This window comes from Capsulimonas sp. (genome assembly GCF_039929585.1).
In the GTDB taxonomy this organism is placed as follows: Bacteria; Armatimonadota; Armatimonadia; order Armatimonadales; family Capsulimonadaceae; genus Capsulimonas.
This window is the reverse complement of sequence record NZ_JBDSQY010000373.1, coordinates 1-57,671: the sequence shown is the minus strand read 5'-3', so window position 1 is coordinate 57,671 and position 57,671 is coordinate 1. Positions and strand designations below refer to the sequence as shown.

48 protein-coding genes are annotated in these 57,671 nt (G+C 58.6%); 33 read left to right on the top strand and 15 right to left on the bottom strand.

Going from position 1 to position 57,671, the window contains the following annotated elements:
* Window positions 1-86 precede the first annotated feature (86 nt).
* The 3 genes from ABIZ35_RS28820 to ABIZ35_RS28810 all read left to right on the top strand — a co-directional run bounded on the left by ABIZ35_RS28820 (window position 87) and on the right by ABIZ35_RS28810 (window position 3,490).
* Window positions 87-1,811, top strand: a complete 1,725-nt coding sequence (locus ABIZ35_RS28820) for a CTP synthase (protein WP_348223403.1) — start codon at window positions 87-89, stop codon at window positions 1,809-1,811.
* A gap of 306 nt (window positions 1,812-2,117) precedes the next feature.
* A complete protein-coding gene (locus tag ABIZ35_RS28815; protein WP_348223402.1) occupies window positions 2,118-3,068 on the top strand; it encodes an AEC family transporter in 951 nt (316 codons plus the stop codon).
* Window positions 3,069-3,172: 104 nt separating this feature from the next.
* On the top strand, window positions 3,173-3,490 hold the full coding sequence (locus ABIZ35_RS28810; protein WP_348223401.1) for a hypothetical protein: 318 nt from the start codon (window positions 3,173-3,175) through the stop codon (window positions 3,488-3,490).
* Window positions 3,491-3,694: 204 nt separating this feature from the next.
* Here ABIZ35_RS28810 and ABIZ35_RS28805 read toward each other — a convergent pair whose 3' ends face one another.
* On the bottom strand, window positions 3,695-9,028 hold the full coding sequence (locus tag ABIZ35_RS28805; protein ID WP_348223400.1) for a DUF3320 domain-containing protein: 5,334 nt from the start codon (window positions 9,026-9,028) through the stop codon (window positions 3,695-3,697).
* A 158-nt stretch (window positions 9,029-9,186) separates the two neighbouring features.
* Here ABIZ35_RS28805 and ABIZ35_RS28800 point away from each other — a divergent pair, with 158 nt between their 5' ends.
* A complete protein-coding gene (locus tag ABIZ35_RS28800) occupies window positions 9,187-9,405 on the top strand; it encodes a hypothetical protein (RefSeq protein ID WP_348223399.1) in 219 nt (72 codons plus the stop codon).
* On the opposite strand, the gene ABIZ35_RS28795 is transcribed toward ABIZ35_RS28800, so the two are convergent.
* Window positions 9,389-10,906 (bottom strand): FAD-dependent monooxygenase, encoded by a 1,518-nt coding sequence (locus ABIZ35_RS28795; RefSeq protein WP_348223398.1) that lies wholly within the window; start codon window positions 10,904-10,906, stop codon window positions 9,389-9,391. The genes ABIZ35_RS28800 and ABIZ35_RS28795 overlap by 17 nt on opposite strands.
* 98 nt (window positions 10,907-11,004) lie before the next feature.
* Here ABIZ35_RS28795 and ABIZ35_RS28790 point away from each other — a divergent pair, with 98 nt between their 5' ends.
* From ABIZ35_RS28790 to ilvD, 4 genes are all read left to right on the top strand, one after another.
* Window positions 11,005-11,679: a TetR/AcrR family transcriptional regulator gene (locus tag ABIZ35_RS28790; protein WP_348223397.1), complete on the top strand. Its 675-nt coding sequence runs from the start codon at window positions 11,005-11,007 to the stop codon at window positions 11,677-11,679.
* Window positions 11,680-11,689: 10 nt separating this feature from the next.
* A complete protein-coding gene (locus ABIZ35_RS28785) occupies window positions 11,690-14,026 on the top strand; it encodes a hypothetical protein (RefSeq protein WP_348223396.1) in 2,337 nt (778 codons plus the stop codon).
* 97 nt (window positions 14,027-14,123) lie between these two features.
* Window positions 14,124-16,433, top strand: coding sequence for a hypothetical protein (locus ABIZ35_RS28780; RefSeq protein WP_348223395.1), 2,310 nt, complete (start codon window positions 14,124-14,126; stop codon window positions 16,431-16,433).
* Between the two features lie 83 nt (window positions 16,434-16,516).
* Entirely contained in the window at window positions 16,517-18,379 is a 1,863-nt protein-coding gene (gene ilvD, locus ABIZ35_RS28775; protein ID WP_348223394.1) for a dihydroxy-acid dehydratase, read from the top strand.
* A gap of 83 nt (window positions 18,380-18,462) precedes the next feature.
* Here the strand turns inward: ilvD and ABIZ35_RS28770 are convergent, their stop codons facing one another.
* From ABIZ35_RS28770 to ABIZ35_RS28760, 3 genes are all read right to left on the bottom strand, one after another.
* Window positions 18,463-18,903 carry a PIN domain-containing protein gene (locus tag ABIZ35_RS28770; RefSeq protein WP_348223393.1) on the bottom strand — a complete coding sequence of 147 codons (441 nt, stop codon included), beginning with the start codon at window positions 18,901-18,903 and terminating at the stop codon, window positions 18,463-18,465.
* A gap of 9 nt (window positions 18,904-18,912) precedes the next feature.
* Window positions 18,913-19,182: a hypothetical protein gene (locus ABIZ35_RS28765; RefSeq protein WP_348223392.1), complete on the bottom strand. Its 270-nt coding sequence runs from the start codon at window positions 19,180-19,182 to the stop codon at window positions 18,913-18,915.
* 85 nt (window positions 19,183-19,267) lie between these two features.
* Entirely contained in the window at window positions 19,268-19,798 is a 531-nt protein-coding gene (locus ABIZ35_RS28760) for a tyrosine-protein phosphatase (RefSeq protein ID WP_348223391.1), read from the bottom strand.
* Window positions 19,799-19,914: 116 nt separating this feature from the next.
* Here ABIZ35_RS28760 and ABIZ35_RS28755 point away from each other — a divergent pair, with 116 nt between their 5' ends.
* The gene (locus tag ABIZ35_RS28755; RefSeq protein ID WP_348223390.1) at window positions 19,915-21,006 is read left to right on the top strand and encodes a Fic family protein; all 1,092 of its coding nucleotides are present in this window, start codon (window positions 19,915-19,917) and stop codon (window positions 21,004-21,006) included.
* 7 nt (window positions 21,007-21,013) lie between these two features.
* Here the strand turns inward: ABIZ35_RS28755 and ABIZ35_RS28750 are convergent, their stop codons facing one another.
* Both ABIZ35_RS28750 and ABIZ35_RS28745 read right to left on the bottom strand, forming a co-directional pair.
* Complete coding sequence (locus ABIZ35_RS28750) at window positions 21,014-21,844, bottom strand: hypothetical protein (protein WP_348223389.1); 831 nt, start codon at window positions 21,842-21,844, stop codon at window positions 21,014-21,016.
* An 86-nt stretch (window positions 21,845-21,930) separates the two neighbouring features.
* On the bottom strand, window positions 21,931-23,220 hold the full coding sequence (locus ABIZ35_RS28745) for a hypothetical protein (RefSeq protein WP_348223388.1): 1,290 nt from the start codon (window positions 23,218-23,220) through the stop codon (window positions 21,931-21,933).
* Between the two features lie 81 nt (window positions 23,221-23,301).
* Here ABIZ35_RS28745 and ABIZ35_RS28740 point away from each other — a divergent pair, with 81 nt between their 5' ends.
* Complete coding sequence (locus ABIZ35_RS28740; protein WP_348223387.1) at window positions 23,302-24,621, top strand: glycoside hydrolase family 99-like domain-containing protein; 1,320 nt, start codon at window positions 23,302-23,304, stop codon at window positions 24,619-24,621.
* A gap of 50 nt (window positions 24,622-24,671) precedes the next feature.
* On the opposite strand, the gene ABIZ35_RS28735 is transcribed toward ABIZ35_RS28740, so the two are convergent.
* The gene (locus ABIZ35_RS28735; RefSeq protein WP_348223386.1) at window positions 24,672-25,376 is read right to left on the bottom strand and encodes a hypothetical protein; all 705 of its coding nucleotides are present in this window, start codon (window positions 25,374-25,376) and stop codon (window positions 24,672-24,674) included.
* A 207-nt stretch (window positions 25,377-25,583) separates the two neighbouring features.
* On the opposite strand from ABIZ35_RS28735, the gene ABIZ35_RS28730 reads away from it, so the two are divergent.
* The 12 genes from ABIZ35_RS28730 (at window position 25,584) to ABIZ35_RS28675 (ending at window position 38,010) form a co-directional block, all read left to right on the top strand.
* Window positions 25,584-26,930 (top strand): VWA domain-containing protein, encoded by a 1,347-nt coding sequence (locus ABIZ35_RS28730; RefSeq protein ID WP_348223385.1) that lies wholly within the window; start codon window positions 25,584-25,586, stop codon window positions 26,928-26,930.
* Complete coding sequence (locus ABIZ35_RS28725; RefSeq protein WP_348223384.1) at window positions 26,927-28,126, top strand: FHA domain-containing protein; 1,200 nt, start codon at window positions 26,927-26,929, stop codon at window positions 28,124-28,126. Before ABIZ35_RS28730 ends, ABIZ35_RS28725 begins: the two co-directional genes overlap by 4 nt.
* Window positions 28,127-28,224: 98 nt before the next feature.
* Complete coding sequence (locus ABIZ35_RS28720; protein WP_348223383.1) at window positions 28,225-29,154, top strand: Stp1/IreP family PP2C-type Ser/Thr phosphatase; 930 nt, start codon at window positions 28,225-28,227, stop codon at window positions 29,152-29,154.
* Window positions 29,155-29,232: 78 nt separating this feature from the next.
* Window positions 29,233-30,507, top strand: coding sequence for a serine/threonine-protein kinase (locus ABIZ35_RS28715; protein WP_348223382.1), 1,275 nt, complete (start codon window positions 29,233-29,235; stop codon window positions 30,505-30,507).
* Window positions 30,508-30,826: 319 nt separating this feature from the next.
* A complete protein-coding gene (locus tag ABIZ35_RS28710; RefSeq protein WP_348223381.1) occupies window positions 30,827-31,438 on the top strand; it encodes a nitroreductase family protein in 612 nt (203 codons plus the stop codon).
* Between the two features lie 5 nt (window positions 31,439-31,443).
* On the top strand, window positions 31,444-32,553 hold the full coding sequence (gene ugpC, locus ABIZ35_RS28705) for a sn-glycerol-3-phosphate ABC transporter ATP-binding protein UgpC (protein ID WP_348223380.1): 1,110 nt from the start codon (window positions 31,444-31,446) through the stop codon (window positions 32,551-32,553).
* Between the two features lie 301 nt (window positions 32,554-32,854).
* Complete coding sequence (locus ABIZ35_RS28700) at window positions 32,855-33,643, top strand: hypothetical protein (protein WP_348223379.1); 789 nt, start codon at window positions 32,855-32,857, stop codon at window positions 33,641-33,643.
* Between the two features lie 139 nt (window positions 33,644-33,782).
* Window positions 33,783-34,535 carry an SRPBCC family protein gene (locus ABIZ35_RS28695; RefSeq protein ID WP_348223378.1) on the top strand — a complete coding sequence of 251 codons (753 nt, stop codon included), beginning with the start codon at window positions 33,783-33,785 and terminating at the stop codon, window positions 34,533-34,535.
* 225 nt (window positions 34,536-34,760) lie between these two features.
* A complete protein-coding gene (locus ABIZ35_RS28690) occupies window positions 34,761-35,930 on the top strand; it encodes a zinc-dependent alcohol dehydrogenase (RefSeq protein WP_348223377.1) in 1,170 nt (389 codons plus the stop codon).
* On the top strand, window positions 35,927-36,592 hold the full coding sequence (locus ABIZ35_RS28685) for an HAD family hydrolase (RefSeq protein WP_348223376.1): 666 nt from the start codon (window positions 35,927-35,929) through the stop codon (window positions 36,590-36,592). Before ABIZ35_RS28690 ends, ABIZ35_RS28685 begins: the two co-directional genes overlap by 4 nt.
* Before the next feature lie 177 nt (window positions 36,593-36,769).
* Window positions 36,770-37,420, top strand: coding sequence for a DUF642 domain-containing protein (locus ABIZ35_RS28680; RefSeq protein ID WP_348223375.1), 651 nt, complete (start codon window positions 36,770-36,772; stop codon window positions 37,418-37,420).
* Between the two features lie 170 nt (window positions 37,421-37,590).
* On the top strand, window positions 37,591-38,010 hold the full coding sequence (locus ABIZ35_RS28675; protein WP_348223374.1) for an organic hydroperoxide resistance protein: 420 nt from the start codon (window positions 37,591-37,593) through the stop codon (window positions 38,008-38,010).
* A 45-nt stretch (window positions 38,011-38,055) separates the two neighbouring features.
* On the opposite strand, the gene ABIZ35_RS28670 is transcribed toward ABIZ35_RS28675, so the two are convergent.
* On the bottom strand, window positions 38,056-38,280 hold the full coding sequence (locus ABIZ35_RS28670) for an alpha/beta fold hydrolase (protein WP_348223373.1): 225 nt from the start codon (window positions 38,278-38,280) through the stop codon (window positions 38,056-38,058).
* Window positions 38,281-38,524: 244 nt separating this feature from the next.
* Between ABIZ35_RS28670 and ABIZ35_RS28665 the strand changes: the two genes are divergently transcribed.
* The 3 genes from ABIZ35_RS28665 to ABIZ35_RS28655 all read left to right on the top strand — a co-directional run bounded on the left by ABIZ35_RS28665 (window position 38,525) and on the right by ABIZ35_RS28655 (window position 43,087).
* Window positions 38,525-38,836 (top strand): hypothetical protein, encoded by a 312-nt coding sequence (locus ABIZ35_RS28665; protein ID WP_348223372.1) that lies wholly within the window; start codon window positions 38,525-38,527, stop codon window positions 38,834-38,836.
* A 78-nt stretch (window positions 38,837-38,914) separates the two neighbouring features.
* The gene (locus tag ABIZ35_RS28660) at window positions 38,915-40,261 is read left to right on the top strand and encodes an ATP-binding protein (protein ID WP_348223371.1); all 1,347 of its coding nucleotides are present in this window, start codon (window positions 38,915-38,917) and stop codon (window positions 40,259-40,261) included.
* A 45-nt stretch (window positions 40,262-40,306) separates the two neighbouring features.
* Window positions 40,307-43,087 carry a hypothetical protein gene (locus ABIZ35_RS28655; RefSeq protein ID WP_348223370.1) on the top strand — a complete coding sequence of 927 codons (2,781 nt, stop codon included), beginning with the start codon at window positions 40,307-40,309 and terminating at the stop codon, window positions 43,085-43,087.
* Window positions 43,088-43,124: 37 nt separating this feature from the next.
* Here the strand turns inward: ABIZ35_RS28655 and ABIZ35_RS28650 are convergent, their stop codons facing one another.
* Entirely contained in the window at window positions 43,125-43,793 is a 669-nt protein-coding gene (locus ABIZ35_RS28650) for a zinc ribbon domain-containing protein (RefSeq protein ID WP_348223369.1), read from the bottom strand.
* Between the two features lie 171 nt (window positions 43,794-43,964).
* On the opposite strand from ABIZ35_RS28650, the gene ABIZ35_RS28645 reads away from it, so the two are divergent.
* The 3 genes from ABIZ35_RS28645 (at window position 43,965) to ABIZ35_RS28635 (ending at window position 47,730) form a co-directional block, all read left to right on the top strand.
* Window positions 43,965-44,474, top strand: a complete 510-nt coding sequence (locus ABIZ35_RS28645) for a helix-hairpin-helix domain-containing protein (RefSeq protein WP_348223368.1) — start codon at window positions 43,965-43,967, stop codon at window positions 44,472-44,474.
* A gap of 233 nt (window positions 44,475-44,707) precedes the next feature.
* Window positions 44,708-46,003 (top strand): DEAD/DEAH box helicase, encoded by a 1,296-nt coding sequence (locus ABIZ35_RS28640; RefSeq protein WP_348223367.1) that lies wholly within the window; start codon window positions 44,708-44,710, stop codon window positions 46,001-46,003.
* Between the two features lie 278 nt (window positions 46,004-46,281).
* A complete protein-coding gene (locus ABIZ35_RS28635) occupies window positions 46,282-47,730 on the top strand; it encodes a DUF790 family protein (RefSeq protein WP_348223366.1) in 1,449 nt (482 codons plus the stop codon).
* A gap of 1 nt (window position 47,731) precedes the next feature.
* On the opposite strand, the gene ABIZ35_RS28630 is transcribed toward ABIZ35_RS28635, so the two are convergent.
* A complete protein-coding gene (locus tag ABIZ35_RS28630; protein ID WP_348223365.1) occupies window positions 47,732-48,505 on the bottom strand; it encodes a phosphatase PAP2 family protein in 774 nt (257 codons plus the stop codon).
* A gap of 130 nt (window positions 48,506-48,635) precedes the next feature.
* Here ABIZ35_RS28630 and rpmE point away from each other — a divergent pair, with 130 nt between their 5' ends.
* From rpmE to prfA, 3 genes are all read left to right on the top strand, one after another.
* A complete protein-coding gene (rpmE, locus tag ABIZ35_RS28625; RefSeq protein WP_348223364.1) occupies window positions 48,636-48,842 on the top strand; it encodes a 50S ribosomal protein L31 in 207 nt (68 codons plus the stop codon).
* A 61-nt stretch (window positions 48,843-48,903) separates the two neighbouring features.
* Window positions 48,904-50,016, top strand: coding sequence for a DUF1385 domain-containing protein (locus ABIZ35_RS28620; RefSeq protein ID WP_348223363.1), 1,113 nt, complete (start codon window positions 48,904-48,906; stop codon window positions 50,014-50,016).
* 75 nt (window positions 50,017-50,091) lie between these two features.
* A complete protein-coding gene (gene prfA / locus ABIZ35_RS28615) occupies window positions 50,092-51,165 on the top strand; it encodes a peptide chain release factor 1 (protein ID WP_348223362.1) in 1,074 nt (357 codons plus the stop codon).
* Between the two features lie 69 nt (window positions 51,166-51,234).
* On the opposite strand, the gene glgP is transcribed toward prfA, so the two are convergent.
* Genes glgP through ABIZ35_RS28600 form a run of 3 tightly spaced genes read right to left on the bottom strand, consistent with a single transcriptional unit; the run spans window position 51,235 to window position 55,053 of the window.
* A complete protein-coding gene (glgP, locus tag ABIZ35_RS28610) occupies window positions 51,235-53,361 on the bottom strand; it encodes an alpha-glucan family phosphorylase (protein ID WP_348223361.1) in 2,127 nt (708 codons plus the stop codon).
* Between the two features lie 26 nt (window positions 53,362-53,387).
* Complete coding sequence (locus tag ABIZ35_RS28605; protein WP_348223360.1) at window positions 53,388-54,437, bottom strand: inorganic phosphate transporter; 1,050 nt, start codon at window positions 54,435-54,437, stop codon at window positions 53,388-53,390.
* Window positions 54,430-55,053, bottom strand: a complete 624-nt coding sequence (locus tag ABIZ35_RS28600) for a DUF47 family protein (RefSeq protein ID WP_348223359.1) — start codon at window positions 55,051-55,053, stop codon at window positions 54,430-54,432. Before ABIZ35_RS28600 ends, ABIZ35_RS28605 begins: the two co-directional genes overlap by 8 nt.
* A gap of 187 nt (window positions 55,054-55,240) precedes the next feature.
* Here ABIZ35_RS28600 and prmC point away from each other — a divergent pair, with 187 nt between their 5' ends.
* Both prmC and ABIZ35_RS28590 read left to right on the top strand, forming a co-directional pair.
* A complete protein-coding gene (gene prmC / locus ABIZ35_RS28595) occupies window positions 55,241-56,104 on the top strand; it encodes a peptide chain release factor N(5)-glutamine methyltransferase (RefSeq protein ID WP_348223358.1) in 864 nt (287 codons plus the stop codon).
* A gap of 41 nt (window positions 56,105-56,145) precedes the next feature.
* Entirely contained in the window at window positions 56,146-56,607 is a 462-nt protein-coding gene (locus ABIZ35_RS28590) for a BON domain-containing protein (RefSeq protein WP_348223357.1), read from the top strand.
* 17 nt (window positions 56,608-56,624) lie between these two features.
* On the opposite strand, the gene ABIZ35_RS28585 is transcribed toward ABIZ35_RS28590, so the two are convergent.
* Window positions 56,625-57,671: DUF1573 domain-containing protein (locus ABIZ35_RS28585; protein ID WP_348223356.1), on the bottom strand; the 1,047-nt coding region annotated here is incomplete at its 5' end.

Genomic DNA, 57,671 nt, shown 5'->3' with positions numbered 1-57,671 from the left:
CCACATTTTGAGCACGACGTTACCATACGTACGGCTTTGTCACGTCGAAATGATATCGCGCGGCTGCGTCACGCCGCAGGAGTTCTATGGATACATCGCCCGTTACGAAAAATGGTTCTCACCCCACGAAGTATATCTTCGTCACCGGCGGAGTCGTCTCCAGCATCGGCAAGGGAATCACCACCGCCAGCCTGGGACGCCTGCTGCGCAACCGCGGCTACTCCGTCACCATGACGAAATTGGACCCGTACATCAATGTCGACGCCGGGACCATGAACCCCTACCAGCACGGCGAAGTGTTCGTCACCGACGACGGCGCGGAAACCGACCTGGACCTGGGACATTATGAGCGGTTTGTCGATATCAATCTGACCCGCGACTCGACCGTCACGACCGGCCGCGTTTATTCGACCGTCATCGCGAAGGAGCGGCGCGGCGATTATCTCGGCGGCACCGTGCAGATGATCCCGCACATCACCAACGAGATCAAGGAGCGCGTGATCGGCCTGGGCGAGAAGTCCGGCGCGAACGTCGTGATCGCTGAGATCGGCGGCACCGTCGGCGACATTGAGGGCCTGCCGTTCCTGGAAGCCATTCGCCAGCTCAAGAAAGACGTCGGCGCGGACAATGTGCTTTACGTCCACGTCACATTGATCCCGTATATTGGGCCGTGGGGCGAGGTGAAGACCAAGCCGACCCAGCACTCCGTTATCAAATTGCGCGAAATCGGCATCCAGCCCGACGTTCTGATCTGCCGCACGCAGTCGAACATCAGCGATGAGATGAAGGCCAAGCTCAGTCTGTTCTGCGACGTCGAGAAAGAGGCCGTGATCGAAAACCAGGACGTGGACACGATCTATGAAGTCCCGCTGGTGTTCGAGAAAGAGGGCCTGGCCGATCTGGTCGTCCGCCGGCTGAAATTGGATGAGACGCATCCGAACCTGGATGCGTGGGTGGACCTGGTCCGCCGGGTCAAGGCGCCCAAGCATCAGGTGAAGATTGCGGTCGTCGGTAAGTACACCGGCAACGGCGACTCCTATATCTCCATCGCCGAAGCGCTCGGGCATGGCGGCATCGCCTCCGACGCCGGCGTGAAGATCGAGTGGATCGAGAGCGACGACCTGGAAGAGGACGGCATCGACTTCGCCGCCCGGTTCGCCAATACGGACGCCTTGGTTGTTGCCCCCGGCTTCGGCGCGCGCGGCGTGGAAGGCAAGATCCAGGCGATCAAGTACGCCCGCGAGACCGGCCTGCCCTTCTTCGGCATCTGCTACGGCCTGCAAATGGCCGTCATCGAGTTTGCGCGCCACGGCTGTGGCCTGACCAACGCCAATACGGAAGAGGTCAACCCCGATTCACCGTACCCGGTCGTCCACATCCTGCCCGAGCAGAAGCATGTGACGGACAAGGGCGCCTCGATGCGCCTTGGCTCCTACCCCTGCCACCTCTCGCAGAACAGCATCGCGGCGAAGATGTACGAGAGCGACGTGATTGAAGAGCGCCACCGCCACCGCTACGAAGTGAACAACGAGTACCGCAAGCAGCTGAGCAACGCCGGCATGGTCTTCAGCGGCGTCTCACCCGATTACCGCCTGGTGGAGATCGTCGAACTGCCGCAGGATGTGCACCCGTACTTCATCGCGACCCAGTTCCACCCGGAGTTCAAGTCCCGCCCGAACCGCGCGCATCCGCTGTTCGCCGGCCTGGTCGCCGCCGCCCTCAAGCGCCGCCAGGACCTCGACGCCAAAAAGCCGCGTGTGACCGCCAACCCGGTGGATGCGCTCGAAGAAGCCGCCGTCCAGGCGTCCTAACCCGTTGGAACTCTTCGCCGCGACGCATTAGGCCGGCGGTTTCCGAGCCGGCGGTTAAAACCGCGCCTGCAAAGGCGCAGAAACCCACCTGCGTGGGTTACATATTCGTAAACGTGACCGCCTTACAAAACGCATATTGTAAACGGTACCGTCAAGGACTATGTAGTCCGCGAAGGCGGACTTCTGCGCTCTCGGAGGCGCGGTTTTAACCGCCGGCTTTCTTGGTAATCGAACTTCGCGCCATTCACATGGCCGGGTATATCTACTGCTGATGGTTATTGGTGAAACAACATTGGTCTTAACTCAGTGACCCTATTCGCCGCGACGCTTTCCGCGCTCGCGCCTTTGTTCCTTCTGATCCTGCTGGGATACGCCTTGAAACGGGTGCGTGTGCTGCACAGCGCACACGCGCCCGTTCTCAACGGCCTCGTTGTGAACGCCACCCTGCCCGCCTTGATCATTCACGGCCTCGCGACCGCCCCCGCCATCCCCGCGCGCACGTTCTGTATTCCGCTCTCGATCATCCTGACCGAGTGCGTCCTGATGGCACTGATCCTCATCCTCGGCCGCGTCTGCCGCCTGACCCGCCCGCGCCTCGGCGCGCTGCTCTTAGTCGGCACGTTCGGCAATACGGGCTTCCTCGGCTACCCGATCACGCTCGCCCTGCTGCCCCACCAGTTCCCGGCCGCGATCCTGCTGGACCAGTTCGGCATGAGCGTCCCCCTCAATATCGTCGCCGCCCTCGCCGGCGCGACGCTTGGGACCGCCCGTACCGACGAAAGCCCGCGCAAAAACCTCACCCGTATCCTCATGTCCCCGATCTTCATCGCCCTGCTCGTCGGCCTCGCCGCCCACTTCCTGCCCGGCTCCCACGCCGCGCTCGCCACCCCGGTCGGCCAGATCGTCGACAAGACCCTCGGCTACCTCGCGCAGGGCACCACCCCGCTCGTGCTGCTCGCCGTCGGCCTGTCCCTGCGCCCCGAAGCCGCAGGCAAAAGCATCCCCACCCTGCTGCTCAGCTGCGCCCTCAAACTCATCATCTCCCCCCTGATCATGTGGCCCATCTGCCGCCTCTTCGGCCTCCACGGCGACCTCCTCGCCGTCGGCGTCCTGCTCGCCGCCATGCCCGCCTCCGTCATGTCTTCCGTCTACGCCGCCCACCACGACATGGACGGCGACTACGCCGTCGCGACGGTATTCGTGTCCACAATTCTGTCCGCGCTGACGATCCCGTGGATGCTGTCGCTGGCGCGGTGAATCGATGTATAATTACGCAACAGGCTGTTGCGTAATTGGACAAACGGTAAGTCGCTTTGCAGCTATACGCAAGTAGCATGTTGGTGCCCCTGGGAGACTACACATTGGAAACGGATAAACTCATTCAAGCCCTGGAGTACGAGTGGGAAGATGAAGGCGGCTTTCTGTGGCGACTGCGGGATCGCTCATTCGACGCGGAAGGCGCAAAGCGATTGGAAAGCCTGTTGCAATCGATCAGTTTTGAAAATATCGACTGCATCGACAAGCGCCTAATGCAACTCCTTTGGTTCGTTCCCACATTTTTGCAATGGTGTGTAGAAACGTTTCGCGGAATCTCTGAGGACAGTAACGAAACTTATTACGTCAAGCAGTGCGAGGGCCGAATCCAGAAAATCTTTGTAGAACTGCTTGGCATACCGTAACTCTTTCTGTTTGGCCCATTCGCCGTCGGCACCCTGCTTGCCGCCATGCCCGCCTCCGTCATGTCCTCCGTCTATACCACCCACCACGACATGGACGGCGACTACGCCGTCGCGACGGTGTTCGTGTCTACGATACTGTCCGCGCTGACGATCCCATAGATGCTGTCACTGGCGCGGTGAATTATCTCCCAAACTCGCAACTTCTTATAATAACGATCCCGTAAATGATGAGATTAAGGTCTGGCTAACGAGTTCTCCATTGATGTCAATCCGTCCTTGTTCGCGACATAAATTAATTCCATCTTCTAAACGTGTTGCTACATTACGCCCAGTCTTTTGATATCCAAATAAGCGGGCAAGTGCAATTTTGAGACTTGCTACATTGCATTCGTATCGCTGAGTTATCACTAATGCACAAGCCTCCGCAATTTCTTCGATAGCAATTTCATCTATTGGACGTATGTATCCGTCTTCAGAAGGTCCTCTTACCAGGCCATGATCAATTTCTATGGGCCAGAAGAAGCCGTTAATTATTTTCATCTGCCCATTGGTTTGAGCTCTTCGCGCGATTGCATCCACACTCAAAACTAAGTTTGTGCCAGCTTTACCCATTGACCATCCAGAAACAAGACGACGAGTTGCTTCCTCTCGATGTATTGGTCCTTCAGTCGATACAATTTCAACAAGTAGTCGTGTGAGTTCGGGGGAATTCTCGTGAGCTAGTCGATAAAAATCAGACGATGGCCCAATCTTTGGCATTGGATACCGCTTATAGGGTAGTATGTTGAGTGCATGAGTAGAAATTTGTGTTACCGCTTGACTAGGTTTGTCTATGTCAGCATTGGCAGGTGCAACATATCCAAATGTTCTATTAACAGAACTACCTGACGAAACATTATAACCTTCAATATCGCTGATAGCGATTAATACTTCGTCTTTGTTATCAGGTAAGTCCTGACGATGGAGAATCTCTGTAGCTCGCCTTATAACACGATCAACAACCGTTTCTTCAATATTTTCGAAGTCTTGCTCGGCATCATGATGGCGCCACGTTGGTTCAATACGCAATTTTTCTAAAGCATTATATACAGGTTCTAATGCCAGTTCTGGATTCCGCAGGAAATCACTTCCACGAATTCGTACAAACGTCCAGCCTAAACGCTCTAATATTGCCTGACGCTGCATATCATTAGATACTTGTTCAAGAGTATAGTGATATCTATCCCCATCACATTCTACTGCTAATCGCTTACCATTTCCTTCCACTACAAGATCAATCCTGTAGCCGCCTACCTTCCATTGCGGAACAATTTCAAAACCACGCAAACTAATTGAATGAAGCACAAGTCTCTCAAACTCAGATTCAGTCTTATTTTCATCCTTTTGAAGTTGATTTGCTTTACCTTGAGGATTTGCCGCATAATCAAGCAAGCGACGTCGTAAGTCTCCAGGACGCAAATCGATTTCGGAATTGAGAGAATGGACCACCCATAACTGATCTTTGGCTCGGCTCGCAGCGACATTGTAACGTTTTTTGTATAGATCTGCTTGTTTGAGTCGTTGGGGTGAGCCATTTGAAGAATCGACCATAGTCAAGAATACAATATCCCGTTCATCGCCTTGAAAGCTTGGAGGAATTCCACATAAGATTCTGTGTTTTTCATAAACAGAAGGAGGCAATTCATTCTGTAACATTGACTCGATAAGAGCTGCTTGTTCTTCTTTGACAAGACTAATCACGCCAATGCTAGCATTAGCGTACTCTGGCTGCTCAATACATGATCGAATTAACGAAACGATGGTCTTAGCCTCATCAATGTTGCTATTGCCAATGCGTATTCCATCCACGCGATAAGGAACTACAAACGGGCGCGTTTGTACAGTTGAATGATCCCGCAACGGTTTGATTTTACCATCGTATGATAGTTCGTTGCTGAATTGGATAATATCAGGAACGCACCGGAAATGTTCGCGCAAGCAAATCGTTCCTCCGAACGACTGCATTGCAAGATCATAGATGGATTGCTTGCCGTCATAGAGGTGACTATTAGGAATTCCTTCAAGGTGTTGTGCTATAAGTTGATTTACGAGCGTTATGTTTTGTCCAACAGCATCGGGACTGACTTGTTCATCATCACCCACAACAACAACCTGGTCCGCCATATAGCAAGGAATTAAGCCCATCACATCGCACTGACTCGCTTCATCAATAATAACAACATCAAAGCGGGTTGTTCGAGTATCGAAATTTTCCACCACACGGGCGAGCGGCATAATCCAGACAGGCACAGAATCCTTAGATTGCGACATTAGCTTACGTGCTTCAGCTTGTAGACCTGGTACTCCTTTTCCCGTACCACTTCCGATACGCTGGATCGTTTTTTTCCAACCCAATAAAGATTGCCGACGTTCTAATGTAGTTCGTTTTACCTGCGCTGACCACGATCGCCTATCCACTAAATTCGATGTAATGTTTTTTAACTCAGATTCCGCTTCCAAAATACTTTGCTGAATTCGTCCAAGTGATACTTCAGCCCTACTGCTAAGTTCATTATTTAATTGCGACCACAGCCAAGCATCCTGAGGCAATCCAGGCGGAATATCATTATTGTGCGGCTCAGAACGATTTCGGATTGCACACGCCCATTCAGGAGCCGTTTTATGTAGTCGGTCGATCAATGCCTCACGATTCTTATGAATGATTGATTTACTATTCAAAATTCCGATCTGGTCATATGCAATAGCATATCTATTTTCATCTCGAGTCTGGATTGCAACTATTAATTCATCGACGGCAACAGCATGCACATCACCAGCGCTTTCGACGCATTGCAAATAAAACTTGTCTAACTGCTTCTGAATTATCAATCCATTCAGATAATCCATGCGACTTTTACATAGAGGAATAATCGTGTCAGTCAGAAACGCTTGTAAATAATCTAAATCAGCATGTGGGTTGCTGGTTAGACGTAGAGGTTGCCAAAGCGACTTCCAGTCAAGCCCAATAGAAGATAGACCATTCTGCAAAACATCTAACTCTTTTTTGTACCAATTAAGCGCACGATTAATAAAATCTAGATAGCGATACGCAACATATTCTGGCTGAGCGCCGAGCTGCGATTCATCTGGTCCTCCCATCGAAGAAATCAAGCGACTCCATCTATTAACTAATTCCTCTCGGCTAATTTGAAGTGTTATGATAAACTGTAGAGCTTTGAATTCTTCAAGAGATACAGGAGTGAGTTTCGCAATCTTCCACAGACCGATCATACGAACCCACTCACGATGTGCAGTACGAACTAACCAGCTTAGAGATTTCCCACTTTCCAGGTGCTCGACAATTTGGTCAACCACAAGTAATTGCTCGTGGATAGAAACACCTATTGCAAGTGTAGGCGCGAATTGAATATTTATTTCTTCCTGATGAGCAGCTTTATCATGACAGTTCGCTATTTGCGTCAAGAGTGTATCCCAACTATTGCGATGTGATCCACCCTTCCGACCTGCTTCAATGGCGGCTTTCGCCCATTCACCTTCGATTTTCAAAAAATCTATCGCCTCTGAACATCCATCGGCAATATTCTCAATTCTTTTAGGTGAAATATCAATTCGGTCTGCCGACCAAAATTTATTATATTCAATTATAATTGGTAATTTTAGATTCGTTAACTGCTTTAATTGTTTCTCAAATTCTGAAGGGGTTGGTAAGAAATCAGTAACAGGTATCCATAAATTTAATTCGCGCTCTTCATATTTGGATATTTTTGATGTTGTCGCATAGAGATCGCGTATTTCAGATACAGTCAATGATAGTGTTGTGTTCAGTGAAATTTTATCAGTAATCCACGAATCGCGTTCTCGTTTGGCAAAAACTTCTCTCGCTGCTTCGGCAGGTTGATACGCTCTTCCAGCGATCACAATATCACGATACTCATCAAATGATGCTCGTTCAAGCCTCACACGACTATCAGTAATAATCTGGATGAGGCTTTTTCTACGAGAAGCCAGTTGCTCTGCCTCGGCATCCAACTGAGTAGCCTCACTTCTTCCGAGGCGCTCGATAATGCTCTCGACTGAGGATTCCAACTGAGAGCGACTTTCAGTATCACTGCCTGTGACACTTACACAAAGTGGCTGAAGCTGCTCTACAACTTGATCTCTGACAACTTTTAGAGCATTGGCCTTTTGACTGGTTACGAGTACGCTTTTTCCTTGAGCCAGCAAATGACCTATCAGATTTGCAATGGTATGTGTTTTACCAGTCCCGGGAGGCCCCTGCACTAGCACACAACCATGTCGTTCTAACCGGCTGGCAATTTCGATTTGTTCATTATTTGCAGGCTTACTTAATAATATATCAGGAGACGTTGAAGAGTTTGTAGTAGTTCTACTATCACCATCCCTATCAATTGCCATGTGATAATTAGATTCGATTCCCACAATATTGCTGAGTGCTCTGGGAATGCTTGTCGCTTCTCGCATGCTACTCAGAATACCTTCAATGGCTGTGGCAAACCCTAAAGTACGGGCGCGCATGAATAGGACTGGCTCACGACTAATCCTCGGAAAGACAGGAATAGTGGATCGGGAGACAGTCTCATCAAATTTCCCGTCAACAGCTAGCATGGCTACAACTCGACGAAAAAAGCCGTTCGTTGCTGTTGTTTCAAGAGGATGATAGGCCCCCTGCTCTAACTCAGCACGGCACCTGCCAATTTCAGCACCATCAACATCTGACATTCCTGTAAACAAAGCTGTATAAAGCTCAACTTCAGATTCGGCTTCAACAAGAGTAAATTCTGGCTTTTCTGGATTGAAGTTGAGTTGGAGCCTTTGGAGCAGTATAGGGTGATTGATTTCTCCATCCGCTCTTTTCCAGGCTAAATACCCATCCCCTAATAAGAGTTCTTGTCGTTCTCCATCACGCTGTATCTGGCCATATAAACCGTAAAGTTCTTCAAATATTTTAAGAGCGGCGCGCGCGGGAATCTCGGTCTTAGCCCAGCCTGCCCACCGAGTTCGCCATTCATCGAACTGAGCCATTCGCTCCTCAACATCAGAGAACCATTCGATTATTGTCTCATCATCTACTTCGCGTTCAATTTTTTCAATATGGGAAACATCACCCTCAGGCGTCTCCCATTTCGATTTGATCCATTCTGATAATATATCTGGTGGAGAGGGAGCCGCAGTCTTATTTGCTCGTCCTACTCGCAATACTACACCATTATAAGCAAGATCACCTTGCGTATCATAAACTGCCCGTTGAATAGTTGGATGTATAGGGAGATCTGAGAGCCAAAAAGACCAGGGCTGCCGAGCAATGCTCTTTATCACTGGATTTCGTCTCTGGTTCAACTCTGCAAGATAAGTGAATAGCTGCCGAGTGCGCTGCACAGCTACAACATCGTTGGCTGTACCTTGCTCCGAATCTATGGAAGCTCGAGAGATCGATCCCGCCTCCACGCCATCGGTTGGCTTCATTACATCGGAGGGACCAGAATATAACTCTCGATTGATAGCCGTCTCTTCACTCAAATGAAATATCCTCCACGCAAAAACTCTAGAGCGCTCCAACCATTGACGATTTGCACGACACTAAAGTATCATTTTAACACGTGCGATAAGCTTGCAGACGTGTGTGGAGGGATAATGACAACTAATTTTCACAATAATATGTGATTCAGGGAGTGACCATGAACATCAAGAACGAATTGGCATCTGTGATTTCAGAAATAAATGAACTCAATATCGTCTCTCCAGTGGAAGCACTGCAAGCTCGCCAGCCAGGCTTCGCGAAAGACCTGCTGGCGGGCATCGACACAGACGCGCTCCTCGCCACCCCAATTGACGAACTGTTCGAGGAGTACACGCCCGCGCCGGAGCCGCCCGCAGACTCTACTCACCAGCCTTAAGTGCAAACTTCGCAACAAACTCCTTCAGAGTCTCCACATCCTGCTTCGCGGACGCCAGCGCGACGTATCCATCGGGGCGCACCAGGTAGAAGGCGTCGCGTTCGAGGCCCGCGTGGGCGGCGGCGGCGGTCCAGGGGAACTCTTGGATCGGGATGCCGAGGTCGGACGCGGCGGCGCGGAAGTCGGGGGTTGGGGCGCCGTAGATGTGGATTTGCCAGTCGAGGGCGGTGAGGGGGGCGAAGTTGTCGGGGGCGGGCGCGGGGGTCCAGGGGAGGCGGTCGCCGCCTTGGAGGTCGCCGGCGTGGCCTTGGCTCAGCGCGCTGCCGTGGTAGTTGATGCGGGTCTGGGAGACGGCGCTGAACATGGTTTGGCGCACGGCGCTGAAGCCGGTCAGGAACGGGAGGACGTGCGGCAGAAGCCACGTGCGCAGAATCTGGCTGCCGACGCCTTCGCCCACCATGGCCTGGAAGGCGCGGTCGGTGGTGGCGACCAGCGTGCGCGCGAAGGCGATGCGCTCCTGTTCGTAGGTGTCGAGAACGGAGGGGTCGATGCGCCCCTGGAGGACCTGGGCGAGCTTCCATGAGAGGTTTATGGCGTCGCCGATCCCCGTGTTCATGCCCTGGCCGCCCGCCGGGCTGTGGATGTGGCCGGCGTCGCCGGCGATGAAGACGCGGCCGGCGCGGAAGTGGCTCGCCACGCGGTGATGCACGTGGTAGGTGGAGAACCAGTTGACCTGTTCGACGGTCGTGTCGATCATCTGCTCGGCGCCTGGCTGGATCTGTTCAAAGGTAACATCCGTCTGGCCGGTCAGTTCGGGCGGGACGACGCCGATCAGACGCTGCATTCCCGTGCTGCGGACGGGAAGCATCAGCACAAACGTGCGCGGGCCGACGTTGATGATCAAGTCGCGATTTTGACCGTTCGCGACCTTGACGTCCGCAACATAGAAGTCCTGATCGTACGTGCCGCCGGGAAAGTCGAAGCCCAGCGTCTGGCGCACACGGCTGCGCGCGCCGTCGCAGCCGCAAAGGTAGTCGGACTGGACGGTTTCTTCCACGCCGTCTTTCTCTAAGACAGACTGAACACTGGCGCCATTGTCGGTGAACTCCTTCAGCTCCGTATTCCACTCCACGGCAACGCCCGCGTCGGCGAGTTTCGCCACCAAGAAGCGCTCATGATCGTCCTGCGGGAAGCAAAGCGCAAACGGATACGGACTGAGGCCCGCGCCGTTGTCCTTGAAATCCAGCTTCGCGACCTCTTCATTGCCCTCGCGGAAATGGACGGCCTCCATCGGGATTCCCAGGCTGACCACCTCGTCGCCAAACCCCAATTGCCGGTAGAACTCCAGCGTCCGCGCATGCACGATCATCGCCCGCGACGCCTGCCCCGGCCCGCTGTTCTTGTCGACGATCCGAAATTGAACGCCATGGCGCGCCAGACGCAGCGCCAGCACCAGACCGGTCGGCCCGGCCCCCACGATCAGAACTTGAGTATTGGACATGGTGATTCTCTCCCCATCATAAAAATGACTATTAAGTCAGTATTACCCAATTTTCCGAAGCCTTGTCAATAAAATGACCCATGGGTCATAATAATTCCGTGAGTGACCCAAAACCGACCGAACACAAGCCCCGCACGCGCCGCCCAAGCGTGGCGAAAACGACCCAGACCCGCCAAGCAATTGTCGCCGCCGCCTTAGATGTCTTCTTAGAGCGCGGCTTTTCCGACGCCCGTATGGAAGATGTCGCCGCCCGCGCAGGCGTGGCGAAGGGCACTGTTTATCGCTATTTTACCGACAAAGAAGCGCTCTTTGAAGGCGTGCTGCGCGAAGTCATCGCCGTCCCCCTGGCCCATTTGACGCTGCTGCTTCCGGAGCCAGGTGAGAGCCTCCGCGACGCCATATGGCGCGCCGTCCTGCCCATCGTCCGCGACATGGAGCGCTCCAAGCGCGCCCCCGTCTTCCGCCTGATCCTCGCCGAAAGCAGCCGCTTTCCCGCGCTCGCCCGCATGTTCCGCGCGCTCGTCTTCGACCCCGTCGCGGACATGATTCAACGCCTCGCCCAGCGCGGCGTCGAAACCGGCGAACTCACCACCGACGCACTCGTCAAATTCCCTCATTTGATGATCGCCCCCAACATGCTGGCCGTCCTCTGGAACGGCGTACTCGATCCCGAACACCCACTGGACATGGAGGCGATGTTCGCCGCGCATTTAGATATTGTGTTTGGAATATCTGAAGACACCTCATCCACTAAGTGTCATAAACCATTATGAGGCCAATATCGTGATCAAACCAAACGACACAATCCGCTGGAAGGCGATACTTTGCGCGGCGCTCGCACTGCTGGCGATGGGAGCCACAGGTCGTCTATTCGCGCAAGGCGCCGCAGCAACGGTCAGCGCGCAGGATTTTGATGCGCGCCATACGCAGGACACGGCGAAGAACCCTACCAAAGTCTCCTGTGTTCTTCGGCTGCCGGAGGGAAAGACGCAGTTTCATATGGGCGAAGTCATCCCCATCGAAGCCGTCTTCTCCAGCCGTAAGTCTGGTCAGTATCGGTTTAATACAAACGAGGGAAACCGCGCCCTCCCCTGGGCGAGCGACACGATCATTGTCGATCGCGAGCAGGATACGCCGGACCCGCTGCGCGCTTATTACGATCCCAGTAAGCCCGGCGGCTACAGCGGCGGCGGCCCGCGCTGGCAAACGATGGACACGACGACGCTCTCTTTCGGGCTTGTGCTCAATAACTGGCGGCGGTTTGATCGGCCCGGCGTCTATCGGCTCTATCTGCAAACGAAGCGCATGCAGCGCCTCACGGATTCCCAAGTCGGTATCCAATCGTTAGGTTCGCTGACAACGACCTCCAATGTCGTTCAAATCGAGATCCTGCCGCCTGATCCTGTCTGGTCGGCTCAAACTCTGGCGAAGGCGCTGCCGGCGTTTCAAAGCGAATCCAGCAACGGGAAGCCCGGCGCGGACGCCGCACGAATCCTCCGATTTCTGGACACTCCGGAATCCGCACAGGCGATGATTGACCGTTATGGCGTACCGACGACATCGGAATTACAGTATACATTCTGGTATGACCAGGCGCGGCTGGGGCTGCTAGGATCTCGACGAAGAGAGGAAATTATCGCGCAGATGCAGGCGGAAATCCAGAACCCGGATTTCCCCATTGTGTCCACTTTTCTCCTGGACATGGCCCAGGTCCAAGCGCTAGCCGCCTATCCCGACCCCGCGCCGCCGCCCCCGCAAGGCGATCCGGCGGCGCAGGAGAAATGGCGTAAGCAATCATTCATGCAGTTCTCAGCGCCGAACGCCTGGATGAACACGGACAATGAATCGCTGCAAACGGCCCTTCCCCACAAACGCGGCGCCGCCCATCTGCAAAGCGCGTACACGCTCTTTGATATGCGCGTGCGCAATATGGTTCGCGGCGTTGATCCGGCGACGATTGCTCCTATTCTGATTTCCGAATTCGGCGCGCTGACTCCGCACGAACAATATGCGCTGCTGACCGACTACTCATGGCCGTATCTGCGCGATCCGAAAATGCTCGCGCCTCTGCGAACACTCTATCAAAATCCGCAAGGCCGGTCGGACTATGAAATCCGCGATCACCGCACCGCCGCGCTGCGGCGTCTCTCCGCGTTATCTCCCAAGGAAGGCAGGAGGCTCCTTCTCGCAGAAATCCAGAGCCCACATCCGCAGGTCAACATGGACCTTCTCGTCGGCCTGCCGGACCCCACACTGCCCAAGATCGAACCAACGCTAGCGGCAAATTTATCGGCAGGCGGCGATCTAGATACCATTTCCGTTCTTATCCAGCGCTACGGGACCCGTGCGATCCTGCCGCAAGTCAAAACGTTCTATAGCGACAAGGATGACAACTTGTTCTGCGCGCCCAAAGCCGCGCTGCTTGCCTACTTTCTGCGCGTTGATCCCATTTTTGGCGCCGCCAGAGTTGTGAAGGCGCTCGTGGCGCGCAAAGATACAGGCTGCTATCGAACGCTTTTGAGCGATATCACGCAATATCACCGCCCCGGCGCGTTATTCATGCCGCCGCAATTACAGCAGATCGCTCTGACCGCTTTGAATGATCCAGATGCCGATGTGGCCAGCGACGCCGCCCAGGCTCTGGGGACGCACGGCTCCCCTCCCGAAGCCGAAGCGGCGCTTTGGGCGCAGCTGCGCCGCCTGGCGGCGCTGGGGCAAGTCTCCCTGGACAACAGCTCCCGGCGTAAAACTGCTGAAGCATTGGCGTCATCGCCCGCCTGGCTCATCGACCATAAGCAACTTGAAGAAATCCGAGCGCTCTTTCCAGACCAGAAGCATGAGCGCTGGTTCTGGGTCTACACCATCGATCACGACGACCAGATCTTTCTCGCGGGCGACACGGTGACTGACGATGGTCAAAACGAATCCTGGCGCATTGCACAGTACACGCTGACATCGCGCGCCGACTTACGACGCAAGCTTGCCCAATACCCTAAAGGAACAGCCATCACTCTGCTTGACTCGGGTAATCCCGACAACGCCAAGGCGACGCAGCATGCGTTTACTGAGCTGCGCGCGTTTCTCGCCAAGCGGGGAGTGCAATTGGTACGAGGCAAATGATTGAATTTTGAACTCGCCACTCAGGAGTTAATGGGAAACGAACACTATGCAGCGGTACTCAATATTCTATTGGCCTTCGACGCTAAGTATGGTATTCATGCTGCTGACAGCGGGAACTGCCGCCAAGGCCGCCGCGACGGACGCAGCTCCAGACACATCGGCCTCGTTAAACTTTGATGCGCGTCATACGCAGGATGTGGCGAGCAATCCCGAAGGCGTCACCTGCGTTCTGCGTCTACCAAATAGCAAAACAGAATTCCATATGGGTGAGGTGATTCCTCTTGAGGCAACCATTGCCTGGAATAAAGAGGAACGATATCGCTATTGTCCTGAGCGCGAAACACGCGTCCGATACGGGGCAGGAGACGAGTTTATCGTAGACCGCGAGGAGGACGCTCCCGATCCATTGGGAGTTTATTTCGCCTCCCTGCTCAACGGCGGCTACAGCGGTCCCGGTCATTCATGGCAAACCGAGGGATCAAAGCCGTTCGCTTTGGAGATGCTTCTGAATAACTGGAGACGCTTTGACAAAGCCGGCGTCTATCGGATCTATTTGCGCACGAATCGCGTGCAGCTTCAGAAACCTGACGAAGATACGATCTATTCTCTTGGACCAATGCGAACGGCCTCCAACGCCGTGTCCATTGAAATCCTGCCGTCGGACCCGGCTTGGTCCTCTCAAACATTGGCGAAGGAGCTGCCAAGGTTTGTCTTCACACAGGATGGTGGCAAGGGAAGCGCGGACGTCGCGCGAACGATTCGGCTGTTGGATACTCCCGAATCCATCCAGGCGATTGTCGACCGCTGGGCGAAGTCTATATTTCCCGAGGCAAGAGCGATTGGGCAAAATGAGAGCTACTTAGGATTGATGGGCTCCCGACGGCGATCCTATGCAATCGAGCGGATGCAGGTAAAGATGCAGGATCGCGACGCATCCATTGGCGACGCTTACATTTCGGGCTTGAGCGAGCTGCAAGCGTTTGACAGATATCCGGACATAACCACTCCCGGTTTCGTGAAATGGGAGATCGAGAGAAAGCGAAACAAGGCAAAGTATGAGTTTCTCCAGCAAAATCTGATCGATCTTTGGAAGACATTTCGCCAAAAACGCGGGGCGGCGCGTACGCAAACGGCGTTCACTTTATTTCTCCCCAGGCAGTACGTTCCCAAGTTCAACCCAGCCAGAAAAATGCTGGGAGAGATCCTCACAGCGCGTTTTGCTTCTCTGCCGCAATATGAACAAACGACGCTGCTGGGCGACAATGTATGGCCGCAGATCCGCAGCCCTAAAATGCTCAAGCCCCTTTATGATGTGTATCGGAACCTTCCGAGTATTCCGAATTCAACCCAGACGAAGGCCGAAGCCGAGGAATATCAAAAATGGCGGCGCGATCCTTTCTTTCAGCGCATCAACGACCTGGATCCCGCCGAAGGACGACGCATCATCCTTGAGGAAATTCAAAGCGCGCATCCACGGCTCTCCGCCGACACCCTGACGACCTTGCCGGACGCCGCCCTGCCGCCTTCCGTTGAGGCGAAACTCGTCTCCAATTTGGAAAAAAGCGGCGATGCGGCGCCGTTCACGCCTCTGGTTTCACGCTACGCCACGCAGGCGAGTTTGCCGCGTCTGCAAATTCTTTACCATGCCCAAAGAGACCGGTGGACCTGCGAAGCGCAATCGGAACTACTCGCATATTTCCTGCGCGTTGAGCCGTATTACGGCGCGGCTGAAATAAAGGATGTGCTCACACAGCGAAAGAATAAAGACTGCTATCAAAATGTCTTTACAAACCTCATAAGGGTTATGCCGCTGGACACGAAATCGATTTCCCCACAATTGGAACGCGCCGCGATCGACGCGCTGAATGATCCGGACCGATTCGTGGCCGCCGACGCCGCGAAACTGCTAGGCAGACTTGGCTCCCTAGATGCGGAGCCCGAGATTTGGGCGCTCCTTCGCCGTCTCCAAGCGCTGGGACAATCAACGATTGATGATGGCAGCCGCCAATATGTCGCCGATGCGCTGGCGTCATCGCCCGTGTGGCTCATCACTCATCGGCAGCTCGAAGAAATTCGTGGATTATTTCCTGATTCCGGCGACATAAATCATATCTTCGTACTTTCCAGCGTGGATAGCGACGACCATATTTATCTTTACGGCGATCAAATCCATGGCGATGGTCAGGACGAAGTATGGCGCATTGGACAATACACCCTCAATTCACGCGCGGAACTGCTCCGAAGACTCGCACAATATCCTAAGGGAACAATAATCACTCTGAATGGCCCACTCAACCCATTGAGCTCGTCGCCGGACGCATTGACGACCGCGCAGCTTGAGAAGATCGTGAGTGACCTGCAAGCCGTCCTTCTGAAACAAGGAGTTCAATTGGAGCGAGGCAAATAACGCCGTTCGGGAATGGTATTCGTCTCAAAGATGTTATACTGATTCAGACAAGAACTTTTCCAAATCGACGAGGATTTACTGTAATGCCCACCTATCGCTCTCGCACCACCACCCATGGCCGTAACATGGCCGGCGCGCGCGGCCTTTGGCGCGCGACCGGCATGAAGGACGGCGACTTCGGCAAGCCGATCATCGCCATCTCCAATTCGTTCACGCAGTTCGTCCCCGGACATGTGCATTTGAAGGACCTTGGGCAGCTAGTCGCTCGGGAAATCGAGGCGGCGGGCGGCGTCGCCAAGGAGTTCAACACGATCGCCGTAGATGACGGGATCGCGATGGGCCACGACGGGATGCTTTACAGCCTGCCGTCTCGCGATCTGATCGCCGATAGCGTCGAGTACATGGTGAACGCCCACTGCGCTGACGCGCTTGTTTGCATCTCCAACTGCGACAAGATCACGCCCGGAATGCTGATGGCGTCCCTGCGACTGAACGTCCCCACCGTGTTCGTCTCCGGCGGACCGATGGAGGCCGGCAAGGTCGTATGGAAGGGCGTCGAGCGCGCGGTCGACCTGGTGGACGCCATGGTGGCGGGCGCCGACGACAAAGTGACCGACGAGGAAAGCGACGCGATGGAGCGCGCTTCCTGCCCCACCTGCGGCTCCTGCTCGGGTATGTTCACCGCCAACTCCATGAACTGCCTCACCGAAGCCCTCGGCCTTTCGCTCCCCGGCAACGGCTCCACCCTCGCCACCCACTCGGACCGCAAGCACCTTTTCTTAGAAGCAGGCCGCGTGATTGTCGAGATCACCAAGCGCCACTACGAGCAGGACGACTACAGCGTGCTGCCGCGCTCCATCGCCACGCTCGCGGCGTTCGAGAACGCCATGTCGCTGGATATCGCGATGGGCGGCTCCACCAACACGGTCCTGCATCTGCTTGCCGCCGCACACGAAGCCGGCGTCGACTTCACCATGCGCGATATCGACCGCCTGTCCCGCCTTGTGCCCAATCTGTGTAAAGTCGCACCCTCGCGCGGCGATGTGCATATGGAGGACGTGCATCGGGCCGGCGGCATCTTCTCGATCCTCGGCGAAATGGAGCGCGGAAACCTGCTGAACACCGACGTCAGCACAATCCATACCCCCACCCTCGCCGGCGCAATCGATCAATGGGACGTCACGCGCACCGACGATCCCAAGGTCACCGAGTTCTTCAAGGCCGCGCCGGGCGGCGTCCGCACCACCCAGGCCTTTAGCCAGAGCCGCCGCTACGCCGAACTGGACACCGATCGCGCCGCCGGCGTCATCCGTTCGGTTGAGAACGCCTACAGCAAGGACGGCGGCCTCGCGGTTCTTTACGGCAACCTCGCCGAGGACGGCTGCATCGTCAAGACCGCCGGCGTGGACGCTTCCAACCTTATCTTCTCCGGCCCCGCCCGCGTCTTCGAAAGCCAGGACGCCGCTGTCGCCGGCATCCTCAACGACGACGTGCTGGCCGGCGATGTCGTCGTCATTCGCTACGAAGGTCCCAAGGGCGGCCCCGGCATGCAGGAAATGCTCTACCCCACCAGCTACCTGAAGTCCCGCGGCCTGGGCAAAGCCTGCGCCCTCGTCACCGATGGCCGCTTCTCCGGCGGCACCTCGGGGCTGTCCATCGGCCACGCTTCCCCCGAAGCCGCCGAAGGCGGAACCATCGGCCTGGTGGAAAACGGCGACCGGATCGACATCGACATCCCGAACCGCACCATCCACCTGAACGTCTCCGACGCCGAACTCGCCTCACGCCGCCAAACACAAGAAGACCGTCCCGAAGGCGGCTGGCAGCCCGCCGAAGTCCGCAAGCGCCGCGTCACGCCCGCCCTGCAAGCCTACGCCGCCATGACCACCAGCGCCGCACGTGGCGCCGTCCGCGACGTCACACAGATCACCGGCCGCAAGCGATAGAGGTTCAACGAAAAAGGCCGTCACGACAATTACGTCGCGGCGGCTTTTTTCACTTTAGAGTTCAATTTAGGGAAGCGCCAGCATCAAATCTGATCAGGATTTACGACAATAATCTCAGGCTCAAAGCGACGAAAGTGTGTGTCATTAAATGTCAGCATGTGCGTGATTCCCGCCTCCAGCATAGCCGCAACAATCCTCGTATCATGAACGTTCTTCCCAAGCACTTGATGCGTATTCACGAGGGAGGCCCAACGCTCATAGATGCCTTTTGGATCAGGAATTAATCGGAATAAACTCTCAATGCGAAGCCGTTCAGCTTCCGCTTGCTCAACCGTTAGCCCTAGCCCATTCACAGATTGAGGGCGCGTAGCAACTCCCCAAAACTCGATTATGTTCTGTGGAAGGACACATAACTCTGCTCCTTCGCGATGAAGCTTCTTGAGGGCTTCCAGTGTGAGCATCCGACTCGAAGATGCAGGATCAAACTGCCGAAGCAAAATGTTGGTGTCCAGCAGATACCGCATTAGCGCCGCCTATTCCCGTTCGTCATAAAAATCTTGACGTGACATGGCTTCCAGTGGAATTTCATGGCCTGTATTCGGGATATAGGGAGTTTTCTCCAGCAATTCTTCCCAGGCATCCTGAGGCGCGCTCCGCTGCACCAATGGCTGAGAGGGACTAGAAGATGTCAATTGTTTCTCGATCATGTCCTTCAAATAATCCTCAGCCGCTACGCCCGCTTGGGCAGCGCGCTGTCGGAGGTTTGTTTCGACAGCGGGTGCGAGATCAATTGTGATGGTCATGGCGTCACCCCATGCAAAGCACGATAAAAAACGAATACAGCTTATTTTACCCTAGTCAGATGGATCGCTCGAAGAAGATACACTCTTACTCCAAAACCCGCTTCTTCACCGCTCCCGTCAGCTCACGCCACCTCGGGTTGAACCCATACTTGCGCATCTCGGCCCATGTCTGCGGAAATGCCCAACCCTGCTGCGTCACACGCCAGATTCCGATCATGCAGCCGGTGCGGTCCGCGCCATGCTGGCAGTGGACGAAGACAGGCTCATCTGGCGACTTCTTGAGCGTCGCGAGGAATGTGGCGACTTGCTTCTGCGTCGGCGCTTCCGCGCCCATCGGCAGGTTGATCCAGGTGAAGCCAAGACGCTTCGCCTCGGCCTGCTCTTTCTTGACGGGCGAATAGCGCAGGTCGATGATCGTGTGAACGCCCATCGCCTTTAGCTTTTGCAACCCCGCCATTGTCGGCGCGGCCCCGCGCGTGATGCCAGGGGCGACTTCATGGAAGTTGGGAAGCGCCTGCGCGCCGAAGGCGCGGCTGAGGGTAACGGCGCCCAGACAGGCGGCGAGCGAAAGCATTCCGAAAGCGCGCGAGAACGCGGCGCGGCGGGTGTATTTCATGCCCCGATTATACCTAACGGCGATAGGAACAGTGGGTAGTGCAATTATATGCGTTTTAAGAGCTTAATAACAGCGTAATAAGTGACATTTCATCGCTCTGAGAGTACAATCTCTTTATGTTTGCGCCAAAATTTCGAATTACCTCATCTATTACCACAGCACTGATGAGCGTTGAGGCTGACCGTCAGGTCATCATGGAATTGCCAATTGATGTAGAGATGTTAGGCTCTTTGCGTGAAACCGCAAAGCTTGCAGCGACGCACTATTCGACACAGATCGAAGGCAACCGGCTTACGCAGATTCAGGTTCAGGAGACGCTGGCGGGAGCGCACTTCCCAGGGCGTGAGCGAGACGTCAGCGAGGTTAGAAACTACTACCGCGCGATTGAGGAAGTCGAACGGTTGGCAAAGCCTTTAGCTCCATTGACTGAAGAGGATATCCGACAGATTCATGGCTTAGTCTTACATGGCCGACCATCACCGACGCCATATCGCGACGAGCAGAATGTCATTCGCGATAGCGTTTCCGGCGGTATCGTTTACATGCCGCCCGAGGCTAAGGATGTACCAGAGCTGATGCGGGATCTTGTCGCTTGGGTCAATGGGGAGTTAGAACAAGGTGAAACACCGGCTCCCATTATCGCGGCGCTGGCTCATTATCAATACGCCACCATTCACCCTTACTACGATGGTAACGGACGCACGGCTCGTCTTCTCACGACGCTAATCCTGCATCGCGCCGGCTATGGTCTGAAAGGCATTTACAATCTGGAAGAGTATTACGCCCAGAACCTTCCTGGATACTATCAGGCCATGGACGTAGGAGCGTCACACAACTATTATTTTGGGCGAGTAGAAGCGGACGTTACGGAGTTCATTGCCTATTTCTGCCAAGGCATGGCTCAAGCGTTCGCCGCTGTTCGTACACAGGCAATGAACGCTGCGGGGCGCGGCGCACATGATCGCAGCCCGCTCCTGCGGCGGCTTGATCCTCGCAAGCGACGATTGCTCGACCTGTTCCGTAAGCACGGAACAGTGACGACAGCTGAAATCGCAGCGCATCTGGGTCTAAGCCCACGCACGATCGTCGCCCTCAGCCGTGATTGGCTTAAAGATGGATTTCTCACGCTCCACGACCCATCCCGTAAAAACAGATCTTACGGACTAGGGCAGGATTATGAGCGCCTGATTGTGGATGAGGGTAGGTAACTCCATATTAAATCCCCAGCTCCTTCGCCACGCCTTCCACGAATTCGCGGGCGGCGATCATTTCTTTGACGGTGTGGGCGTGTTCGATCAGGATGGGAACGTCGGGGCAGTGGGTAATGATGGCTTGGAGGTAGGAGCCGTAGTCGAGGACACCGGCGCCGGAGCGGGGAAAGCGGCGGTGGTCGTTGTCGTCGCGGGCCATGTCCTTGAGGTGGATGAGGCCGACGGCGGGAGCGACTTCCGCGACGAACTCGCGCACGCGCTGGTCGCGGTGGGAGTATTCTTTGTGCGTGACGACGTTGGGCGCGTCGAGGGCGATGCGCACGTCGCCGAAGGGGAATTTGCGCGCCATGCGGGCGCAGGTCTTGCCGTCGCAGAGGACATGGGCAGTGAAGGGTTCTAAGAGGATCTGGACGGGGAGGCCGCGCACCTGCTCCAGCATGCTGTGCAGGGCGACAAAGACACTGTTGAACGATTCTTCTTCTTGATTGAGCAGGTTCGGCGTGGCGAGGCTCTTGCCGAGGGTGCCGCTCCAGCACACGATCCGCTCGCAGCCGTTCATCACGACCATATTTTCGACGAGCGTCTTCCAGTCCACGAAGTCCACGCCGTGCATTCCGGCGTCTTCAAGACGCAGCGGATTGATGTAGCAGCCGACAGCGTCGATATGGAACCCGACGCCGCGCGCCGCCAGCGCCAGCAGGCGCACTTCCTCGGCGGTGATGCGCGGAAGAAACACGTTGACCTGACCGTGAGAAAAGCCCGCCGCGCGTGCTTCCTCGAAGGCCCCGGTGAACTCCGTCTCCTCGTAGATATTGATAACGACGCCTAAATCCAATGTACGACACTCCTTGGCGCTCGAAGCCTGCCGGAATTATACCATAGGAAGGCTGCCGGGCGCCAAGAGGAGCATCGTAATGTCGGTTACCGCCTCGGCGCGGCGGGCGGCGTGGGCTGAGCGACGCCGTCGGCAGCGGGCGGCGGGGTCGGGCTGCTGTCGTTCAGACGGATCTGGCTGCCGACGAGCTGGGTGGCGAGCAGGGTCTGGATGACGCTGGTGATCTGATCGGTGGCGCCGCCGGCGGCGCCGCGCGTGTCGCCGGAGCCGCTGATATTGATCAGTTTAGCTTGAGCCAGCGCGCTCGCGATGGCCGGAGCGATCATCGGCAGCATCTCGATCTGCTTCAGCGCAAGATAGGCTTCGCCGCCTTCACGGATGGCGTCGTTGACGGCGCGGATTGCGTCGGCCTGCGCCAAGCCCATCGTGCGGACTTTGACCGCTTCTGCATCGGCAGCCGCTTCGGCTTGGACGCGGACCCGGGCGGCGTCGGCGTGCGCCTGCGCCAGCTGGGTGGCCTTCAGCTCGGCTTCGCGCTGGATGGCGAGGGCCTCTTGTTTCTTCGCCTCAGCTTCGGCGACCGTGGCGGCGTTCTGGGCGCGGCGCTGTTCGAGATCGCGCTGCTTGTCGTTGATCGCCTGCTCCGCCCCGAGCTGCGCCTCGCGCGCCCGCCGTTCCTGGTCGGCGGCGACGATGTCCGCGTTCGCCTTCGCTTCCACCGCCGATTGGCGGCGCCGCGCTTCGGCCACTTCACTCTGCACTTCTTTAATGTTCAGAGAGTTGAAGACCAATCCCAGGTCTTGAAGTTCGCGGGAGCAAGCGCCTTTGATAATCAGCGCCAAACGGTCGTCTTCCTCAACCGGCACCGACGCCACGGCGTGCGCGGTGGTCGAGTCCAGCGGCAGGCTGGTGACATTACGCTGCGCCTTCGCGGAGAACAGCTCATCGTGGTTGAGCAGGTTGACGGCGCGTCGGCCCGTCGAAGTCAGCAAGTCGCTGAGCGTCGCGGTCTGCTCGGACTGCGGCTTGGCGAAAAACTTGTTCGCCGCCGTGGTGATCATCTCATTGGAATCACCCACGGAAACGATCGCCGACGCCAGCACGCGGACCTTGATGGGCTTCGGCGCCCCATTCTGGTCAACGTCAGCGGTCTGGTCAGCGATGTCCAGGTCGATGTTGATCGCCTTGGAAGGAATCGTCGTTCCCGTCGTGAACAATGGGACCTCAATGGCCTTGCCTGGTCCTTTGTAGATCGCCGTGTGGCCGTTCAGCTGGGACACCATGCGAATGGCGCCTGCCTCGACCTGTGTCAAAAACCGGCCAATGATCAGTGGGATCAAAATCCCCACCAGCACAACGATCGCGATAATCGTCAAAACACTTGTCGATATTTTTCCCTGTCTCCTCTATTGCTGAATGCGGCCACGCACCTCGCGCGGTCCGCCCAACTCGCATGATTGTCTAATCTGACCCGGAAGGGAGGAAAAGGTTGCACGCCCGGCAAACCAGAGATTCCGGTTGTGTGGACAATTAACCGTCTGATGGACATAATAAATTTCGATATGACCCATAATATTTTCAATAAAAAACACGGCCATGCTTTGGTGATCGGCGCTCTTTCATTAATCGCCGGCAGCGCATTTGCTCAAGATACGAAGAAAACACCTATGAAGAAATACGACGTCGCCGCTTTTCTTTATCCGGCCTACGCTAACGATGATCCCCGTTTACGCACGTTCTGGCCGGCGGGTATCGGCGAGTGGGAAACCGTGACCAATATGCAGACACGATATCCGGGGCATTACTGGAACCGGAAACCTGTCTGGGGAACCGTGAATGAAGCCGACCCCGCGATTATGAATATGGAAATCAACGAGGCGACCAAGCATGGCGTCAATGTTTTCATTTTCGATTGGTACTGGTATGACGGCCGCCCGTTTATGGAAACGACTCTGGACAACGGTTTTCTGAAGGCCGACAATGTCGATAAAATGAAATTTTATCTGATGTGGGCAAACCATGATGTCAGCAACACCTGGGATACGCGAAACAACAAAGTCCATGATGGAAATGTGATCTGGACCGGAAAAGTGAACAGGGACGAGTTTGAAAAAATCTGCAAACGAGATATTGAAAAGTACTTCAAGCTTCCACAATATTATAAAATAGACGGCAAGCCTGTCTTTATGATCTACGATGTCCCGCAGTTGATCGCGGGGCTTGGAGGGATCGAACAAACGGCCGCCGCGCTCAAGTGGTTTAAAGAGGAAACAAAAAAAGCGGGATTCCCAGGGCTGGAGTTACAGCTGGCGATGTGGTCTCAGAACGTGAACCACAGCGGATTCGATGGGAGCAAGGGGAAATCCCCCGAAGATGCATTTGTGAAGAAGCTGGGTTTCACCAGCGCGACACACTACCAATTTGTTCACTTTTTAGACGTCAACGACGACTATCTGAACCTTTTGGAGAAGGTGAAAAAAGAGTGGGCGCGGATCGACAAGGACTTTGAATTGACCTATTATCCTCATGTCAGTATTGGCTGGGATAACAGCCCGCGGCTGGGAACAAGCGCCGTCATGAGAAACAATACGCCCGAGAATTTCGCCAAAGGATTGCAAATGGCGAAAGACTATGTGGACGCGCATCCGAAGCAGGCCCCGCTCATCACCATCAACAGCTGGAATGAATGGACCGAAACCAGTTACCTTGAGCCGGACAATGTTTATGGCTACGGCTATCTGGACGCCGTAAAAAGCGTATTTGTGACTGGAAAATAATCAGACGTATCTAAAATTCATGCCCCGCCATCTCCGGCGGGGCGTGAATTTTAGATTCGCATCACGCGGCAGCTGTTCGAATGGCCGTCCACCGAGATCACGAGCAGACGCTCGCCTGGCTGGATATCCCCTTCGCGCTCGCTCTCATCCTTCTCCAGATTGGCGAGCACTCGCACAAGCTGACCGTCGATCGTGACTTGCACGACTCCTTTGCCCCGGTCGAACCGGCTCACAGCGACGGCTTCATGCGCGACTGTTCCCTCGAGCGCTTCGCTCGGCTTCGATGCGAAGCGAAAAACCAGCGACCAGATCGGCCGGACGATCATTCCGAAAAAGAGCAGGCCGCCGGCGACCGATCCCAAAACTGTCCAGAGCGGCGGCAGATGCCGCGATTCCAGGATCATGCCGCTGGCGCCGGCTCCGACGCACAGGCTGAAAAACGTGAGCGGCGACAGCAGCGAAAGCAGCGGCGCAAAGACGCTCCAGGCGCCCAGGCGGCCCTTGCCTCTGTTTCCGCGTGCTGAGGAGACGTGTGCGCGGTTCCGAGCCCCGCCTCCGACAAATCGCCCGGCGTGCAAAAGAGCCGGCTCGCCCCCTCGATCGTGCGCCGCGGCCGCGTCCACATGGTGGCCGTTTACGGCCGCTGGATCGTGATGGTGGCCGTCTCCCAAGCCTAGAAGCGCCTGTAGGATCAGACCAGCGCCTCCGATGGCCAGCAGTGATTGATAGATCGTAATAATCATTGTTCTACTCACTTTGACACGACTCCCTGGTAAAGGTTGCAGGGTTCGCGCCGTAAATATTGGCGCGAACAATTCTTTCCATACAATTTCTTCGGTTATGTGGACAATTGACCTTCTTATTGATATAATGAATTTCGAGCGGCTAAGCGCGGGGGGAGTCTTTCAAATACGCACGTGACCCAAATATCCTCAGCGCTGGAAGCGAGGCCGCAAATTTTTATGAGTGACGCCGACAACACGCCTATACCGTCCGACGAGGGAATCGACGTCGAGGAAGAAAACCCCGGCCCATCTCCGTTCACGCCGCCGCCGCCCGTGGAGCGCGCGTTGACGATGGCGATGACGCCGGGCAATACGCAGGCGCTCGCGCTGGACACGGCGCTTGAACCGCTGCTGTTCACCCTTCGGACCACCGGAAGCCCGCCGGGAGCGGCGGGCCACATCTCGGGATCGCGCCTGCCGATCAATCTGGCCCTGGTCATCGACTGCTCTGGATCGATGGGCGGAGAGCCGCTGACTTACGCAAAAAAGGCGTGCGCGCAGGTCGTGGATCTGCTGGGACCGGAAGACAAGCTGACGATCATCTCCTTCGCGGAGACGGCCGAAGTGCTGATGCCCGCCCGCCGCGTCGTCCACAAACCGCAGATCCGGGAAGTAATTTACGGACTAAGAGCGCGCAGCACGACGAATCTTTATGACGGTATGCTCGCCGCGTTCAACCAATTGCGCGCCGCGAAGACCGAGCACAGCGTCAATCGATTGCTGCTGCTGACAGACGGCGAGCCCAGCGCGGGAACGCGCGACTTCGGCAGTATTCTGGGCCAGGTCGCCGAGCAGCGCGCACGCGGGATCGGCGTCTCGGCGATCGGCCTGGGCGGCGATTACAACGATGAGTTTATTTCGGGTCTCGCCCGGCGCTCCGGCGGCTCCTTCACCCATGTGGAGACCCCCGAGGAGATCCCCGAAGCGTTTCGCGCCGAGATCGAACGGCTTTCGCGGATCGTCGCCCGCCAGGTGCGGCTGCGGCTGACGGTCCCGAGCGGCGTCAGCGTCCGTCAGGTCCATGGCCGGCAGCCTGTCTTCGGCAACCGGACGGCGGAAGTCACGCTGGACGATATCGAGCTGGGCTCGTCACAGCTCTCGCTTTGGGAGATGGAGACATCTCCGCGCCCCGTGGGAACCTATCGCTTAGCGCGCGCCGAACTGATTTACGAGGATGGCGCGACGGGGCTGACCGAACGGCTGAGCGCGGACCTGACGACAAAGTTCGTCGCCGATCTGGAGACCGTAAACCAGACATCCGACGCCGGCGTGCGGGAAATCGCCGACTGGTGGCGCTCGATCCGTGGTCTGGACAAGACGATGATGGAGCTGCGCAAGCAGGGAATGCCCCAGGAAACGCTCGAAGCGGCTTTCGACGTTCTGGAGGCGCAGGCAAATCGGTATGGGCGCGGCGACGCCGTCGCGCGAATTATAAAAGCGCGCACGGCGATCTTCTCCGGCGGCGCCACCGAAAAACTATTGATGGATACGGTATTCAATCTCGATCAGGTCAGGCTCTCGTGAAAAATTATTACGACATACTCGAAGTTCCCGCTGGCTGCGCCGCCCCGGAGATCCGCGAAGCGTACCGCCGTCTTGCCCAGCAATATCTGTGGGATAAAGAGGCGTTTACCGAACTGAAGGAAGCCTATGAAGTTCTGACCTCGCCCTCAAAACGGGCGGAGTACGACAAGGCGACCTTCGTCGCGGCGCAGGTGGATACGCCGGAAGAAGCCGAACCCGCCGGAGACCTCTCCGAGTTCGCCGCACGCTGTCCGGTCGGCGCCGCAGGCAACTGTCCCGTGGTGAACGCACGCGTCCCGCGAACGGAAGAGTTCTGCCCGGAGTGCGGCGTGATGCTCACGACGCTTCCCACGGCCGGCTTCGAGCTCACGGAGACGGTGGAAACGCCCTCCTGGAACGTTTGGTTTGAGGAAGACACCGGACGGCAGCATCGCCTGAAGGTCGGCCCGAACATGGTCGGCCGGGAAGGCGCGGATGTTCTGCTTCCCGACAAGACGATTTCCCGCCAGCATGCGCGAATCGAAGTCAATGAGAACGGCCAGGTGAGCGTCGAGGACCTCGGCAGCACCAACGGAACGCAGATCAACGGCGAGCGGATGGCGCCGGGCGCCACGCGCGTGCTGCAAAACGAGGACACGGTGCGCTTCGGCAGCATTCGCGTCGTTCTGCGCGTTCCTGGAGAAGAAGGCGTGCGGGTGCGCGAATCCGAGCCGGAGCCAGTCCTGGAGCAATCGCTGGACATGCCCCTGATGGGAAGTCCGCTGATGGATATGAGCGGAATGCTCGGCCGCGGCGGTGAGTTCGAGCCGATCGCCATGGAGCGCGTCTTCCCGGAGCCCAGCGCCGCGCAGACGCCGTCCATTGCTAAGCTTGTGGTGACACGCGGCGACGTCATCTGGGACCACCCATTGATCGACGGGCTGACGACCTTCGGACGGCACGCGGAGAGCACGATCGTCCTGCGCAACGATCCTTACGTCTCGACTGGACACGCCCAAATCATTGCGGAAGGCGACGCCTTCCAGCTCACAGATCTCGGCAGCACGAACGGAACGCTGCTCAATGGCGAGCGCCTTGAGGCGGACGCGCCGGTGCTCTTGAAGCCGGGCGACGAGATCGTCATCGGCGGAACGATCTTCCGGTTCGAGCCGACCGCCGGAGTTTCAGACGGATATGGATCGGCAATTTCGGAATAATTTTTATTATCATCGCAAGGCCCGAAACGGCCGTCGGCAAAGATCGCGGCGGGATCAACTCCCAAACCGCGTTTGAAGAATGAAGGACAAGCACTCATATGCAAGATTATATGGCCGCACAGGAAAAGACGGTCCAATTCAGCCGTGATGACATGAACGAGGGCTGGGCGGAACTGGGACGCACACCTCGCGTTCTCGCCACGGTAAAACTCGGCGCCAAAACCGATCTTGGCCGCGTTCGTGAGAACAACGAGGACAAGTTCGACTTCTACGAGCCGGAAGATCCCGCCGTTCTCGCCAGCAAAGGCAGCTTTTACGGCGTCGCGGACGGCATGGGCGGCCACTCGGCCGGTCAGATCGCCTGTGAGCTCGCGCTGAAGATCGTCATCCGTTCCTACTATTCGACACCTTCGCCCGACACGCACTCCAATATGCGGCGCGCCATCGAAGAAGCAAACGGCCTGATCTACGACACGGCGCAGATGATCACCGAGCGCAACGGCATGGGAACGACCCTGACCTGCGCGATCATTCGCGAGGATATGATCACGGTCGCGCAGGTCGGCGACAGCCGCTGCTACTTGATCCGGGACGGCGAGATCGGCCAGATCACCGAAGACCATTCCTGGGTCGCCGAGCAAGTTCGTATCGGCGCGATGACGCTGGAGGAGGCGCAGGCGTCTCCCTTCCGCAACATCATCACCCGGTCCATCGGCACGGCGAGCACCATCGAATCCGATATCACCACCCACGCCATGCAGGAAGGCGATATCTTCGTTCTGTGTTCCGACGGTCTGAGCGGCCATTTGGAAGCATCGGACATTCAGCGGATCGCGCTGGAGCACAGCCCATCCATCGCCGCCATGCGGCTGGTGGAAGAGGCGAATGAGCGCGGCGGACGCGACAACATCACGGCAGTCGTTCTCTCAATCCGTGAGATTAAGCCCTTCGTCGAAGAAACGGAAGAGGCCGCAGCGGCCGGTGACGGAGCCAAGCAAGACAAGCGCGCCTGGGGCCGGCGCAAATAAGCGCCCGCGACATCCTTTGATCCTTTTCACGTCAGCTCTGTAACCGGGCGGCGTCTGCTATTATTGGGAGAATTCACCGTGGCCGTCCAGAACAACACGATCCTTGGAAAGTACCGGGTCATCCGGGAAATCGCCCGCTCCAACGACATCGTCTATGAAGGCGTCGATCCCTCGATGGGCCGCCGCGTGGCGATCAAAGAGCTGGCGATCCCGCAGCACCTTTCCGGCAGCCAAAAGCGCGAGCGCATCGAGCGCTTTTACCGCGAGGCCAAGGCGGCAGGCACGCTCTCCCATCCGAACATCGTCACCATCTACGATGTCGGTCAGGAAGGCGAGCGCCACTTCATCGTCATGGAATATCTCGAAGGCCATAGCCTGCGCGAAATCCAGCAGATGCAGGGCGCGCTTCCGGTAAAGGAAAGCCTGGAGATCGCGCTGCAGCTGTGCGACGCGCTTGGCTACGCCCACTCCCGAGGCATCGTGCACCGCGACGTCAAGCCGGACAACATTCACATCCTGCCCGGCGGCGTGATCAAGCTGACGGACTTCGGCATCGCCCGAATCACCGCCGAGCCCAGCATCACCGCCCACGGCCAGGTCTTCGGTACGCCAAGCTATATGTCGCCCGAGCAGGTCGCTTCGCATACGGTCGACCACCGCACCGACATCTTCTCGATGGGCATTACTTTGTACGAGATGCTGACCGGACGTAAGCCCTTCGCGGGCGACAGCGTCATCACCATCACGTACAACATCATGAACATCCAGCCGCCCATGCCGACGGGCGTGCCGCCCGGCATGCACTCGATCCTTCAGAAGGGTCTGGCGAAGGACGTCAACTTCCGATACCAGAACGCGGCGGCCATGGCGGCAGACATTCGCGCCGAGAAGTTCGCGCTGGAATCTGGGAACAAGACCGCGCAAATGCAGGGCATGCAGATGCCCGCCGGCGGCTTCAGCGGCTCCATGAACACGGGCACCGTCCCGCCGGAGATTTCGGGCATTCCTGCCTTCGCGCCGGGACAAGTGCGCTACGGCGCCAACGCCCCCGCGACCAATCAAGGTTATCCGCCGCCTCCGCAGCAGCCGGGCCGGCCCTACCCAACCCAATATCCTGGTTACGCGCCGGACAATCGACAGGGAAGCATGAGCTCGGAGACCAAAAACGTGGTCGTCCTGGCGCTCTCCGTGGCGGGCATCCTGATCCTGCTTGGCCTGATCATCTGGGGTCTGAGCGTGGCGTTCCAGCACAACGGCGGCGCCCGTTCGTCCAATCGCGGCGTCCAGACGATCTCTCGCGAAGGAACCGTCGCCTCCAGCGCTCTTATCACGCTGGATGGGCTTCGTTCCTAATCAACTCGGCTGCCCCTCGGGGCGGCCGAGGTAATTCTTACGCTTCCGGGATGCCTCGGCGTCTCGGAAGCGTACGTACAGCGAAATATAGTCCGCATGCAACCAACGTCGCACAAGCAGTGATTAGCGCAGATGAATCGTAAACGATTACGGGGCCAAGAAAACAGATAATGCCGAAAACAGGGAGCGTTCTGGTCCAAACTGCGTTTGCCGGGCTTAATCAGCTTTCCTTCACTGTTCCACGCCGTTCTTTCCGCGAAAATCGAGTACAATATCTGCGTTATTCTCTCAGTTTTCTCTTGGAACGGCAGCAATCGTCATGACGCAATCTTCAAACGACGTTCCCGCTTTGCATCCGTTGCTGCGGGAGCGGTGGAGCCCGCGCGCGTTCCAGGATCGCCCGGTCGAGCCCGAAAAAATAGAAAGCATCTTGGAAGCCGCCCGCTGGGCGCCGTCCGCCATGAACGAGCAGCCGTGGCGCTTTTTCGTCGGTGTGAAGGCGACGCACTCCGAGGCGTACGATCGCCTCTTTCAGATTTTGCTTCCCGGCAACCAGCTTTGGGCCGGACAAGCGCCGGTGCTGATGCTTTCCGTCGCCAAAATGCGGAACTCCAAGGATCAGCCCAACCCGCATGCATTTCATGATGTCGGACAAGCAGTCGCCCATTTGACCGTCCAAGCGACGGCGCTGGGCCTGCATGTTCACCAAATGGCCGGCTTTGACGCCGCCAAGGCGCGCGAGGCGCTGTCGATACCGGAAGGCTATGAGCCGGTCGCGGCCATCGCCGTCGGATACCAGGGCGATCCGGACAGTCTGCCGGAGAACCTGCGCGCGAGGGAGCTGGCCGCGCGCGTTCGCCGTCCGCTGTCGGAGATCGTATTTGATGGACAATGGGGCGAGGCGGCCGAAGCCGCCGAGCCGGGGAGCTAAACAAGTTGGCGCAAGTTACACTCAAAAACGTTTTTAAGCGGTATGACAATAAAGTCACCGCCGTCGATGACCTGAACCTGGAGATCCGGGACAAAGAATTTATGGTCCTGGTCGGTCCCTCCGGATGCGGCAAGACGACCACGATGCGCATGATCGCCGGTCTCGAAGAGATCACCGAAGGCGACATCCTAATCGGGGATCGCATCGTCAACGATGTCTCCCCCAAGGATCGCGACATCGCGATGGTCTTCCAGAACTATGCGCTCTACCCGCACATGACGGTGTATGAGAACATGGCGTTCGGTCTGAAGCTGCGCAAGGTTCCCAAGACGGAGATCACGCGCCGCGTCAACGAAGCTGCAAGCCAGCTCGGCCTGGAATCGCTGCTCCAGCGCACCCCCAAGCAGCTTTCCGGCGGCCAGCGCCAACGCGTCGCCCTCGGCCGCGCCATCGTCCGCGAGCCTCAGGTCTTCCTGATGGACGAACCGCTCTCGAACCTCGACGCCAAGCTGCGCGTCCAGACCCGCGCCGAACTGATCAAGCTGCACCGCCGCCTCGGGATCACCACGATCTACGTCACGCACGATCAGGTCGAAGCCATGACGATGGGTGACCGTATGGCCGTTATGAAAGACGGTCTGCTGAACCAGTGCGACACCCCGATGAACATCTACACCAGCCCGGTGAATATGTTCGTCGCCGGTTTCATCGGCACCCCGAGCATGAACTTCGTCAAGGCCACCCTGGTGAAGAGCGCGAACGGCTACACGGTCGACGCCGGCTCGTTCAAAGTCGCCGCGCCGCCGATCGATGACGCCCTGCTGGCCCAGTACGCCGGCAAGTCCGTCGTGTTCGGTATCCGTCCCGCCGACATCTTCGACAAGAGCCTGAAGAACCCCGTCGAATCCACGGAAGCCAACACCATCCGCACCTTAGTGGACGTCTCCGAGCCCATGGGCGACATCGTCACCTTCTACCTGACCGCCGGCCCGCACCAATTGGTCGCGACGATCGATTCCGAGACCAAGGCGAAGGACGGCGAGGCGCTGGACGTCGTGCTGGACCTCGCGAAGTCGCACCTGTTCGATCCGGAGACGGAACAGGCGATTCGGTAAGTTCGCTTCTCTGCCCCGCCAAGAGCCCCGGTTATGAAACCCATGCGTGCCCCGGGTATGAAACCCGGGGCTGGGAGATGCGAAGCATCTAACCGTCCGTGCCGGACGGACAAATGATGCATCATCGACCACAGGCATTTGCGTCCGGCACGGACGCTTAGCCGAAGGCTCCCAGCCCCGGGTTTCATACCCGGGGATACAGCATTGGCTTCATACCCATGGTTCTTGGCGTTTTCATGACCCGCATTGCGATAATTCCTTAGTGATTATCACATGGGGCAAAACCTGGGTATATTCCCCAATGCCCATTGTCTACGCCTGCATCTCGCCGCACGGCGGCAGTATGCTTTTGCCTCAAGACGGCCCCACGCCGCTCCCCAAGACGCGCATCGCCATGCAGGAAATGCGCCGCGATTTTGAAGCCTCCCATCCCGATACCGTCGCTATTCTCACCCCACACGGCATCGTACTCCACGATTCGATATCCATCGGCGTGACCCCGATGGGCGCAGGCGAGCTGGACGACCTTTCCTTCACCGCCCATACCGATCGGGACCTCGCCGCCTCGTGGGCATACCACGCCGCCGAGCGGGGAGTTCCCGTCACGCCATTGGTGATGCAGGACCCAGAAGCGCCGCTGCCCCTCGACTGGGGCGTGACCATTCCCCTGGCGCTTCTCGACCCGAAACAAACGCTGCCGATCGCCGTGGCGTGTCCCAGCACAGGCGTATCCCGCGAGCACTTAATCGCCTGGGGCGACGCATTGGTGACGGCGGCGAATGAGGGAGACCGGCGCGTGGCGCTGATCGTCAGCGCCGACCAGGGACACGGACACGCCGCCGATGGGCGCTATGGTTTTGCGCCCGAATCAGAGCAGTATGACCGGGCAATGGTCGAAGCGATTCGCGCCGACGATCTTTCCCGACTTCTTACCTGGGACGACACCTGGATCGAAGCCGCGCTCGCCGATTCCTATTGGCAAACCCTCTCCCTGCTCGGCGTCCAGCGCCGTGTCCCGCTCAAGGCCCGCTTCCTTTCTTACGAAGTCGATCACTACTTCGGCCTGCTCTGCGCCAGCTACACACTCTGACGGATTCACTCTTTTGGGATTTTTAAGTCTGCTCAGTTTGCCGCGCGCTCACGCCGGGTAATACGCCCTTACGAGCACCATGCTTGACAGATAAATCCATTCCATAAGAAAAATCACCGAATCAGAAAGAGGCCCCGTGATGAGCAGCGAGCAAAACGACCTTCAGAATAACAATAAGTTCAAAGGCGGCAGCGCCAATGTCCATCCCATCGAGCGTATCGTCTCCGTCCTCGGCGGCAGCGCGCTGATCGCTTACGGCGTCACCCAGCGCAAGCCGGTCCCCCTGGCCCTCGCCGGCCTCGGAGCGGCTCTTGTCGGACGCGGCGCAACGGGTCACTGTCCGGTTTACACCGCCCTGCATACAGGGAGCGCGAAACAGACGGAGAGCGAAAACGCAAGCGTTCCGCACGATCAAGGCATCAAGGTGGAGCACACCGTCACGATCAACAAGACGCCCGCGGAGCTGTTCCACTTCTGGCGCTCGTTCGACAACTTGCCCAAGTTCATGGATCATCTCGAATCCGTCACGATCCAGGACGATACCCACTCCCACTGGGTTGTCAAAGCCCCGGCCGGTCGGACCGTCGCATGGGATGCCGAGATCATCAATGAAGTGCATCATGAGCTGATCGCCTGGAAATCGCTGGAAGGCGCGGATGTCGACAACGCCGGCTCCGTCCACTTCACTGCTGCCCCCACCGGCGGAACGGAAGTCCGCGTGGTCCTGGAGTACCGTCCCCCGGCTGGCAAGATCGGCGCGGCGGTCGCGAAGCTGTTTGGCGAAAACCCGCAGCAGCAGATCGAAAGCGACCTGCGCAAGTTCAAGAGCGTGATGGAAGCGGGCGAAGTCCCGACCAACGGCGCAGAGAAGAATGCAGTGGGGATTTCGTAAAATTACTCCCTTCAGATCCCCGGTTATAAAAACCGGGTCTGAGAAGCGAAAGGCTAACCGTCCGTGCCGGACGGACAAATTCATGTGGTCGATGATCCATCATTTGTTTGTCCGGCACGGACAATTAGCCGAAGGCTTCCCAGACCCGGTTTTTATAACCGGGGATCTGAAGGCAAATTAGAAATATTCTCTGTCACACCCATCTCTCCCAAGAAAGATCTACCTATGAGAGCTCTCTGCTGGCACGGCAAGAACGATGTGCGCGTGGACACCGTCCCGGACCCCAAGATTTTGAACCCGCGTGACGCCATCGTCAAGATCACGGCGACGGCGATCTGCGGCTCGGACCTGCATATCTATAACGGCTTTATCCCGACCATGGAGCGCGGCGATATTCTGGGCCATGAGTTCATGGGCGAGATCGTGGAGCTGGGAAGCGAAGTCAAGAACCTGAAAATCGGCGACCGCGTGGTCGTCCCCTTCACCATTGCCTGCGGGCATTGTTCTTACTGCGAGGACACTTTGTTTTCGCTTTGCGATAACTCCAACCCGAACGCTTCGATGCAGGAGGCCGTTTATGGAGCGCCTGTCGCCGGCCTTTACGGCTACTCTCATTTGTTTGGAGGTTATGCCGGCGGTCAGGCGCAGTATGCGCGCGTGCCGTACGCCGACATCGGCCCGATCAAGATCGAGAGCGATCTGTCGAACGAGCAAGTGTTATTTTTGAGCGACATACTGCCAACGGCGTGGATGGGCGTGGAGAACGCGCATGTCAAGCCGGGCGGCACGCTCGCCATCTGGGGCTGCGGTCCCGTGTCGCAGCTCGCCATCAAGTGCGCGTTTCTGCAGGGCGTCGGCCGCGTGATCGCGCTGGACCATATTCCGGAGCGATTGGAGCTGGCGCGGCAATCGGGCGCGGAAGTGATCGACTACACCAAGGTGGACAACGTCACGGCGACGCTCAAAGAGATGACCGGTGGGCGCGGCCCAGACGGCTGCATGGACGGGGTTGGGCTGGAAGCGCATGGAACGAGCGCCGACGCCGTGATGGACAAGACGAAGCAAGTCATGCGACTGGCGTCGGACCGTATTCACGTTTTGCGAGAGATGGTGATGGCCTGCCGCAAGGGCGGATCGCTCTCCGTGGTCGGCGTGTACGGCGGCTTGATCGACGCTTTCCCAATGGGCGCCGTCTTCGCCAAGGGGTTAAACATCACCGGCGGACAGACGCACGTGCAGCGCTATCTGAACCCACTGCTGGAGCGCATCCAGAAGGGCGAGCTGGACCCATCGTTTATCATCACCCATCGACTGCCGCTGGAACAGGCTCCCGAAGGCTATGCAACGTTCAAAGAAAAGCGCGATAAGTGCATCAAGGTGGTCCTGACGCCGTGAGCACACTGCGTGGAATTATCTTCGACATTGATGGGACACTAATCGACAGCGTCGATGCGCACACGCGCGCCTGGGTGGAAGTCTTCGCCGAGTTCGGCTACCATATCCCCTATGCGCGCGTGCGCAGCCTCATCGGTATGGGCGGCGACACGCTGCTGCCTGAAGTGATCGGCAAGCAAATCGACAGCCCGGAGGGCGAGAAGATCTCCAAACGCCGCGAGGCGCTCTTCGCGGAGAAGTATCTGAACGATCTTCAGCCGTTTCCCAAGGCGCATGAGCTGCTGGTTCGCGTTCATAGCGCTGGGCTTCAGGTCATCTTCGCGACTTCGGGCGAGCCGAAGCAGGCCAAGATCTTACTGCAAAAGCTGGACGCGGGAAAACTGACGAACGCCAAAACGACTTCGGGCGACGCTGAGACATCCAAGCCCGAGCCGGACATCATCCTCGCGGCGCTGCGCAAGGCGCATCTGTCTCCCACCGAAGCTGTGATGATCGGCGACACGCCGTATGACATCGTCGCGGCGGGAAAAGCCAATGTCCGCACTGTCGCCGTGCGCTGCGGCGGCTGGAAGGACGGCGATCTCAAAGGCGCTGCCGCAATCTACGACAATCCTTCGGATCTCCTCGCCCATTTTGAAGCCCTGCTCACATTGCTGGGTTAGTTGTCCATACTCACTGTTCAACATACGTGTTTCATGGCGTCTTTCTTCTGTTTCGCCGTGAAACACGTATTAATGCTATTGGTGTAGAAATTTCGATCTGCTAAAGTATCGTCACGCAGCAAATGGAGCTCCTTCCAAATTGCTCACCGATTATTCGCAGAAAGAAGTATCATCACCATGCAAAAGAATATTATCCTCGCCGCCTTCGCCGCCGCCGCCATGCTCGCCACAATGGGCGCCGCCCGCGCCGAGGCGAACCTGCTGATCAACGGCAATTTCGAAGCGCCCACGACCTCCGAACTTGGCCCCAACTCTTACGTTCAGACCGATACGCTGAACGGCTGGACGCTCACCTACGGTTCGAAGTTCGAGACCATGAGCGGCGTCGTCGGCCAGCCTTATGAGGGGAAGCAGTTCGTGGAGCTCGCCAGCACCACGACCAGCGGCATCCAGCAGACCGTGGACACCGTCGCCGGCAAGACCTACGTCCTCGGATACGCCTTCTCCGCCCGTCCCGGCACCAGCTTTCAGGAAAACGACCTTGGGATCTTCGTCAACAATCTCATGGTTCAGGAAAAGCATGCGGTCGGCAGCTCGGACAGCAATAGCAACTGGAAGTACTTCACCTACGCCTTCACCGCGACCGGCGATAAGACGACGATCGGCTTCGGCGACCTCAACCCGAACTCCAGCAGCAGCCTCGGAACGTACATCGACGCCACGCATCTGGCCGCTGTTCCCGAACCCAGCTCGGTGGCCGCGTTCATGATCGGCGGCTTGGCCCTTGGCGCGCTCGCCCTGCGCCGCCGCAAATCCGTGGCCGCTTAGCCATCCTTGCATCACAACTTGAAACTCTGTCCCCTTACCTCTCCATACGGCCAGTCGCCGTGTGGAGAGGGCTTTTTTTGTGTTCCAGCCCGGAACAAACAGGCGCGACGCCATGTTCTCTCCTTAGGCGGCCCACCAAACACGCAGCCGCCGCGCAAGGAGATGACCCAATGGCGATACTTTACACGGCGACAGCCACCGCAATCGGCGGACGCGAGGGAACGGCGAAAAGCTCGGATGGCAACCTCGACGTTACCCTCACGATTCCCAAGGAAATGGGCGGCCCTGGCGGCGCGGGCACAAACCCCGAGCAGCTCTTCGCGGCGGGCTACGCCGCGTGCTTCGAGGGCGCGATGAAGTACGTCGCCCGAAGCCAAAAGATTGAAATTACCCAGGCCTCCGTCACGGCCCAGGTCGGCATCGGCCCCAGCGAAACGGGTCCTGGCTTCGGCCTCGCCGTAAAGCTCAGCATTTCGCTGCCCGATCTGGAACCGGCAGTCGCTCAAAAACTGATCGAGGAGGCGCATCAAGTGTGCCCCTATTCCAACGCGACACGTAATAATATTCCCGTCGAACTGACGCTGGCATAGGCTTCGGTCCCCTGCCCCCAGGATTGAGGGGCAGGGGACCGAATCTCACAACCGCCCCGTAAAATCCCCAATCAGACGCACCACTTCGTCCAGACGCTCAATCTGAGGAAAGTGCGCCGCCTCAGAGACCAGTTCGAAACAAGCCCCGGGAATGCTGTCGGCATAGCGCCGGCCGTAATCGGCATCGACGATGCCGTCGTTCTCTCCCCAGACAACCATAGCCGGAATGGAAACCTGCGCCAGACGCGCACGGAGGGCTGGATGATGCATAAACGGTTCCCCTGCGTAAATGTGTAAGACACGCCGGTTCTCCTCCATGACGGCGGCGGCCTCTGGGCTGGCGGGCGCGAACGCAAATCGCGCGGGATCGTGAAAGGCCAGCGCGAATCTCTCCGCCGCCCCCAGCCTTCTTCGGGACGCACTGACGGGGAAATGGCCGGAGCTCAGCGCGATCCTCGCCGAGATCCGGGCTGCGGACGATGTGGCGCTGCGGGCTCGGATCGCCGGCGAGGCAATGGCGCGTCATGTTCTGGCGAACGAATCACATATCCGTCCTTTGATCGCCATCGCCTACTCCCCCGGAGCCCACGCCGGCGTACGACCGGGCTATCGATTCCAGCTGATTGAGGCCGTGCTCGAACCGCTCGCCCAATCCTACAGCCAGGGCGAGCTGCGCCGTTTGGAGCTGGCGCTGGCGACAGTCATTAGCGCCGAAGCATGTCTGACCCTCAAAGATGTCTGCGGCGCCGACGACAAGCTTATCGTCGACAACATCGGATGGACAGCCTCTCAACTCGTGACGGCCTTCCTCCCTCGCAAAGATTAAACCGCACTCGTTTAAGTCCGCTGCGCGGTCGAAAGCGCGCCGCAACCCACAGACGCCCGTGGTGGGTATAATCTGTGCATGAGCCAGATTATCCAGGACCCCGCCTTTATTGCGGGGATTCAATATCGCGAAAAGGGTGAGTTCCCAGGCGCCATTGCGGCCTTTGAGGCCGCGATGGGGCGCTTTCCCGAGGAGGCCGAAGGGCCGTACCAGCTGGGATTGACCTATCAGATGCGCGGCGAGCGCATCCTGCCCCCGTCGATGCGCGAGCGCGGCGCGAAGAACGGCATCGGCGATCTCGCCGCGTCGGTCCTGGGCCTCGGGGTCGTGGCGGCTTCCAAGGCGATCGGGCAGACCGATTGGATCCTGCAATACCGCGAGGCGTTTCGCGAATCCGTAACGGCGCTGCGCGCCGCGATCCAGCGCGACCCGAACGATCCACGCTTCCATCACGCGCTCGCCCTGTCATTGAGATATTTGGGGCAGAACGAAGCGGCGGCGGAGTCGGCGCATCAGGCGGCCCTGCTTCAGCCAGGCGACGCGCAGTACCAAGAGCGCGCGGCGGCGTTTGAAGCAGCCGCCACCCGTGAGTCCGAGCGCGACGGCGGCCCGACCGGCCACGGCAAACTCACCTGGGACGATGTAATTCTGCCGCAGCGCACCAAACGCGAACTCAAGCAGATGCAGCTGCTTCTGGAAAACCCTAGCCTTTCGCGTGACCTGGGCATTGAGCCTCCGACGGGGCTGCTGCTCTACGGCCCTCCTGGAACGGGCAAGACGACCATCGCGCGCGTGCTGGCGCATGAGGCGCACTGCCACTTTATCGCCACCAGCCCCGCCGAGATCAACTCGATGTGGCTGGGCGAAAGTGAGAAGGCCGTCAAGCGCATCTTCGACGAGGCGCGCGCCAAGTCTCCCGCGATCATCTTCCTGGACGAGATCGACGCCCTGCTGCCCTCGCGCTCCGGCGGCGTGAATCAATACAGCGACAAAGTCGTCAACCAGTTCCTCCATGAGATGGATGGACTGGTCAAGAACAAGCGGATCTTCGTGGTCGGCGCCACCAACCGGCGCGATATGCTCGACGCCGCCCTGCTGCGCGGCGGCCGCCTGTCCCGCGAGATCGAAATCCCCCTACCCGACTTGGAAAGCCGGCGCGCCCTGTTCGGCCTGAGCACAACGGGCGCGAAGCTCGCCGACGATGTGAGCCTGGATGACCTCGCGGCGCGGACGGAAGGCTACAGCGGCGCCAACATCAAGGCGATCGTCAACGAAGCGGGCCTGCAAGCGCTGATCCGACTCTCGGAAGCCCATCCGGAGACACGGCGCATCCTGACGAAGGAAGACTTCGACGAGTCCCTGACGAACTTCACACCGCCGCCGGCCGACGACGAAACGCCCAATCCCTGGAAGATGTTCGCTTAAGGTTCCCACGCCGCCCAGCTGTGGGAAAGAAACGCCTCGCCCCTTATGAGCCTGATCGCGCGCCGCGCCGTTCGATGGTGGACACGCACTCTTTGGATGGCCCGCGCCGTCGCCGCCGATTTCGGTCTGAACACCGAGACTCGGGGGCGACGAGGGGCGTCCCCGCTCTGGCTGCGTGAAAACCCATTTCTCGCGCGCACGATGCGGAGCGAAACACGGCGCTTTTCCTTCTTCTGGCGCTTCGTGATCATGCTGCTGCTCACCGGCGCCGCCCTCGTCGGCGTCCTGACGCTGAACCAGGAATTCCCCGCGTTTATGCGCGTCCTCGCAGCGAATGTTTTTGGGGCCTCGGCGCCCACCCTCGCCGCAGCCGCCGTGATTACGGTCCAAACCGTTCTGATCACGGCGACACGCACCGCCCTCTCTCCCTCCCTCGCGACCGAGGCGCGGCGGCAGACGCTGGACGGCCTTCTCGTCACCCCCGTCCGTCCCGCCGAAATGATCCTCGCCATGACCATCGGCCCCCTGCGCGGCTCCCTGCTGATGGGGCTGGCGGCGCTGCCCCTATACGTGCTGATCCAGCAGCTGGGGGGGATGGAGTGGACGGAGATTTTTCAGCTGGCGCTGTTCTTCGCGATCATCTCTCTGAAGCCTCCAGCCTATGTTTTGCCGGGACTAGGAGGGGCGGTCTCGACGCTCAAGCAACAGCGGAATTTGCGTCAGGCGCAGGCGCGACAGCAGCGCCAGGATCAGGGGACAGATCGCACATCGATGACGATCATCGCCGTGGTCATGTTCGGCTTTTTCGTGCAGATCTTCTCGCGGATGTTTGGAGGAGGCTGGATTCTCCATCTCCTTCGGCCGCTGGAATCCGCCCTTCCGCACGCGCAGTTTGTCTTGGCCGGCGTCTTTTTTAGCTGGCCCTACTTCGCCGTGAAGCTGATGGACGCTACACTGCCCTTCTACCATGGCAGTCTTCCCACACTGGTCTATCTCCTGCCTCTGCTGGCGCTCACGCGTATCGCCGGCGTTTTGCGATCGGGCGCTGCTTTGACCGTGGGAGAAGCGTCCGAAATTTCGCGCGCGCCGATCGCCCGGCGAGCCGCCGCGATTTCGCGGTGGACACAGCGGCTGACGATTATTCTCCTGGCCGGTTACGCTTGGAATGTCTGCGTCACTTCCGGAGACACGGCCTCCTTGCTCGGACGCGGGACGGGCGGCGGCTGGGACCAAGCGGGCCTGCTGCTGCTACTTGGGTTTCCCGCGCTGATCAACGCTGCGTGGCGGGCCGTGAACATGGGTGTGAGGGTGAAGGGACAGCCGCTGCGCCGCCGGCCGATGCAGCTGATTCGGCAGCTATTGCGGCAGACGGGGCGTCCTTTGCGGACAGCGCTGGCGATGTTCGTTGTTGTCTGTCTGCTGGGAGGCGTCTCCCCAGTCGCCGCTCCCGTACTCCAAACACTCGCAGCGCTCGCGATTACGGCTGCGGTGACATTTTGTTACAGTCTAGGAATCAACGTGCTGCTCGCGGCGCCGATAAGCGGGGCACGACGCCGCTGGATACGCGCGACTCTGGCGCTGCTCTTTTTCAGCCCAATCGCCGCCATTTTCATTCCACTTCCCGCGTTCTGGCATCTCGGCGCCGCCAGCCCGCTCCTCGCCTGGATCCATCTTTTCCCCGCCGCCGAGGCGGAACTGGCCCGAAGCACGGTGAGCAGCGACATGATTGGTCACTGGCCTTATGGGACAGCTGTTCCAGTCGCCGAGTATCTGGCGGCGCCCGTCGTCCTGAGTATGATTTGTCTGTGGCTGGGATATCGACTAAGCGAAGCCGGGATTGCACGGGACGAGCCGGCGGCGACGCGAGAGCCGAAACAGAAGACGGGGATAAGGGCGGCAAGCCCGCGCCCGATGGGCGCGCAGACGCCCTCTGGGCACAAAAAGGTCGCCTATGGAGACAGAACCGAAGCGTTGATGGGATGGATTTGCGCCTGGATCGACAACCCGCTCTTCATCCGAGAGCTCCGATCCCGGACGCGCTCGGGCGCGTGGTATCAATGGGTCTTCATCGTTCCAGCGCTGTTTGTCCTGCTCGAAGTCGCCACGGCGCTTTATCCGGACCTCGCGATGGGTTTCGCCGAAGGTCTTTCCTGGGTCCGCTTTTTTCACATCAGAACGCCGAACTGGCCTCTTGTTACACCGGAAACGTACGCCAGCGTTGCGGGAGTGATATTGACGCTGCAAGTGTGCGCGCTGGGATTAAGAATGCCCGCGCAGTGCGAGGAGATTTTCCGTCGAGATCGGCAGACGGGCGGCCTCGGATTCATCCTGCTGACGCCGCTGCGTTCGGCTCAGATCTTCTGGGGATTGATTTGGGCGAACGTGGCCGCGTCGGTCGTCGCATGGACGGCGTTCGCGGCAGTGCTGCTTGCACTCTACCTTCAGGCGGCGGCCTCACCCGAGGTCGGCCTTGGACCGGCGCTGACGGCGTGGGTGGTCGGTCAGATCTTCATGGCGACGATGCTGGCGATGGGCGCCGCCATCGGCTCGGCGATGGCGACTCATACGACCGCACTGCGTACGGGACGTGGGATTTCCACGCTGCTCGCCCTCGGCGTGATCGGGATTGCCGCCTCCTTGATCTTCACCAACTACCAGGAGTTCTTCGAAGCCATCTCGCCGCTCTGGGTACAGACAACGTGGCGAATGATGTTCGGCGTCGCCGCCGCGCTGCCGGTGACGGTCCTGGCGTTCTTTTACGCCCAATGGCGTTTGAAGCGTCTGCGCGATGGCGATATCGCTTTCGGCGAAAATATCCCCAGTTAATTACGGCTCTATTCTAACGCCCCATTGAGACAGATTCCTACTTTTCCCCAATCTTGAACGGCGGCGACGCGCCATAGCGCTGCGCAAGTTTTTTCAGCTCATCGTCGGCGCGGGCGGCGACTCCGTCGAGGGCGGTCGTATCGCTGCCGGAATTCGTGGTGTTCAGCAGTCCATTGTATTCGGCGGCGAGGGGATTGCAGGCTTCAGGGATCGGCTGGGTATGGAAGTCGCGCACCAAGGTCAGCCAGGCGGCGGCGGGATCGGGGGGAGGCGGCTCGCCGGAGGCGTTTGGGGATGGCGGAGCGTAAAGAGCGGCTTTGCGCCGAACCAGGGCAACGCGGTTCTGCTCAATCTGCTGGAGAAATCGCAAGTAGGCCGCGACGTCGTCTGGAAAGGCGGGGGAAATGGCGGGGGCATCGGAAGAGGACAAGGGCGCGAGGGTCGAAGCCGTCTTGGCGGCAGCGTACGCTTGACGCGTGACTCGCTCCAGCTTGGACGCCAGGACCATCACAGCGATACCAAGCACCGCGACTGTAAATACCAGCGCCGGGATCAGCAGGCCGCGCACACGGCTGACCGCAAGCTCCAGGGCCGACATCGGATATTCCAGGGCATCCGAAGTCAGCGCCTGCGCGCACGACGGACAGAAACGCGCGCCCTCAGGGTACTCGCCCTGGCAGCGCGGACAGCGGCGGGCGTCAGTCAATTGTTGGAATCCCTCTCCCCAAACCTCCATCGCCAAAGTCCCGCGATTTCCCCGCATTATAGCGCCTGTCGGCCTCCTCTGTCAAGAGAACAGTAAAACAAGAGTATGTTATTTTTCCATCATATCGGGTATAATATGAACATGTGTTCGATAACGCAAAAACCGCATAAAATGACCAATCGCGAGATGGCGGCGATGCTGTTCAACATCGCCACTTTGCTGCGCGACCGTGATGACAACCCTTATCGAATCCGCGCTTACGAGCGCGGCGCCCGGGCGCTGCTGCGCAGCCGGGCCAACGCCGCCGCGATCCTCGGCGGCCCAAATGAGAACGCGCGCATGGCGCATCGCAAGTGGGAGCTGGGCGAGCATCTCCAAATCAAGCTGCGGGAATTGGCTACCCGGGGCGAGATGCAATACTTCCATGAACTTTGCGAAGACCTGCCGCCTTACATGGAAGCGCTGATGGAGATCCCCGGCGTCGGCCCGCGCACCGCCCAGCATCTGCACGAAGCGCTCGGCGCGGAGCACGCCGAAGATGTTGTCCGCGCCGCGCGCACCGGCAAACTGGAAAGCGTGTGGGGGTTTGGAAAGAAGCGAACGTCCCAGATCGCCCAATTGTCGCTGTTCGATGACGAGGCGCTTCAAAGCACTGAGAATGAGCGTCTGCGGGCGGCATGAGATACGAGGATAACCCCGCCCCATCTCATAGCCGCCGAGACGTTCGGTCTGCGGGTATGAAACCCACGTCTGGGAGGGCTGCGCCCTAACCGTCCGTGCCGGACGGACTTGAATGAAAACCCAAGGACAACGGCTAATTTTGTCCGTCCGGCACGGACGGTTAGCGGCTCTTGCCGCTCCCAGCCATGGGTTTCATACCCGTGGTTCCAATTTAACTTAGAAAGCACCACCCAATGTCCGACGCCCTCGAACAACTCGACATCTTCAATGCGGACCTCGACTCCGAAGACCTCGACGACACTCTCGCCGAAGCGGCCGCGCCTTATCTTCTGGAAACGGAACTGCCTACGCTCGATGTGACGCCCCGCCCCTACCAGCAGGAGGCGCTGGCGGCGTGGTCGGCAGCGGGCGGGCGTGGAATGGTCGTTCTGCCGACCGGCGCGGGAAAGACCGTGCTGGCGCTGACGGCGATCGCGGCGATGCAGGTGACGACTCTTGTGGTCGTACCGACCATCGATTTGCTGCACCAGTGGCACGACACAATTTGCGCGCGGTTTGGCCTGGAGCCGGACGCCGTCGGCATGATCGGCGGCGGATTTCGAACGCGACGCCCCGTCACGGTGATTACCTACGATTCGGCGGCAATGCCGAGGCGCGATCTTTCGGATATCGGCTTGCTCGTTTTCGACGAAGCGCACCACCTGCCGTCGGCGTCGTATCGCACGATCGCCACGCGCTGCGCCGCGCCGTTCCGTTTGGGGCTGTCCGCCACGCTGGAGCGCTCCGACGGTCGTCACGACGACCTTACGACCCTCATTGGGCCGACGGTATACGAGCGCCAGCCGGCGGCTTTGGCGCGGGACAAGCACATCGCCGATTACAAGGCGACTCGTGTCTCGGTCGATCTGACCGACGAAGAGCAAGTGCGCTACGACCAGTTGACGGCGCAATACTCCTGGTTCATGGCGGCCAATCGCCGCAAGTTAATGCTTCTCGGATGCAGTAACTTGTTCGAAGCCCTGATCCGTCAATCCGGCCACGACCCCGCCGCCCGCGAGGCCCTGCGCGCCCACCGCGAAGCGCGAATGCTCGCCATGAACGCAACACGCAAGCTGGGCGCCGTCGAAGAGTTGCTGGAAAAACATCAGGACGACAAAGTCATCGTCTTCTCCGAATGGAACAGCCTCGTCCACGATCTCTCGCGCCAGCTCGCGTTACCCGCGATCACCTATCGAACGGCCCAGGATGAGCGCCGCGCCATTCTGGATGGCTTTCGCCGTCACGACTACTCCAAGATCGTTACCGGCCGCGTGCTCAACGAAGGCGTGGACGTGCCCGACGCCAACGTCGCCATCGTTGTTTCTGGATCGTCCAGCACGCGTGAATATATTCAAAGACTCGGGCGCGTGCTGCGGCCCAAACCCGGACAGGCCAGCTTGTATGAGATCGTCGCACGCGGCACGAGCGAAGTGAAAACGGCGGCCAAGAGAAAGCCGAAAGAAACTCCTATTTCCTCGGCGAAGGAGTAGCATCCCTAATCCCAGTGTCAAACCATTCAAACCCAGAAGGCGCCAGCGGTTAAAACCGCGCCTGCAAGTACGCAGAAACCCACCTGCGTGGGTTACATAACCCAAAACGTGACCGCCATATAAAACACGTATTATAAACGATATCGTTGAGGATTTTGCAGTCCCCGCAGGGGGACTTCTGCGTACTTGTAGGCGCGGTTTTAACCGCCGGCGCCTTCTGGGTTTGGATGACGACAAAATTACGATACGCCAGCGCCGCCCTCCTAGAAAGAACAACCATGGCCTTTCGCATTGAAGATTTTAAGAAGACCGCCCGCAAATCGTCCACCACCGGCGTTCCCGCCTCGCTCTATCCACATCAGATGCGCGACAAGAAGGCGCTCGCCAAGGTCGAGCTTGCGATTCGAACATTTGACGGACTGGTCGGGCGCAAGCGCGGCGAGCTGGACGCGCAGGTGATGGTGGATTTCTTTGGCGATCACCGAATCGCGCGCGGCGTCGTGGCGTGCCTGGGCGCATACTACCGTTATGAGACGCAAAAATTTGCGCAGGTGGCGAGCGCGGAGGGCGCAGTGCGGCTGGAAAACGCGGGACTGCGAAAGCCAAGCGAGATCCGGGCGCATACGTACCGTGATGTCAACGCGCATTACCATGGGTTTCTGACAACAAAGAATCGGGCGGAGTGCTATACGGCGCTGTCGGAACCCTTCGGTGTGACCACCTATGAGTGGGATCAGATGATGCATCTGGACGCCGAGCAGAACCAGGTGCTCACACGGATCGGCCCCGTTCCCTCGGCGAAAGACGTCGTCGCGCTTTATAACTTTCACAGCCTGGACACGCCGCTTCGGCGTGCGCAGGAGATCTTTGTCAGCGGCCTGGACTTATCCTCGGCGCAGGCGTCGGATATGCGCGCCTTCGCGGAGTCGCTGGGGGTGCGGGCGCATATTGGGAATGAGGGAACATCGGTATCGCTGTCAGATTTAGACGCGGCGTCGCTGCTGCCCCGTCACGCGGGGCGTCTGTCGCGCTGCCTGATGCAGATTACGCAGACGTACGGCCATGGCTATTTGACGGGACATGTGGATGTGACGCTGTCGAGCAAAAAGATGCGGCTGTCGCTGGGGCCAGAAACGTTCCAAACGCTGCTTGGCAAATATCGCCGAGCGGATGAGACGACGCTGCGCCAGCGCATGGCGCAGGGTGACGCGCTGCACAAGGCGCTGCTCAAGCTTCGCGTGCAGGGCGAAGCGGCGGGATGGCGGATCAAGCGCAGCCCGGAACCGATTGTCACGGCGCAGGGCGCGCTGCTCCCCGATTTCCGCCTCACATCGCCCAACGGCTTGGAAGTATTGCTTTCGTTCGGAGAAGCGCCGGCGGGCGACTGGATGCGCCCGATCTGTACGCTCTCGGTCACGGACGAATTGGATTCGGCGCTGGTGTTTGCCCAGGTCAAAGAACTGATGGGAGAACGGCAGGAGGAGCCGGCGGAGCAGTCGGTCCCCGCCGACGTGCTTGCGCTTTGCGACCGCGCCGCAGCTCAGGGTATGGTGCGAGCCTCTGAGGCGCAGCGCACGCTGCATCTGCTGGACGAATCGCCGCTGATCGAATGGATCCGCCGCACCGGCGACACGCGCGTGCGTTATATCCCTGGCGTTGGCCTATGTTCGGAAGCCATGGTCGCCGCGATTGCGGGCGCAGATCGCGGCGATGCGATTGCGGCGTGAATTACGCCGCCTGCTTCTTGTCCGTCGCGTTGCAAACAGCCTGAGCGATTGGCGGCGCCTTGTCGAGAACAGGTTCGCCGGCCTGCGCATAGCGTCGGGAAAGAATTTCGTGCAGACCAAGACATGTCACCAGCCAGGGGAAACCTGCCGCCCAGCCCGCCAGCACATCAGAAGGATAGTGGACGCCGACATAGGGGCGTGACACGCCGATGGCGACGATCAACAGCGCCGTCAGCGTTCCAACAACAGCTTTGGAGACACGCCCCTTCAGCAAGTGCATCAGAAAGTAGCCGATCAGCCCGTAAACGACCATGGCGATCAAGGAATGCCCGGAAGGGAACGAATACCCTGTTTCTTTCAGCAGCGGTACAAACAACGTGGGCCGCACACGCTGCACTTCCGTCTTGATCAGCTGAATGATAATGCCCGCCCCCACAATCCCGATGGGCAGCGTCCATGCCGCGCCCCGAATTTTACGGATAAAGAAGCCAGCGATCGCCGACACCACGCCGAGACTGACGACCCAGATCGGCGATCCTAAAAACGCCATGAGTTCGGCGCCCTCGGTAAAACCATGACGCTGGTGTGCATGCAGCCACCATAAAATAGACTGGTCTACATGGGCGATCTGGCTGCCGTTGCCGTGCACCGCCTCCAAAATCTCCATAAACAGGTGAAACGCACCGAACGCCAGCAGCAGCCCAATCACGAGATTCCAGGTGATGAACTTCGCCGATTGTGTCGTCGCGTCTTTTTTCTCAGTATCCGTCTTCATATCGAACCATGTACCCAGTTGCCCTTGCAAACTATCTTAGAATTTCCTCAGGAACTACTATTGCCTTTTGCAGTGTTAATAAGGTAGAATATCAAGCTGTTTGAGCACAGGTTCAAAGGAGAGTTAAGTCATGAAGCCCGGTATCCATCCTAATTACAAAGCGACAACCATCAGCTGCGCTTGCGGCACCGTATATCCGACAAGGTCCACAGGTGAGAACATTCACGTTGAGATCTGCTCGAATTGCCACCCGTTCTTCACCGGTAAGCAGAAGCTGCTGGACAGCGCCGGTCGCGTCGATAAGTTCTTGACCAAGTACGGTATGAAAAACAAGTAAGAAAGTCCTGTCGTCAAAACATATGAGCGACACTTCTTTCTCAAAACCAGAAGAACGGCAATTGTACGGCGGGCAAGCGGTGATCGAGGGCGTGATGATGCGCAGTCCTCGATTCTTCTCGATTGCCTGCCGTCGCCGTTCCGACCAGCAGATTATTGTCAAGCTGGAATCGGTGGAGCAAATCGTTCCGCCGTTTTTGCAGTTCTTACGCAAACCATTTTTGCGCGGCACCCTTGCGCTGATCGACGCCATGGCGATGGGCATCAAGGCCCTCACCTACTCGGCCAACATTCAGATGGAGGACGAGACAGGCGCCGCCACGGCGTCCGAGGATCGTCAGGCCGCCAGCGCCGCCAACCTCGCTATGGGCGAAGGGATCGCCGAGCGTGACGGAGTCCGCCCCGCGCCCCACGGCTCGGAGCCTCTGCCGCCGGCAGCAGCCGCCAAAGCCGCCGCGCCGCAGTCCATCAACGGCATCGCCATCGGCGCCACCACGGTGATCTCGCTGCTATTCGGCTACGCCTTGTTCTGGATATTTCCGGATCAGTTGACTAACCTTATCTTGCCGCACCACGCCTCCAGCGTGCACGCGCATTCATGGCGAATGCAGATCGCCGGTAGCGTAATCGACGGGTTGATACGCCTGCTCGTATTCTTTATCTATCTTGGTTTGATTTCGCGTCTTGCGCATGTAAAGCGTGTCTTCGAGTATCACGGGGCGGAACACAAGGCCATTAATACGCTGGAAGCGGGCCAGGATCTGACGCTCGACAATGTTCGCGCCGCCAGCCGCATCCATCCGCGCTGCGGAACCAATTTTATCTTTATCGTACTGACTACCGCCATCTTGGTCTTCGTGGTCATTCCAAGATATAGGTTAGCAGACGGCATCGGTTTGGTCCTGCTTAGCATGCTTTATAAGCTGCTGCTGTTGCCGGTCGTCGCGGGGATTTCGTTTGAGATTCTGAAGTTCGCGGGAAGCCATCGAGACAAGAAGTGGGCGCAGGCGATGATCGCACCCGGTCTGTGGACCCAGTATATCACGACACGCGTACCCGACGACAGCCAGCTCGAAGTCTCGATCGCTTCGCTGAAAAGCGTTTGGGACAGGGAACACGAAAACGGCGACGCCGCAAAGTCTTCGGACGCGGAGCCGGCGGCGGAAGTGGCTTAGCAGCCCTCAGATCGCTCCCCGTCACCCGTTCGTGGGTGATGGGGGCGATCTTCTCTTGTTTGTAGGCGATACCAAATGTTTGAAAAACTCTTAGAAGTCGAACAGCTCTATGAAGAGCTCGAAAAGCGCATGTCGGAACCAGATCTGGTCAGCGACATGGGCGAGTATCGACGCGTGCACAAGCAGTACAGCGACCTGACCGACATCGTCGCCAAGTTCCGCGAGTTTCGCAGGAATCAAAAACAGCTGGAAGAGACCGAAGCGATGCTGCGCGGCCAGCTGGATTCCGACATGCGAGATATGGCGCAAATGGAGTTCGACGAGCTGAAGGAGCAGCGCACCGCCCTGGAGCTCGAGCTCAAGGTCATGCTGCTTCCCAAGGATCCGAACGACGATAAGAACGTGATCCTGGAAGTCCGCGCCGCCGCCGGCGGCGACGAGGCGGCCCTGTTCGCCGGCGATCTGCTGCGTATGTACATGCGCTACGCCGAGAAGCGCGGCTGGGATATGTCGCTGATGAGCAGCAACGAGACCGGTAACGGCGGCTATAAAGAAGCGATCGTTGAAATCAACGGCCAGGGCGCCTACTCCAGCCTGAAGTTCGAATCCGGCGTCCATCGTGTCCAGCGCGTCCCCAGCACCGAAAGCTCCGGCCGCCTGCACACCAGCACGGCGACCGTCATCGTGATGCCCGAGGCTGAGGATGTCGAGATCGAGATCAACATGGCCGAGATCAAGCGCGAGCACACCCTCAGCCAGGGCGCCGGCGGCCAGAACGTCCAGAAGAACGAAACCGCCGTCCGCCTGACGCATATGCCGACGGGAATTGTCGTCACCTGTCAGGATCAGCGCTCGCAGCTGCAAAACTTTGAAAAGGCCATCCGGGTCATGAAGGCCCGCCTGCTGGACATCGAGCAGCAGAAGCAGGCCGAATCTCTTGGCACCACTCGCAAGGGCATCGTCGGCACCGGCGACCGCAGTGAAAAGATCCGCACCTACAACTTCCCGCAGGACCGCATGACCGATCATCGCATCGGCATGACGATCCACAATCTGCCGACGATTCTCAGCGGCGAGTTCCAGAGCATGATCGACGCACTGGTAAACGCCGACCAGGCGGAGAAGCTGAAGTATGAGACGGAGGGGTAAGAAGCGCGGCCCTATTACTACAGCGCCATAGGAAAGCCGGCGAATTTATTCGCCGGCTTTCTTGGATTCCTATCCCCGAAAATACCCCTTCGCACAATACTCCTTCACCATCCGATGCGTATTAAATACCGGCCCGAGCTGCACCAGCGACGACTTCACCTGCGCGATCCACTCTGACGGCAATTCACCTGCCCCACGTTCGTAAAATAACGGAACGATCTGATTTTCCAAAAGTGAAAAGAGCGTCTCGGAATCGCGGCGGTCGTCGGCTTCTTCATTGACGCTGGTTTCGGCGCCGAAGGCCCAGCCGATGGCGGGGGCGTGCGGGTCGGCGTCGTTCCAGGCTTCGTCCCACCAGCCATCAAGGACGCTGGCGTTCAGGGTTCCGCAGACGGCGGCTTTCATGCCGCTGGTGCCGCTGGCTTCGTGCGGGCGGCGGGGGGTGTTGAGCCAGACATCCGCGCCTTCGGCAAGCGTGCGGGCAACCGCCATATTGTAGTCTTCCAGGAAGGCCAGGCGACCGCGCAGATCGGGCCGCTGGGAAAGCTGGACGATCCGATGGACCATCTGGCGGCCGTATTCGTCGCCGGGTGAGGCTTTGCCGGCGTAGATCAACTGCACGGGGCGCTTGGTGTTTGTGAGCAGCTTGATCAAACGATCCGGGTCGCGCAGCAGCAGGCCGATGCGCTTGTAAGGGACGACGCGGCGGCAGAAGACGAGGGTTAGGACGTGCGGGTCGAGCGCGCTATCCGTGGCGGCGATTTCTTCAGGAGCAAGCCCGCGCGCTTCCCATTGCCGGCGAAGACGCCGGCGCGTGAAATCGACGAGCCGAGAGCGCCTTTCTCGATGGATATTCCAGAGCTCGGCGTCCGGGATTTTCTCGATATTGGCCCAGAGCTTGCGGTCGTCCGGGCGGTTTCGCCATTCGCCTCCCAGATATTTGTCGTACAGCTCGATCGTCTCGGGCGAGGCCCAGCTTTGATAGTGGACGCCGTTCGTGATAGAGCTGATGGGGATGTTCTCTTCTGAGATCTGTGGCCAGATCGACTGCCACATCTCCCGGCAGACTTCGCCGTGCAGACGGCTGACGCCATTACTGAAGCCAGCGGCGCGCAGGGCGATGATCGTCATGCAGAAATATTCGGCGCTGTCGTAGCCGTTGCGGCGGCCAAGCGGCAGGATCTCCTCTACCGATACCCCCATCTCGCGCGCGTACCCACCCAGATATTTCCGCACCAAATCGGGCGCGAAATAGTCGTGGCCTGCGGGCTCCGGCGTGTGCGTGGTGAATACGGTCCGGGCGCCGGTTTCCTTCAGCGCCGTCCAGTAATCAACGCCAGTCTGCGCCGCCGCTCGGCGGGCGCGCTCCAAAACCGCGAAGGCGCTGTGGCCTTCGTTCAAATGGACAACCTCGGGATCGATTTCCATCGCCGCGAGCGCATGCATGCCGCCGACGCCAAGCACCATCTCCTGCTGAATTCGCATTTCGCGGTCGCCGCCGTAAAGCTGCCCCGTGATTCCCCGGTCTTCCGGGCTGTTCTCCGGCACGTCCGTGTCCAGCAGATACAAGGGAACGCGTCCCACCTGGGCTCGCCAGATCTGCGCGCGCACCTGCCGTCCGGGGAAATGGACCAGGACGGATTTCGGCGTCCCCTCCCCGTCTGTCTCCAAGGTCAGCGGCAGCCGCGTAAAATCGTTGGCGTCGCGCCGCTCGCTCTGCCAGCCGTCATGGTCGAGCGTCTGCGTGAAATATCCCTGACGGTAGAGCAGGCCGACGCCCGCCAATGGAACGCCCAGGTCACTGGCTGAGCGCAGATGGTCGCCAGCCAGCATCCCCAGGCCGCCGGAGAAGATCGGCAGAACTTCCGTCAAACCGAACTCGGCGCTGAAGTAGGCAATTCTTGTCCGAGTTCGATCGCCATGCGCGGACTCGAACCAGGTGTTCTTCGCCGCCATGTAATCGTCAAAGTCGGCGACAACGCGCTCGTAGAGCGCGCGGTAATCGGGATCATCCGCCGCACGCGCGAGTTGATCGACCGAAACAGAAAGTAGAGTCCCGACAGGATCGGGGCCACGATCCGTCCAGAAGTTTGGGTCCAGTCGCTCAAAGAGCGTGCGCGTAGTGTGATCCCATGTCCAGCGAAGGTTATAAGCAAGTTCGTGCAGTCGAGCGAGAGCGGCGGGCAATGGGTTCATGGTTGGTCCTTGAGCGATGGCAATCTTTATTTCACAAGCGCGACGGCGGCGGGGTGGCTCATCGCACGGATCGCGAACAGGCAGGCGCCGGCGACAATGGCGGCGCTGGGAAGCGTGAGGCACCACGCGGCGACCATGCGCTGGGCTGTGTTCCAGCGGACGCCGGCCAGGTTCTTCGCGACGCCGACGCCGAAGATGCTGCCGGAAATGACGTGGGTCGTGCTGACCGCCATGCCCATGGCGCTGGCGGCGAAAATCACGCTCGCGCCCGCCGCTTCGGCGGCAAAGCCGTGCACCGGCTCCAAACGGATAATCCGCTGCCCCATCGTCTTAATAATGCGCCAGCCGCCCGATGCAGTTCCCAGCGCCATCGCCGTGGCGCAGGAGATCACGACCCAGGTGGGGATATGGATATCTTTTCCGGCGGGCAGCATATGGTTGGCGACCAGGGCCAGAGTAATCACGCCCATGGTCTTCTGCGCGTCGTTCTGACCGTGCGTGAACGACATTGCCGCCGCCGACAGGCGCTGCAAGTTGTGGAAGACAAACGAGACTTTGCTCTGACTCGTCTTGGCGAACAGCGCGAAGATCACCATCATGATCACGAAACCGAGTACGCCGCCGGCGATTGGAGAAAGCACCATCGGCAGCACGACCTTCTCCAAAACTCCCTCCCATTTTACCGCATGAAATCCCGACTGGACAATCGCGGCGCCGACGAGGCCGCCGATCAGGGCATGGGAGGAACTGCTGGGAATGCCGAAGTACCAGGTCAGGACATTCCAAACGATGGCCCCGACGATGGCCGCCAAAATCACCGCTTGCGTGGCCGCCTCCGCCTCCACCAGTCCCTTCGCGATCGTCTTGGCGACATTCGTCGAGAAGAAGGCTCCGGCAAAGTTCAGCACGGCGCACATCAGCACGGCGACCGGGGGCGAAAGCACGCGCGTGGAGACCACGGTGGCGATGGCGTTCGCGGTGTCATGAAAGCCGTTGGTGAAATCGAAGAGCAGCGCGACCACAATGGTAATGACGAGCAGGGCGCTGAGCGCATGGGGAAGGTGCATCTCAACCATACTTGACCACAATCCTTTCGAGAGCCACCGCGACGCTCTCGCACTTGTCCGCGACCAGCTCGATCCGGTCGTAGATCTCTTTCCACTTGATGACTGTCAGCGGGTCCGCTCCGGCTTCGTTGAACAGATCGCCGAGCGCCTTACGGTACGCCTGATCGTTCTTGTTTTCATGCTCGTGGATTTGGATCAAATGGGCGCGCATCTGTTTGAGGTCGCGGATGTGACGCAGGCCGCCCACTCCGGCGCGCGTCGCCTCCACCGTCGCCTCCAGGGCCTGCGCCATGGCGACGAAATCCACGCGCGGCTCCGAAAGACGATAGATCGAGACGCGCGCTCCGGCCGCCTCGATCAGATCGGTGATATCGTCGAGAGCCGTCGAGAGCGAATGCATATCTTCTTTATCGTAAGGAGTGATAAACTTATCGTCAGCCTTGAGCGTCAGCTCATGGGTCAGTTCATCCGCCTGGGCCTCGATCCGTTTGAGGGCCTCGGCGCGCTGTGCGCTCTGGGTGAAGCCTCCGCCGAGCGCTCCGAACTCCTTCGCCGCCTGGACCGCGAGATCGGCCTGCTTTTCCAGCAGGTCGTAAAATTCCGTATCGCTGTTGAATATCGACATTTTGCCTCCCACATCAGCCTGTCTTCAAATCTTCGATCCCTCATCATTGTTATGTCCTACTCATAGAGCCCCAAAACGCAATTAGAGAGCCCCGAGATTAAGTTTAGATTAAATTTAATACTGTAGATTTGTAGTGCGATGGGCGTGCTGTTCGATTTCCGGTATACTCACGGACGGAGTGACGACTTTGACTGTACAAGAAGCTTGGGCGGGGGCGACGAAATCCCTCGCCGATGCAGGCGTGGAGACGCCGCGCTTGGACGCCCGCTTGATGCTGGAGTGGACCCTGAAATGCCGCCACGAAGACCTCGTTCGCAATCCCGATCGGGTGCTGGATGAACGCACGCAAGTGATCTTTGAGAAGGCGGTCTCGCTGCGCGCTCTGCGGCGCCCCCTGCCCTACATCACCGGCGAGCAGTATTTCTATGGACGCGCGTTCAAAATCAATCGCGCCGTGCTGATCCCTCGCCCGGAAACAGAGATGCTGGTGTCGCTGGGATTGGAGAAGATTCGGGACGTTTCGGAGCCTCGGATCGCGGATATTGGGACGGGGAGCGGATGCATCGCGGTCAGCCTCGCCTGCGAGCGCACAGAGGCGCGCGTGTGGGCGACGGACCTGTCGGGTGACGCCCTCAAACTCGCGCGCAAGAACGTGGTTCGCTACGATCTTTTGGACCGATTGATTCTGCTGCACGGCGATCTGCTCGGCCCCTTGCCATTGGATAAGCCATTCGATTTGATCGTCTCCAACCCTCCCTATATCGCCGAACGGGAGATCCCCGATCTGCAGCCGGAGGTGCGCGATTACGAGCCGATCCTGGCGCTCAGCGGCGAGCCGGGCGCGACTGGCGCAGATGGCGCCGCCATCTATACACGCATTTTACAAGACGCCTGGGACCACATCAGGCCCGATGGGTGGGTGTTACTGGAAGTCGGACAGGGGCAGTCCGAAACGGTGATGGCGAAGGCAAAAGAGCGGGGTTATGAAGACGTCGCCGCGCATGACGATATGAGCGGCATCCCGCGCGTTGTGCAGGCGCGGCGGACTTAAGAATGATGGAAGTAATCAGGGGCGGCGGGTAGAATACCAGTATGGAAAATGTACGATCTTTCCGACGGATCGGTCTGTGCGCGGCCGCGCTGCTGGCGGCGGGATGCTCGGCGCGCGATCCGGACACCGCGACTCCCAGCTTCCGCGCCACCACGCCGACGAACCGGTCGACCGTGCAGTCTTGGGAGATCAACAACGAGCCGATCCACACGCAGCCGGGGATCAATCCTGGGAGCATCGCTGCTCCCCTGCCCGCCGGCGCTCGAAAGCGCGGTTTCGAGCCTTACGATCCGCTGGCGGTCGCCTCCTATAACGCGCTTCTTGGCGCAGGCGACATCGACGCCAAGTATGTCACCTGCACGGCAAAGTCCGGGATCGTCATCCTCAACGGGGCCGTCCGTGACGAACAGCAGAAGCAGCGCGCGGAGCAAATCGTGCGCGGCGTTCCCGGCGTCAAAGAGATGCACAGCAAACTGCGCATCTTCGGACAGACGACGCAGTAAGCAATGCTCCCCCGCCGTTAGCCGCCGACCGTTTTCGCTTCGATAAACGCCCACACCGGAAGCGCCAGCTGCTGGCCGCTCGGCGTCGTCACCACGATTTCCGTTTGGAGCACTCCAGCGGGCGTTTTTTCGCTGACCGTGACTTCCAGCATCGCCTGTATTTCTGCGTCTGGGACATTCATCGCATTTACTAATTTCGGCGTCGGAACAAACGGCGGCGTCGGGTAGCTGAATGTGCCGACGAGACTTACCACTTGGGGAGATATCTTTAGCTTCGCGCTGACATAAGGACTGGCGCTGCGAACCGAACACTTGGTCAGGACTTTCCGTGGGCCGGTGACCATGATCTCCTGCTGGGCGCGCTTGCCCCCAGGCACCGACCCCAGCGCGACCGTGGACGGCGCTGCAGAAATCTCTCCAGCGACCTCCCCCACCAGCGACGCATAAGCCGAAGCGAGGCGATTGCTGTCCGATTGCGGTCCAGCAAAGGTGACCGTTCCCTGAAGCTGTCCGATGCGCGCCTGCTTGCCGACGACGACCTGGTATTCGATAGTCGACAGGCCGTCCTTGTCTGGCTGGATTCCCTTTTCGCGCACAAATGTCACGCTCGGGTTGGCCGGGGTCAGCGTCGGGATGGTCAGCGTTTCGAGCAGTTTGGGTTCGCCAGTCACGCGCAGCGTCAGAGATTTTTCCTGACCGGCGCCGACTGGCCCAAAGTCCAGCAGCATGGGATTGAAGCTGAGAAGCGGCGTGATCGTTCCCACCATCTGCAATGTCGCCGCCGGCGACGGCTGTCCCTTGAGATAAACCCAGACCATCTTGTTCGCCGGGCCTGATCCCAGATGCGTAGGGTCCACCGCCACATGGATTTTGAGGGTTTTGCCTGCGGCGATCTCCTCGCCGGGCAGCACCCCGTCCGTCATGGCCGCCGTGCAGCTGCACGCCGCCTGAATGTGGTCCAGCGTCAGCGCCGCGCCAGTGTCGTTTTTCACAGCAAAGTCATACTGGATCGGCTCGGTCCGCGCAAGGCTCAGGGTTCCAAAATCATGGATCGCGACGCCCGG

What these genes read in the sequence shown, in the direction of transcription:
- ABIZ35_RS28820 (WP_348223403.1), top strand. Translation starts at nt 87, where the DNA reads ATGGATACATCGCCCGTTACGAAAAATGGTTCTCACCCCACGAAGTAT.
- ABIZ35_RS28800 (WP_348223399.1), top strand. Translation starts at nt 9,187, where the DNA reads ATGAACATCAAGAACGAATTGGCATCTGTGATTTCAGAAATAAATGAA.
- ABIZ35_RS28795 (WP_348223398.1), bottom strand. Translation starts at nt 10,906, where the DNA reads ATGTCCAATACTCAAGTTCTGATCGTGGGGGCCGGGCCGACCGGTCTG.
- ABIZ35_RS28780 (WP_348223395.1), top strand. Translation starts at nt 14,124, where the DNA reads ATGCTGCTGACAGCGGGAACTGCCGCCAAGGCCGCCGCGACGGACGCA.
- ilvD (WP_348223394.1), top strand. Translation starts at nt 16,517, where the DNA reads ATGCCCACCTATCGCTCTCGCACCACCACCCATGGCCGTAACATGGCC.
- ABIZ35_RS28770 (WP_348223393.1), bottom strand. Translation starts at nt 18,903, where the DNA reads ATGCGGTATCTGCTGGACACCAACATTTTGCTTCGGCAGTTTGATCCT.
- ABIZ35_RS28765 (WP_348223392.1), bottom strand. Translation starts at nt 19,182, where the DNA reads ATGACCATCACAATTGATCTCGCACCCGCTGTCGAAACAAACCTCCGA.
- ABIZ35_RS28760 (WP_348223391.1), bottom strand. Translation starts at nt 19,798, where the DNA reads ATGAAATACACCCGCCGCGCCGCGTTCTCGCGCGCTTTCGGAATGCTT.
- ABIZ35_RS28755 (WP_348223390.1), top strand. Translation starts at nt 19,915, where the DNA reads ATGTTTGCGCCAAAATTTCGAATTACCTCATCTATTACCACAGCACTG.
- ABIZ35_RS28730 (WP_348223385.1), top strand. Translation starts at nt 25,584, where the DNA reads ATGAGTGACGCCGACAACACGCCTATACCGTCCGACGAGGGAATCGAC.
- ABIZ35_RS28720 (WP_348223383.1), top strand. Translation starts at nt 28,225, where the DNA reads ATGCAAGATTATATGGCCGCACAGGAAAAGACGGTCCAATTCAGCCGT.
- ABIZ35_RS28710 (WP_348223381.1), top strand. Translation starts at nt 30,827, where the DNA reads ATGACGCAATCTTCAAACGACGTTCCCGCTTTGCATCCGTTGCTGCGG.
- ABIZ35_RS28700 (WP_348223379.1), top strand. Translation starts at nt 32,855, where the DNA reads ATGCCCATTGTCTACGCCTGCATCTCGCCGCACGGCGGCAGTATGCTT.
- ABIZ35_RS28695 (WP_348223378.1), top strand. Translation starts at nt 33,783, where the DNA reads ATGAGCAGCGAGCAAAACGACCTTCAGAATAACAATAAGTTCAAAGGC.
- ABIZ35_RS28690 (WP_348223377.1), top strand. Translation starts at nt 34,761, where the DNA reads ATGAGAGCTCTCTGCTGGCACGGCAAGAACGATGTGCGCGTGGACACC.
- ABIZ35_RS28680 (WP_348223375.1), top strand. Translation starts at nt 36,770, where the DNA reads ATGCAAAAGAATATTATCCTCGCCGCCTTCGCCGCCGCCGCCATGCTC.
- ABIZ35_RS28675 (WP_348223374.1), top strand. Translation starts at nt 37,591, where the DNA reads ATGGCGATACTTTACACGGCGACAGCCACCGCAATCGGCGGACGCGAG.
- ABIZ35_RS28670 (WP_348223373.1), bottom strand. Translation starts at nt 38,280, where the DNA reads ATGCATCATCCAGCCCTCCGTGCGCGTCTGGCGCAGGTTTCCATTCCG.
- ABIZ35_RS28665 (WP_348223372.1), top strand. Translation starts at nt 38,525, where the DNA reads ATGGCGCGTCATGTTCTGGCGAACGAATCACATATCCGTCCTTTGATC.
- ABIZ35_RS28660 (WP_348223371.1), top strand. Translation starts at nt 38,915, where the DNA reads ATGAGCCAGATTATCCAGGACCCCGCCTTTATTGCGGGGATTCAATAT.
- ABIZ35_RS28655 (WP_348223370.1), top strand. Translation starts at nt 40,307, where the DNA reads ATGAGCCTGATCGCGCGCCGCGCCGTTCGATGGTGGACACGCACTCTT.
- ABIZ35_RS28645 (WP_348223368.1), top strand. Translation starts at nt 43,965, where the DNA reads ATGACCAATCGCGAGATGGCGGCGATGCTGTTCAACATCGCCACTTTG.
- ABIZ35_RS28640 (WP_348223367.1), top strand. Translation starts at nt 44,708, where the DNA reads ATGTCCGACGCCCTCGAACAACTCGACATCTTCAATGCGGACCTCGAC.
- ABIZ35_RS28635 (WP_348223366.1), top strand. Translation starts at nt 46,282, where the DNA reads ATGGCCTTTCGCATTGAAGATTTTAAGAAGACCGCCCGCAAATCGTCC.
- ABIZ35_RS28630 (WP_348223365.1), bottom strand. Translation starts at nt 48,505, where the DNA reads ATGAAGACGGATACTGAGAAAAAAGACGCGACGACACAATCGGCGAAG.
- rpmE (WP_348223364.1), top strand. Translation starts at nt 48,636, where the DNA reads ATGAAGCCCGGTATCCATCCTAATTACAAAGCGACAACCATCAGCTGC.
- prfA (WP_348223362.1), top strand. Translation starts at nt 50,092, where the DNA reads ATGTTTGAAAAACTCTTAGAAGTCGAACAGCTCTATGAAGAGCTCGAA.
- glgP (WP_348223361.1), bottom strand. Translation starts at nt 53,361, where the DNA reads ATGAACCCATTGCCCGCCGCTCTCGCTCGACTGCACGAACTTGCTTAT.
- ABIZ35_RS28605 (WP_348223360.1), bottom strand. Translation starts at nt 54,437, where the DNA reads ATGGTTGAGATGCACCTTCCCCATGCGCTCAGCGCCCTGCTCGTCATT.
- ABIZ35_RS28600 (WP_348223359.1), bottom strand. Translation starts at nt 55,053, where the DNA reads ATGTCGATATTCAACAGCGATACGGAATTTTACGACCTGCTGGAAAAG.
- ABIZ35_RS28590 (WP_348223357.1), top strand. Translation starts at nt 56,146, where the DNA reads ATGGAAAATGTACGATCTTTCCGACGGATCGGTCTGTGCGCGGCCGCG.